This is a genomic window from Allobosea sp. TAB14 (genome assembly GCF_052113865.1).
Taxonomy (GTDB): Bacteria; Pseudomonadota; Alphaproteobacteria; order Rhizobiales; family Beijerinckiaceae; genus Allobosea; species Allobosea spartocytisi.
On sequence record NZ_JBFRDQ010000043.1, the window covers coordinates 1 to 57671 of the forward strand.

51 protein-coding genes (1 of these 51 running past the window's edge) are annotated in these 57671 nt (G+C 68.5%); 26 read left to right on the forward strand and 25 right to left on the reverse strand.

Features of this window, described 5'->3' with window-relative positions; translation table 11 throughout:
• Positions 1–31: 31 nt before the first annotated feature.
• From rsfS to proB, 4 genes are all read right to left on the reverse strand, one after another.
• The gene (gene rsfS / locus AB4Y99_RS08650) at positions 32–571 is read right to left on the reverse strand and encodes a ribosome silencing factor (RefSeq protein ID WP_441523022.1); all 540 of its coding nucleotides are present in this window, start codon (positions 569–571) and stop codon (positions 32–34) included.
• A complete protein-coding gene (locus AB4Y99_RS08655) occupies positions 513–1118 on the reverse strand; it encodes a nicotinate-nucleotide adenylyltransferase (protein ID WP_038363075.1) in 606 nt (201 codons plus the stop codon). Before AB4Y99_RS08655 ends, rsfS begins: the two co-directional genes overlap by 59 nt.
• Positions 1119–1155: 37 nt before the next feature.
• On the reverse strand, positions 1156–2397 hold the full coding sequence (locus AB4Y99_RS08660) for a glutamate-5-semialdehyde dehydrogenase (protein ID WP_441523069.1): 1242 nt from the start codon (positions 2395–2397) through the stop codon (positions 1156–1158).
• Between the two features lie 101 nt (positions 2398–2498).
• Positions 2499–3623, reverse strand: a complete 1125-nt coding sequence (gene proB, locus AB4Y99_RS08665; RefSeq protein WP_038364123.1) for a glutamate 5-kinase — start codon at positions 3621–3623, stop codon at positions 2499–2501.
• A 268-nt stretch (positions 3624–3891) separates the two neighbouring features.
• Here proB and rpsU point away from each other — a divergent pair, with 268 nt between their 5' ends.
• From rpsU to AB4Y99_RS08700, 7 genes are all read left to right on the forward strand, one after another.
• Positions 3892–4155: a 30S ribosomal protein S21 gene (gene rpsU / locus AB4Y99_RS08670; protein ID WP_038363081.1), complete on the forward strand. Its 264-nt coding sequence runs from the start codon at positions 3892–3894 to the stop codon at positions 4153–4155.
• 84 nt (positions 4156–4239) lie between these two features.
• Positions 4240–4614, forward strand: a complete 375-nt coding sequence (locus AB4Y99_RS08675; RefSeq protein WP_185748039.1) for a DUF6481 family protein — start codon at positions 4240–4242, stop codon at positions 4612–4614.
• 271 nt (positions 4615–4885) lie between these two features.
• Positions 4886–5446: a sigma-70 family RNA polymerase sigma factor gene (locus tag AB4Y99_RS08680; RefSeq protein WP_038363084.1), complete on the forward strand. Its 561-nt coding sequence runs from the start codon at positions 4886–4888 to the stop codon at positions 5444–5446.
• Positions 5447–5494: 48 nt separating this feature from the next.
• Positions 5495–6178, forward strand: a complete 684-nt coding sequence (locus AB4Y99_RS08685; RefSeq protein WP_441523023.1) for an anti-sigma factor family protein — start codon at positions 5495–5497, stop codon at positions 6176–6178.
• 64 nt (positions 6179–6242) lie between these two features.
• Complete coding sequence (locus tag AB4Y99_RS08690; protein WP_441523024.1) at positions 6243–7739, forward strand: S8 family serine peptidase; 1497 nt, start codon at positions 6243–6245, stop codon at positions 7737–7739.
• A gap of 47 nt (positions 7740–7786) precedes the next feature.
• Positions 7787–8941, forward strand: coding sequence for a glycosyltransferase family 4 protein (locus tag AB4Y99_RS08695; protein ID WP_441523025.1), 1155 nt, complete (start codon positions 7787–7789; stop codon positions 8939–8941).
• Positions 8938–9600, forward strand: a complete 663-nt coding sequence (locus AB4Y99_RS08700; RefSeq protein ID WP_441523026.1) for a class I SAM-dependent methyltransferase — start codon at positions 8938–8940, stop codon at positions 9598–9600. Before AB4Y99_RS08695 ends, AB4Y99_RS08700 begins: the two co-directional genes overlap by 4 nt.
• Positions 9601–9710: 110 nt before the next feature.
• Here AB4Y99_RS08700 and AB4Y99_RS08705 read toward each other — a convergent pair whose 3' ends face one another.
• Complete coding sequence (locus tag AB4Y99_RS08705; RefSeq protein ID WP_441523027.1) at positions 9711–10331, reverse strand: LbetaH domain-containing protein; 621 nt, start codon at positions 10329–10331, stop codon at positions 9711–9713.
• Between AB4Y99_RS08705 and phnN the strand changes: the two genes are divergently transcribed.
• On the forward strand, positions 10330–10929 hold the full coding sequence (gene phnN / locus AB4Y99_RS08710) for a phosphonate metabolism protein/1,5-bisphosphokinase (PRPP-forming) PhnN (protein ID WP_051987983.1): 600 nt from the start codon (positions 10330–10332) through the stop codon (positions 10927–10929). The two genes, AB4Y99_RS08705 and phnN, sit on opposite strands and share 2 nt — an antisense overlap.
• Positions 10930–11055: 126 nt before the next feature.
• On the opposite strand, the gene AB4Y99_RS08715 is transcribed toward phnN, so the two are convergent.
• From AB4Y99_RS08715 to phnG, 8 genes are all read right to left on the reverse strand, one after another.
• Positions 11056–11745, reverse strand: coding sequence for a DUF1045 domain-containing protein (locus AB4Y99_RS08715; protein WP_441523028.1), 690 nt, complete (start codon positions 11743–11745; stop codon positions 11056–11058).
• Entirely contained in the window at positions 11742–12881 is a 1140-nt protein-coding gene (locus tag AB4Y99_RS08720) for an alpha-D-ribose 1-methylphosphonate 5-triphosphate diphosphatase (RefSeq protein ID WP_441523029.1), read from the reverse strand. The genes AB4Y99_RS08715 and AB4Y99_RS08720 overlap by 4 nt, the downstream gene beginning before the upstream one ends.
• A 2-nt stretch (positions 12882–12883) precedes the next feature.
• Positions 12884–13579 (reverse strand): phosphonate C-P lyase system protein PhnL, encoded by a 696-nt coding sequence (phnL, locus tag AB4Y99_RS08725; RefSeq protein WP_133565451.1) that lies wholly within the window; start codon positions 13577–13579, stop codon positions 12884–12886.
• A gap of 158 nt (positions 13580–13737) precedes the next feature.
• A complete protein-coding gene (gene phnK / locus AB4Y99_RS08730; RefSeq protein WP_441523030.1) occupies positions 13738–14544 on the reverse strand; it encodes a phosphonate C-P lyase system protein PhnK in 807 nt (268 codons plus the stop codon).
• The gene (locus tag AB4Y99_RS08735; RefSeq protein WP_441523031.1) at positions 14541–15464 is read right to left on the reverse strand and encodes an alpha-D-ribose 1-methylphosphonate 5-phosphate C-P-lyase PhnJ; all 924 of its coding nucleotides are present in this window, start codon (positions 15462–15464) and stop codon (positions 14541–14543) included. The genes phnK and AB4Y99_RS08735 overlap by 4 nt, the downstream gene beginning before the upstream one ends.
• Complete coding sequence (locus tag AB4Y99_RS08740) at positions 15461–16588, reverse strand: carbon-phosphorus lyase complex subunit (RefSeq protein WP_441523032.1); 1128 nt, start codon at positions 16586–16588, stop codon at positions 15461–15463. Before AB4Y99_RS08740 ends, AB4Y99_RS08735 begins: the two co-directional genes overlap by 4 nt.
• On the reverse strand, positions 16588–17190 hold the full coding sequence (phnH, locus tag AB4Y99_RS08745; RefSeq protein ID WP_441523033.1) for a phosphonate C-P lyase system protein PhnH: 603 nt from the start codon (positions 17188–17190) through the stop codon (positions 16588–16590). Before phnH ends, AB4Y99_RS08740 begins: the two co-directional genes overlap by 1 nt.
• Positions 17190–17603 (reverse strand): phosphonate C-P lyase system protein PhnG, encoded by a 414-nt coding sequence (gene phnG / locus AB4Y99_RS08750; protein ID WP_441523034.1) that lies wholly within the window; start codon positions 17601–17603, stop codon positions 17190–17192. Before phnG ends, phnH begins: the two co-directional genes overlap by 1 nt.
• A 116-nt stretch (positions 17604–17719) precedes the next feature.
• Between phnG and phnF the strand changes: the two genes are divergently transcribed.
• The gene (gene phnF / locus AB4Y99_RS08755; RefSeq protein WP_441523035.1) at positions 17720–18487 is read left to right on the forward strand and encodes a phosphonate metabolism transcriptional regulator PhnF; all 768 of its coding nucleotides are present in this window, start codon (positions 17720–17722) and stop codon (positions 18485–18487) included.
• A gap of 109 nt (positions 18488–18596) precedes the next feature.
• Positions 18597–19679, forward strand: coding sequence for an alpha/beta fold hydrolase (locus tag AB4Y99_RS08760; RefSeq protein WP_441523036.1), 1083 nt, complete (start codon positions 18597–18599; stop codon positions 19677–19679).
• 13 nt (positions 19680–19692) lie between these two features.
• Here AB4Y99_RS08760 and phnE (AB4Y99_RS08765) read toward each other — a convergent pair whose 3' ends face one another.
• From phnE (AB4Y99_RS08765) to phnC, 4 genes are all read right to left on the reverse strand, one after another.
• Positions 19693–20541: a phosphonate ABC transporter, permease protein PhnE gene (gene phnE, locus AB4Y99_RS08765; protein WP_441523070.1), complete on the reverse strand. Its 849-nt coding sequence runs from the start codon at positions 20539–20541 to the stop codon at positions 19693–19695.
• A gap of 2 nt (positions 20542–20543) precedes the next feature.
• Positions 20544–21425: a phosphonate ABC transporter, permease protein PhnE gene (gene phnE / locus AB4Y99_RS08770; protein ID WP_441523037.1), complete on the reverse strand. Its 882-nt coding sequence runs from the start codon at positions 21423–21425 to the stop codon at positions 20544–20546.
• Positions 21426–21530: 105 nt separating this feature from the next.
• The gene (gene phnD, locus AB4Y99_RS08775) at positions 21531–22445 is read right to left on the reverse strand and encodes a phosphonate ABC transporter substrate-binding protein (protein WP_441523038.1); all 915 of its coding nucleotides are present in this window, start codon (positions 22443–22445) and stop codon (positions 21531–21533) included.
• Positions 22446–22516: 71 nt separating this feature from the next.
• The gene (gene phnC / locus AB4Y99_RS08780; RefSeq protein ID WP_441523039.1) at positions 22517–23335 is read right to left on the reverse strand and encodes a phosphonate ABC transporter ATP-binding protein; all 819 of its coding nucleotides are present in this window, start codon (positions 23333–23335) and stop codon (positions 22517–22519) included.
• Positions 23336–23768: 433 nt separating this feature from the next.
• Between phnC and AB4Y99_RS08785 the strand changes: the two genes are divergently transcribed.
• Entirely contained in the window at positions 23769–24851 is a 1083-nt protein-coding gene (locus AB4Y99_RS08785; RefSeq protein WP_038363111.1) for an efflux RND transporter periplasmic adaptor subunit, read from the forward strand.
• Positions 24851–27691 carry an efflux RND transporter permease subunit gene (locus tag AB4Y99_RS08790; RefSeq protein ID WP_441523040.1) on the forward strand — a complete coding sequence of 947 codons (2841 nt, stop codon included), beginning with the start codon at positions 24851–24853 and terminating at the stop codon, positions 27689–27691. The genes AB4Y99_RS08785 and AB4Y99_RS08790 overlap by 1 nt, the downstream gene beginning before the upstream one ends.
• 451 nt (positions 27692–28142) lie before the next feature.
• Here AB4Y99_RS08790 and pbpC read toward each other — a convergent pair whose 3' ends face one another.
• Together pbpC and AB4Y99_RS08800 are read right to left on the reverse strand one after the other, a co-directional pair.
• Complete coding sequence (pbpC, locus tag AB4Y99_RS08795) at positions 28143–30239, reverse strand: penicillin-binding protein 1C (protein WP_441523041.1); 2097 nt, start codon at positions 30237–30239, stop codon at positions 28143–28145.
• Positions 30240–30334: 95 nt separating this feature from the next.
• Positions 30335–35593: an alpha-2-macroglobulin family protein gene (locus tag AB4Y99_RS08800; protein WP_441523042.1), complete on the reverse strand. Its 5259-nt coding sequence runs from the start codon at positions 35591–35593 to the stop codon at positions 30335–30337.
• A 262-nt stretch (positions 35594–35855) separates the two neighbouring features.
• On the opposite strand from AB4Y99_RS08800, the gene AB4Y99_RS08805 reads away from it, so the two are divergent.
• From AB4Y99_RS08805 to AB4Y99_RS08820, 4 genes are all read left to right on the forward strand, one after another.
• Positions 35856–37295 carry a serine protease family protein gene (locus tag AB4Y99_RS08805; RefSeq protein ID WP_441523043.1) on the forward strand — a complete coding sequence of 480 codons (1440 nt, stop codon included), beginning with the start codon at positions 35856–35858 and terminating at the stop codon, positions 37293–37295.
• A gap of 212 nt (positions 37296–37507) precedes the next feature.
• Positions 37508–38497, forward strand: a complete 990-nt coding sequence (locus AB4Y99_RS08810; RefSeq protein ID WP_441523044.1) for a tripartite tricarboxylate transporter substrate binding protein — start codon at positions 37508–37510, stop codon at positions 38495–38497.
• 78 nt (positions 38498–38575) lie between these two features.
• Entirely contained in the window at positions 38576–39067 is a 492-nt protein-coding gene (locus AB4Y99_RS08815; protein ID WP_441523045.1) for a tripartite tricarboxylate transporter TctB family protein, read from the forward strand.
• A 13-nt stretch (positions 39068–39080) separates the two neighbouring features.
• On the forward strand, positions 39081–40583 hold the full coding sequence (locus AB4Y99_RS08820) for a tripartite tricarboxylate transporter permease (protein ID WP_441523046.1): 1503 nt from the start codon (positions 39081–39083) through the stop codon (positions 40581–40583).
• A gap of 10 nt (positions 40584–40593) precedes the next feature.
• Here AB4Y99_RS08820 and AB4Y99_RS08825 read toward each other — a convergent pair whose 3' ends face one another.
• Positions 40594–41343 (reverse strand): enoyl-CoA hydratase-related protein, encoded by a 750-nt coding sequence (locus AB4Y99_RS08825; RefSeq protein ID WP_441523047.1) that lies wholly within the window; start codon positions 41341–41343, stop codon positions 40594–40596.
• Between the two features lie 199 nt (positions 41344–41542).
• Here AB4Y99_RS08825 and AB4Y99_RS08830 point away from each other — a divergent pair, with 199 nt between their 5' ends.
• The gene (locus AB4Y99_RS08830; RefSeq protein ID WP_441523048.1) at positions 41543–42604 is read left to right on the forward strand and encodes a DUF808 domain-containing protein; all 1062 of its coding nucleotides are present in this window, start codon (positions 41543–41545) and stop codon (positions 42602–42604) included.
• 11 nt (positions 42605–42615) lie between these two features.
• Here AB4Y99_RS08830 and AB4Y99_RS08835 read toward each other — a convergent pair whose 3' ends face one another.
• Positions 42616–43296 carry a nitroreductase gene (locus tag AB4Y99_RS08835; RefSeq protein ID WP_441523049.1) on the reverse strand — a complete coding sequence of 227 codons (681 nt, stop codon included), beginning with the start codon at positions 43294–43296 and terminating at the stop codon, positions 42616–42618.
• A 139-nt stretch (positions 43297–43435) separates the two neighbouring features.
• Between AB4Y99_RS08835 and AB4Y99_RS08840 the strand changes: the two genes are divergently transcribed.
• Positions 43436–44044, forward strand: coding sequence for a histidine phosphatase family protein (locus AB4Y99_RS08840; protein WP_208112942.1), 609 nt, complete (start codon positions 43436–43438; stop codon positions 44042–44044).
• A 3-nt stretch (positions 44045–44047) separates the two neighbouring features.
• On the opposite strand, the gene AB4Y99_RS08845 is transcribed toward AB4Y99_RS08840, so the two are convergent.
• On the reverse strand, positions 44048–45685 hold the full coding sequence (locus AB4Y99_RS08845) for a lysine--tRNA ligase (RefSeq protein ID WP_441523050.1): 1638 nt from the start codon (positions 45683–45685) through the stop codon (positions 44048–44050).
• 222 nt (positions 45686–45907) lie between these two features.
• Here AB4Y99_RS08845 and AB4Y99_RS08850 point away from each other — a divergent pair, with 222 nt between their 5' ends.
• From AB4Y99_RS08850 to AB4Y99_RS08865, 4 genes are all read left to right on the forward strand, one after another.
• On the forward strand, positions 45908–47059 hold the full coding sequence (locus AB4Y99_RS08850; RefSeq protein ID WP_441523051.1) for an amidohydrolase: 1152 nt from the start codon (positions 45908–45910) through the stop codon (positions 47057–47059).
• A 184-nt stretch (positions 47060–47243) separates the two neighbouring features.
• Entirely contained in the window at positions 47244–47414 is a 171-nt protein-coding gene (locus AB4Y99_RS08855; RefSeq protein WP_441523052.1) for a hypothetical protein, read from the forward strand.
• Between the two features lie 30 nt (positions 47415–47444).
• Complete coding sequence (locus AB4Y99_RS08860) at positions 47445–48482, forward strand: aspartate-alanine antiporter-like transporter (RefSeq protein ID WP_441523071.1); 1038 nt, start codon at positions 47445–47447, stop codon at positions 48480–48482.
• A gap of 20 nt (positions 48483–48502) precedes the next feature.
• A complete protein-coding gene (locus AB4Y99_RS08865; protein ID WP_441523053.1) occupies positions 48503–50206 on the forward strand; it encodes a bifunctional aspartate transaminase/aspartate 4-decarboxylase in 1704 nt (567 codons plus the stop codon).
• Here the strand turns inward: AB4Y99_RS08865 and AB4Y99_RS08870 are convergent.
• The 3 genes from AB4Y99_RS08870 to uxaC form a co-directional block, all read right to left on the reverse strand.
• Positions 50173–50760: a transporter substrate-binding domain-containing protein gene (locus AB4Y99_RS08870; RefSeq protein WP_441523054.1), complete on the reverse strand. Its 588-nt coding sequence runs from the start codon at positions 50758–50760 to the stop codon at positions 50173–50175. The genes AB4Y99_RS08865 and AB4Y99_RS08870 overlap by 34 nt on opposite strands.
• Before the next feature lie 176 nt (positions 50761–50936).
• Positions 50937–52406, reverse strand: a complete 1470-nt coding sequence (locus tag AB4Y99_RS08875) for a mannitol dehydrogenase family protein (RefSeq protein WP_441523055.1) — start codon at positions 52404–52406, stop codon at positions 50937–50939.
• Entirely contained in the window at positions 52403–53806 is a 1404-nt protein-coding gene (uxaC, locus tag AB4Y99_RS08880; protein WP_441523056.1) for a glucuronate isomerase, read from the reverse strand. The genes AB4Y99_RS08875 and uxaC overlap by 4 nt, the downstream gene beginning before the upstream one ends.
• 174 nt (positions 53807–53980) lie before the next feature.
• Here uxaC and AB4Y99_RS08885 point away from each other — a divergent pair, with 174 nt between their 5' ends.
• The 4 genes in view from AB4Y99_RS08885 to AB4Y99_RS08900 are tightly spaced (at most 26 nt apart) and all read left to right on the forward strand, a layout consistent with a single transcriptional unit that may run on beyond the window.
• Positions 53981–55471, forward strand: a complete 1491-nt coding sequence (locus AB4Y99_RS08885; protein WP_441523057.1) for an ABC transporter substrate-binding protein — start codon at positions 53981–53983, stop codon at positions 55469–55471.
• Between the two features lie 25 nt (positions 55472–55496).
• The gene (locus AB4Y99_RS08890; protein WP_441523058.1) at positions 55497–56441 is read left to right on the forward strand and encodes an ABC transporter permease; all 945 of its coding nucleotides are present in this window, start codon (positions 55497–55499) and stop codon (positions 56439–56441) included.
• A complete protein-coding gene (locus tag AB4Y99_RS08895; RefSeq protein WP_441523059.1) occupies positions 56438–57298 on the forward strand; it encodes an ABC transporter permease in 861 nt (286 codons plus the stop codon). Before AB4Y99_RS08890 ends, AB4Y99_RS08895 begins: the two co-directional genes overlap by 4 nt.
• Before the next feature lie 26 nt (positions 57299–57324).
• Positions 57325–57671, forward strand: partial view of an amidase gene (locus AB4Y99_RS08900; protein WP_441523060.1) — the 5' portion only. Its footprint extends 1042 nt past the window's final position; the window shows 347 of its 1389 coding nt (coding positions 1–347); its start codon is at positions 57325–57327; its stop codon lies beyond the right edge, outside the window.

Genomic DNA, 57671 nt, shown 5'->3' on the forward strand with positions numbered 1-57671 from the left:
TGATGATGGCGAGCCGCACCGGAAATCAGGATCAGCCGACGAGCCGCTCATTCGGGCGRTCGGYGCCCCACATCTTYTCSAGATTGTAGAACTGGCGCACTTCCGGCCGGAAGACATGGACGATGAKATCGCCSGTATCGATCAGCACCCAGTCGCAAGCCGGCATGCCCTCGACCTTCGGCGTGGGCAGTCCGGAGCCCTTGAGGGCTTCGATCAGGGCCTCGCTGATGGCGGCGACATGGCGATTGACGTTGCCCGAGGCGATAATCATCGCGTCGGCCAGCGACGTCTTACCAACGAGGTCGATCACCGTGATGTCCTCGGCCTTCATGTCTTCGAGGACACGTTGCGCAAGGGCGATGCTATCGGCGGAGGGGTTGTCCGCAACAGCAGCCTGGGGAAGCGGCTTCGGCTCGGCTTCACCAAGGGTTTGACGGTTCAGTGACGTATCCTCTCGATCTCGACGCGCTCTCGGCGCGACGCAGGTAAAATAAGCCGGATAGGTCCGGAGTTCAATCGCGTCCGGCCTGTCGGCGCAGCTTGGTCGAGGACAGGTCCGAACGGCGGCCATGCAGGAACACCCAGGCGGGCGGGTGTATCCGTGCCAGCGCCGCGCCCTCGCTTTCGGGAATGCGCCAGCGCGACATCCAGTTGGCGGCCGGCGAGGCGATGGCGCTGTGGGTCGAGCCCGGCCGGTCGACCACGGCGATCGGCATCATCCGGGCGATGGCGCGCCACTCGTTCCAGCGGTGGAAGCTGGCGAGATTGTCGGAGCCCATGATCCAGACGAAGCGGACGCCGGGGCAGCGCCGCTTCAGGGCGCGCAGCGTGTCGGCGGTGTAGCGGGTGCGCAGCCGTGCCTCGATGCCGGTGACATGGATGCGGGCATGGTCGGCGAGCTTGCGGCCGAAGCGGATGCGCTCGGCCAGCGAGGGGAGGTTGCTGTTGTTCTTCAGCGGGTTGCCGGGGGTGACGAGCCACCAGATCCGGTCGAGCTGGAGCCGCTGCAGCGCTGTCACGCTGGCCATGCGATGGCCGTCATGGGCGGGGTTGAAGGTGCCGCCGAACAGGCCGATGCGCAGGCCCGGCGCGAAGGGCGGCAGCCGCAGATGTTCCATTGTGGCGATCGGCTGGGATGTCACGAGAGCGCTTGCGTCAAGGCCGGGTCTGGCCGCAGCCATGGACGCGGTATTTGAAGGAGCAGAGCTGCTCGACGCCGACCGGTCCGCGCGCATGCATCCGCCCCGTCGCAATGCCGATCTCGGCGCCGAAGCCGAATTCGCCGCCATCGGCGAATTGGGTCGAGGCGTTGTGGATTACGATGGCGGAATCGACCTCGGCGAGGAAGCGGGCGGCCGCCTCCGCATCGGCCGTGACGATGGCGTCGGTGTGGTGCGAGCCGTAGCGCTCGATATGGTTGATCGCCGCGTCGAGSCCGGGGACACGTTTCACCGCGATGATGCGGTCGAGATACTCGGTCGCCCAATCCTCCTCCGTCGCGGCGGTGACGCGGGCATCGAGGCCTTGCGTCGCCGCGTCGCCGCGCACCGCGCAGCCGGCATCGAGCAGGGCAGCGACAAGCGGCGCGAGATGGGTCGCGGCGCAGGCTTCGTCGACCAGCAAGGTCTCGGCCGCGCCGCAGACGCCGGTGCGGCGCAATTTGGCGTTGAGCAGGATGTCGCGCGCCATGGCGAGATCGGCGGCGCCATGGACATAGACATGGCAGTTGCCGTCGAGATGGGCGAAGACCGGCACGCGCGCCTCGCTCTGCACGCGGGCGACGAGGCTTTTCCCCCCGCGCGGGACGACGACATCGACAGTGCCGCTGAGCCCCGAGAGGATTTCGCCGACGGCGGCGCGGTCGCGCGTCGGCACGAGCTGGATGGCGTCGCCGGGCAGGCCGGCCGCCTCCAGACCTTCGCGCATGGCGGCGGCGATCTCGGTGGAGGAGCGGAAGGAATCGGAGCCGGCACGCAGGATCGCGGCATTGCCGCTCTTCAGGCAGAGCGCGCCGGCATCGGCGGTGACGTTGGGGCGGCTCTCGAAGATCACGGCGATGACGCCGAGCGGGGTCGCGACGCGCTCGAAGCGCAGGCCGTTCGGCTGCGTCCATTCCGCCAGCACGCGGCCGAGCGGATCGGCCAGCCCGGCGACCTCGGCGACGGCGTCGGCGATGGCTGCGAGCCGCTTCTCGTCGAGGGCAAGGCGATCCATGAAGCTGGCGCTCAGGCCGGCCGCCTTGCCGTCGGCCAGGTCCTGCGCATTGGCGGCCAGGATGCGGGCGCTGCGGGCGCGCAGCGCCTCGGCCATGGCGAGGAGGGCGGCATTGCGCCGGTCGGCGGAGCTGAGCGCGACCTTGCGCGCGGCGGCGCGGGCGCGCCGCCCGACCTCCTGCATGACTTGGCCGACTTGCCTGTCGGCCTCGCCCGTCGCGATGATGCGCAGCGCGCTGTCGCTCGTCATCCTGTCCCGCCCAAAATATGCATCCGGCTTTGTATTTAGCTCAGACCGAGCGCCATGTCGTCCCGGTGGATCATCTCGGCCCGGCCGGGATAGCCCAGCACCGTCTCGATGTCGCGCGAGGCCTTGCCGAGCACGAGCGCGGCTTCCGACGCATCATAGGCGACGAGGCCGCGGCCGAGCACCTGGCCGGCAGGGTCGCGGATCAGCACGGCGTCGCCGCGCGAGAATTCGCCCTCGATGCGGCTGACGCCGACCGGCAGCAGGCTCGCCCCGCCGCGCAGAGCCCGGGCTGCGCCGGCATCGACATGCAGCGTGCCGCGCGGCTCGAGCGAGCCGGCGATCCAGGTCTTGCGCGCGGTCGCGGGTGTGGAGGCGGTGAGGAACCAGGTGCAGCGCCCCCCGGCGGCGATGGCGGCGAGGGGATTCTTGGCCCGCCCGTCGGCGATCAGCATATGCGTGCCGCCGGCCGCCGCGATCTTGCCGGCCTCGATCTTGGTGCGCATGCCGCCGCGCGAGAGCTCGGAAGCCGCGCCGCCGGCCATGGCGTCGATCTCGGGCGTGATGCGCTCGACCACCGGGATGTGCCGCGCCTCGGGGTCCTTGGCGGGCGGGGCGGTGTAGAGCCCGTCGATGTCGGAGAACAGCACGAGCAGGTCGGCGCCGGCCATGGTCGCGACCCGCGCGGCGAGCCGGTCATTGTCGCCGTAGCGGATCTCGGTGGTGGCGACGGTGTCGTTCTCGTTGATGACGGGGATGGCGCGCAGGTCGAGCAGGCGCCCGAGCGTCGCGCGCGCGTTGAGATAGCGGCGGCGCTGCTCGGTGTCGGCCAGCGTCAGCAGGATCTGGCCGGCGGTCAGGCCATGGGCGCCGAGCGCCTCGGCCCAATTGCGGGCGAGGGCGATCTGGCCGACCGCCGCCGCCGCCTGGCTCTCCTCCAGCCGCAAGGGGCCGGAGGGCAGGCCGAGCACGGTGCGCCCGAGCGCGATCGCGCCAGAGGAGACGACGAGGATGTCGGCGCCGCGCTGGTGGAGATCGGCGAGGTCTTCTGCGAGCGCGGCCAGCCAGGCATGGCGCAGGCGGCCGCGGCTCCGGTCGACCAGCAGGCTGGAGCCGACCTTCACGACGATGCGGCGAAACTGGGCGAGGGTGGGCGTGTTCACGGGTGCGGAACCGATTGCGGCGACGTTCATGCCTGTTTGGGGAAAACCGCGCGGATGTAAAGCGTTGGCGCCGTGAGGACGGGCAGGCGGGGGACGCATCGGCGGCCGCCGAAGTTGACAATGAGGGCCAGCGCACCCATATCGGGGCTCGCTTCGGTTGCACTCGCCGCGTTTTCAGCGCCTCTGCGACTTTTCCGTCACTCCGGACTGCTTCTGGCCGCCGCCTTTCGCGACGGCACATCGCGTCCATTCCCAACAGGAGGCCGCAATGCAAGTTCTCGTCCGGGACAACAATGTCGATCAGGCCCTGCGCGTACTGAAGAAGAAGATGCAGCGCGAGGGCGTTTTCCGCGAGATGAAGCGCCGTTCCGCTTACGAGAAGCCCTCCGAGCGGCGCGTGCGCGAGAAGGCCGATGCCATCCGCCGCGCCCGCAAGCTCGCCCGCAAGCAGGCCCAGCGCGAGGGTCTGATCGCCGCGCCGAAGCCCAAGCCGCGTCCGGTCCGCGCTGGAAGCGCACCGGCTCCGCGCTGATTTCGATACCAATTCACCGCAATCTGGATTATTGCGCCCGCGCAGGCTGCAGATAGCCCGTGACAACCCGAGAGAAGACCACCCTTGAAGAACCCGAACGACCGCAGCTTCACTGACCGTCAGGCCAACTCCGCCAAAGCCAAGCAGGCGCTCCTCGAGCGTTTCAAGGCGCGGCCAAAGGCCGATGACCCGGTCATGATGCAGCGACGCGAAGAGCGGGAAGCCATCGCGCAGGCCCGCGCCGAGCGCGAGGCGGAGAAGGCCAGGCTTCGCGCCGAGAAGGAACGGCTGGAGGCGATCGAGCGCGAGCGCATCGCGGAAGAGAAGCGCCAGCAGGAAATCGCCCGCGAGGCCGCCCGCAAGGCAGAGCAGGCCAAGCGCGATGCAGAGCGTCCCCGCAAGGTGCTGCTCGAAGCCGTGCAGTACATGCAGATGCGCTCGGCCGGCAAGCGCCGCTGAGACATCGAGCAGGTCGCCGCGCATGTCCCGACGGGACATGGAGCGAGCGAGAGGATCTGGGGCGCCGCGGGCGCCCCTTTTCATGTCCGCCTCACCTCGTCCGAAGGCCGGCCCGCATTCCCTCTGCGATCATGGCCAAAAGGTGACCGAAGCCGTTCGGCGTGCTATCGGCAAAACCGGCCGTGCAGATTAATCTGCTGGCGTTTTGAACCTTCCTCCCGCTCGCCGCGACGAATGGATGCGAGCCGGGATGCCTGGCCTTCGAGGGGCAATGCATACGGAATCGGACGAGGATCTCGTCAAGCGGATCGCTTCCGGCGACCGGCTCGCAATGAAGGTGCTGTTTTCGCGGCATCAGGTGCGGGTCTACCGTTTCGTGCTGCGGCTCGTCCGCGACGAGACGCTTGCCGAGGATGTGATCAGTGACGTGTTCATGGATCTCTGGCGACAGGCGGATCGCTTCGAGGCTCGCGCCTCGGTCGCGACCTGGCTGCTCGCCATTGCCCGCAACAAGGCCTGGTCGCTCCTGCGCAAGCGCCGCGACGCCGAGCTCGACGAGGATTACGCCAACACGATCGAGGACGAATCCGACGGCCCCGAGGTCGTCCTGCAGAAGCAGGACAAGGGTCTCGCCATCCGCGCCTGTCTCGAGCGGCTCTCGGCCGAGCATCGCGAGGTCGTCGACCTCGTCTATTATCACGAGACCTCCGTCGAGGAGGTCGCGCGGATCGTCGGGATCCCTGAGAACACGGTCAAGACCCGGCTGTTCCATGCCCGCAAGAAGCTGGGCGACATGCTCAAGGCCGCCGGCATCGACCGTGGCTGGCCGTGACACGAAGCGATTGGTGAAGTGCGGCAAGGCCGCTGCAGGAGTGGCGTCATGACCGACAGCATCGCAAGCGATCCGAAGCGCCGCGAGCTCGAAGAGCTGCTGCCCTTCTACGCCAATGGCCGCATTGCCGCGGCGGACAAGGCCCGCATCGAGGCGGCGCTCGCGACCGACGCCGAGCTCGCCGCCCGGCTCGAGATCATCCGCGACGACATGGCCGAGACGGTGCTGCTCAACGAGCATCTCGGCGCGCCGTCGCCGCGGGTCCTGGAGACGCTGATGGCCGGTATCGAGGCCGAGCCCCGGCAGATGCCGCTGCTGACCCGTGCCAAGGGCGGCTTCCTCGGCTGGCTCGGCGGCCTGCTGGCGTCCCAGCCGCCGCGCCGGCTGGCCTATGCCAGCGCCGCGGCCGTCGCGCTGATCGCGATCCAGGCCGTCGCCATCGGCGGGCTGGCGCTGCGCGACGCCGGCGCCGGGTTCCAGACCGCGTCCGCTCCCGGCACGCGGGCTTCGGAGCGCTATGTGCTGCTGAGCTTCGCGCCCGATGCGAAAGCCGGCGACATCGCCTCCTTCTTCAAGCGCTTCGATGCCTCGGTGGTCGATGGGCCGCGCGCCAACGGCTTCTTCAAGGTGCGGGTCGGCGACGCCTCGCTTTCGCCCGCCCAGGTCGATGCGATTGCCGCGCGGATGAAGGCGGAGAGTGGTATCGTCAGCTTCGTGGCGGCGACACCGTGACGAAGGCTTCCGGCGCGGCGGCGGCATGCCGCGGTTCCCTCGGGTGAGGCAGGAGGATCAGGCCATGCTCCCGACCCTTCCCACGCGACGTTTCCGGCGCCTGCGACGCCTCGCGGGCGCGGGGCTTTTCGCGTTCGCCCTCTTGCCGGCGCTTGCCCTGGCCCAGTCGCCGTCGTCCGGCCCGTCCCGGCCGCAGGGCGAGACGACACGGCGCGCCGTGGCGCCGGGCGGCCAGCCGCCTTCGTCCGCGACCTCGCCCAGCCGCTCGATGCAGGTGCCGCCCGGCCTGTGGGCTCAGCCGCGCCAGGCGCGCAGCCTGGTTCCGGCGCAGGACGAGAACCGCTTCGTGCCCGACGAGGTGCTGTTCGAGCTCGCGCCCAATGCCGATGCCGATACGGTGCTGCATCGCTATGGCGCGACGGTGATCGCCCGGCAGCGCTTCGAGCTCGCGGGCGTGACGATCATCCGCGCCAGGCTCGAGGCGGGGCGCGACCTGCGCGCCGTGCTGACGCAGAWGGGCGATGACGACGCCATCGCCGGAGCGCAGCCGAACTTCCTGTTCGAGCTGCAGGAGGATGCGCCCAAGCCGCTCTCCGGCCTTCCGACCGGGGCGAGCACCGCCTCCAGCGATGCGCGCAGTCAGTCGACCCTGCCGACGCTGCGGCTTTCCGATCCCACGCCCGCGGCCCGTGCGCCGGGGACGATGCGCCGGGTGCTGCCGCCGCAATATGTCATCGGCAAGCTGCATCTCTCCGAGGCGCACAAGCTGGCGCAGGGCCGTGGCGTGCGCGTCGCGCTGATCGATTCCGGCGTCGACATGGACCATCCGGAGCTACGCGGTTCGGTCGCCGGCTATCTCGACGCGGTCGACGGGCTGGCCACGCCGCATGCCCATGGCACCTCGATGGCGACGGCCATGGTCGCGCATGGCGAGCTGGAAGGCATGGCGCCGGCGGCGCGGCTGCTCGTCGGGCGGGCCTTCGGCGGCCCGCAGACGAATTCGGCCAATGGCAAGTCGTTCCAGATCCTGACCGCGCTCGACTGGGTGGCGCAGCAGCGGGCCAAGATCATCAATCTCTCCTTCGCCGGCCCGCAGGACCGCCTGCTGTCCCAGGCGCTGGTCGGCGCGAAGGAGCGTGGGCTGATCGTGGTGGCCGCGGCCGGCAATGGCGGGCCGAAATCCGGCCCGCTCTATCCCGGCGCCGACCCGAACGTCATCGCGGTGACGGCGACCGATGCCGACGACAAGCTGTTTCCCGATGCCAATCGCGGAGGCTACATCGCCGTGGCCGCGCCCGGCGTCGACGTGCTGACGGCGGAGCCCGGCGGGCGCTACGTCTTCTCCTCGGGCACCTCGATCGCGACGGCGCATGTCTCCGGGCTTGTCGCTCTGCTGGTCGAGAAGCAGCCCGATCTCGACCTCGCCAGCGCCCGCAAGATCCTTGCCGACAGCGCCGTCGACCTCGGCGCGAAGGGGCGCGACCCCCTCTTCGGCGCCGGCCGCGTCGATGCCGAGGCGGCCGTGGCGCGGGTTCTGCCGGTCGCGACAGCGAGGCCCTGAGCGGCCCGCGCTCTTGACCTTGGCCGCCGCATCGGCCTGATGGCGCGATGCCGCGCCCGAAACTTCTTTTCGTTGCCACCGAGGACTGGTTCTTCGCCTCGCATTTCCTGCCGATGGCGCGGGCGGCGCGCGAGATGGGCCTCGACGTCGCGGTCATCGCCCGCGAGCGCAACCACCGGCGCGTGATCGAGGCGGCAGGGGCGCGATTGATCGCGCTGGAAGCGGAGCGGCGCAGCCTCGATCCGCGCGCGCTGTTCAGGCAGGTCACGGCGCTGAAGCGGATCATCGCGGCCGAGAAGCCGGACATCCTGCACTGCATTGCATTGAAGCCGATCGCGCTGGCCGGCCTTGCCGGCAAGCTCGCCGGCATCGAGCGACGCGTCTATGCGCTGACCGGGCTCGGCTTCCTCGGCGCGAAGCAGGGCCTGCTCGCAGCGCTGGCGCGGTTTGCCGCGGTGAGCTGGCTGCGCGGCGCGATCGACGGCAGGCAGGTGCGCTTCCTGTTCGAGAATCCGGACGACCCCGTCACGCTCGGGCTCGATCCGCAGGATGCCGCCAAGGTCGCGATCGTCGGCGGGGCCGGCGTCGATCCGCTGATCCTGATGCCGTCGCCGATGCCGGCGGCGCCGCCCTTCAAGGTCGCGATCGTGGCCCGGATGCTGTGGTCGAAGGGCGTCGATCTCGCGGTCGAGGCGATCAGGCTGGCGCGGGCGGAGGGGGTGAAGGTCACGCTCACCATCCATGGCGCGCCCGACCCCTCGAACCCGAAGGCGATCCCCGAGGCGACGCTGAAGGAATGGACGGCGCGGCCGGGCATCGTCTGGGCCGGGCCGACGCGCGACATCGAAGGCGTCTGGAAGGCGCATCATCTCTGCATCATGCCGTCGCGCGGCGGCGAGGGCCTGCCGCGCACCATCCTGGAGGCCGCTGCCTGCGGCCGCCCGATCCTGACGACCGACGTGCCGGGCTGCCGCAGCTTCGTGCGCGAGGGGCGGGACGGCATGGTCGTGCCGCCGGACGATGCCGCAGCGCTGGCCAAAGCGCTTCTCGTCTTCGCCCGGGCGCCGGGGGGGGCGGAGCGGATGGGCGCCAATGCGCGCGCGCGCCTGCTCGACGGCCATACCGAGCGCGACGTGATGAACGCGGTGAAGGCGCTCTATCGCGGCCTGCTGGCGCAGCCCACGACGGATGTGGCGGCATGAACGCGCTGGCGAGCGAGCCGGATCGCACCGCCTTCATCCGTGCCCATACGCGGCTCCTGCCGGTGCCCTATGCGCCGGAGATCGCGCTGCATGTCGCCGAGGAAGCGACCGAACTCTGGCAGAAGACCGAGGATGAGCTCGCCGTGATCGGCCTGCCGCCGCCGTTCTGGGCCTTCGCCTGGGCCGGCGGGCAGGCGCTGGCGCGCTATCTGCTTGACCATCGGGAGATCGTCGCCGGCCGGCGCATGCTCGATTTCGCCTCGGGTTCGGGGCTCGTCGCCATCGCGGCGAGGAAGGCGGGCGCGGCCAGCGTCGAAGCCTGCGACATCGACGCCTTCGCGGCGACTGCGATTGGTCTCAATGCGCAGGCGAACGGCGTCGCGGTGACGGCGCGGCTCGAAGATCTGATCGGCCATGACGAGGGCTGGGAGGTGATCTGCGCCGGTGACGTCTGCTATGAGCGCGCCATGGCGGAAGCCGTGATCGGCTGGCTCGGCGCGCTGGTGCAGCGGGGGGCGACGGTGCTGATCGGCGATCCCGGCCGCTCCTATCTGCCGAAGGACCGGCTCGAGTCCATCGCCAGTTACGAGGTGCCGGTGACGCGCGCGCTGGAAGATACCGAGATCAAGCGCAGCTCGGTCTGGCGGTTGAAGAGCTGAACGGGTCTTGCCGAAGGCAGGCCCTCGGAGCCAGGCTGCGAAGCGATCCGGTATCGTCGGGCGCTACCGTCCCCTGCATGGCTTCGCTGCGCTCGCAATGACGGCCGGGATCAGCCGCCATGCTTCTCCAGGAACGCCTCGACGGGCAGATGGCGGAAATCGTCCAGCGCCACGCGCAGGCGGACATGCTCCCAGTCCCACCAGGCCAGTTCCTGCAGCCTCCGCGCGACATCCTCGGAAAAGCGCCGCCGGATCGGGCGGGCCGGATTGCCGGCGACGATGGTGTAGGCCGGCACATCCTTGGTGACGACGGCGCCGCCGGCGACGACCGCGCCGGTGCCGATGCTGCGGCCGGCGAGCACGATCGCGCCATGGCCGATCCAGACATCGTGGCCGATGGTGACGGCATGCGCCCGGCGCCAGTCGAAGAAGGCGGCATCGTCCTGCGCATCCTCGAAATAGGCGGAAGCGCGATAGGTGAAGTGCGACTGGCTCGCCCGGTGCATCGGATGGTTGCCGGGATTGATCCGCGTCATTGCGGCGATCGAGCAGAATTTTCCGATCGTCGTGTAAATGACATTCGCGTCGTTCACGACATAGGAGTAATCACCCAATGTCGACTCGGCGAAGACGGTGCGGGCGCCGATTTCGGTGTAGCGTCCCAGCGTCGCCTGCCTGACCTGGGCGGTCGGGTCGATCACAGGTTCCAGTCCGAGCTTCTTTCCGGCCATGTCCTTATCCTTTCCTGATGTCGCTGTTTCCGCTCCGCTTGCCGGAGCGCTGGTTCTGGTCGTCGGGCCTTCGGGCGCCGGCAAGGACACGCTGATGGATGCGGCGCGGGCCGAGCTCGCCGGGGACGAGGCCTTCCATTTCGCGCGGCGATTGATCACCCGCCCGGCCATGGCCGGTGCCGAGGACCATGATTCCTGCGACGAGGCCGCCTTCGCGGCGGCCGAGGCGAAGGGCGATCTCGCCTTGAGCTGGCGCGCCCATGGCTTGAGCTACGGCATTCCGGCAGCCGAGCTTGCGGGGCTCGCAAAGGGCGACGTCGTCATCGCGAACATCTCGCGCGGGGCCATTCCCGCGGCGGAGAGGCTGGCCGAGCGGGTGCTGGCGATCAACATCACCGCGCCGGTCGCGGTGCTGGCGAAGCGCCTGGCGGCGCGCGGGCGCGAGAGCGAGGCGGATATCGCGGCGCGGCTCGCACGCGAGGCGCCGCTCAAGACGCAGCGTGCCCAGACCGTCACCATCATGAACGACCGCAGCATCGCCGAGGCGAGCGCCGAACTGCTGGCGGTCCTGCGCGCGCTCGGGCCGCGGCGGGGCTGAGCTCGACATACCGCGTCTCCCGCCGCCGCCATGCTCGGGCTCGACCCGAGCATCCCTGGCGGGAGATTCTCGGGTCTGCGCTTCGCTTCGCCCGAGAATGACGAGGCGGTTTCGACGCAAGGACCTCTACCCCAGCCGGTAGGAATCGAGCAGGCGGAAGCGGGCGCCGCGATGGTCCTGCCTGAACAGTGCGAAGCGGTCGAGCGCGACCGGGCCGGCGACAGCGGCGGCATAGGCGTCCTTCAGCGCGGATTTCACCGGCGCCGTCTTCTCCGGCGGCAGCGAGCCGGTCAGCGTCATGTGGAAGCGGAAGGCGTCGCCGACATAAGGATAGCCATAGGCTTCGAGATAGGCGCTCTGGGCCGGCGTCATCGGGCTCTTGAGGCGCCGGGCGCGGTCGGCCTCGCTCAGCGGCGCGCGAAAGGGCTCGAAAGCCTGCACCAGCGCGAAGGCGAAACGCTGCAAGGCCTCGTTCGGCTCGGGCGTCAGCGCGATGAAGGAGCCGAGCGCATTGACGTTCAAGCCCGCGAGCGGCACGCCGTCGAGGCCCGCGGCATAGTTGCGGGCGAAGGCGCGCAGATGTTCCTCGGTCCGGCCGCCGGCCAGTTCGAAGGGCGCCTTCAGCGTGGCGTGGAAGCCGTAGCGGCGCGGCTCCTCGGTCAAGGCCGGCCATTCCCCGGGGTCGCAACCCGAGGGAACGGCGAAAGGGATATCCTCGCCCGTCAGCGCGTCATAGCCCAGCACCGACGAGCCGAAGCGCCAGAGGGCGCTGTCGGCGGCCGGAGCGTAGTAGACGGCGTAGCGAGGCTTGCTCAAAATGCGCGCTCGCCCTGCGACCAGACGGCGGCGAGGACCGGCGTGTCGCCGAGCACCTTGAAGCGCACGAGATCGGCGCGCAGGCCGGTCTTGAGATGGCCGCGATCCCTGAGGCCGAGGATGTCGGCGACCTTCCAGGTCACCATGCCCATSGCKTCSGGCAGCGCGATGCCGTGGCCGGCGTTGAGCTTGACGACCGCCTGCAGCAGGCTCGCCGGCACGTAATCCGAGGAGAGGCCGTCGAGCAGGCCCTTCTCGGCGAGCTCGGAGACCGAGACACCGCCGGAATGCGAGCCGCCGCGCACGACGTTCGGCGCGCCCGCCACCGTGGCGAGGCCGGCCTGCTTGGCGGCTGCCGCCGCCTCGATCGTGGTCGGGAATTCCGAGATCACGGCGCCGGAGGCGATGCCTTCCTCGACATGCTCCGGAATGGTGTCGTCATGGGTGGCGAGCGGGATGCCGCGCGCGCGGAAGATGTCGACGACCGCCTGCCAGTTCTTGGCGACGTTGGCGGCGCCCTCGCGCTGCCGGACCTCGACGTCTTCCTCGAACTCCGCGACCGTCTTGCCGTTGCCGACGGCATAGGTCTTGAGATGCTCGAGGTTGCGCCACTGGCGCTGGCCCGGCGTGTGGTCCATCAGCGACACCAGCTGGACGAGCTCGTCGTCCTGATAAGGCTCGATGTCCTTGAGAAGGTCCGGGCTCGTCAGTTCGCAGCGCATATGGATGCGGTGGTCGATGCGAAAGACGTTCTCGCGCTTGCCATAGGCGAGCGACTTCATCACGTCGGCGAAGATGTCCTTGCGGTARTCCTTGGCSGAGAAGGGCGTGCCGGCGCAGACGGCGTCGTAGACGGTGGTGACGCCGGCCGCGGCCATCTGCGCGTCATGGACGAGCGCTGCCGCGAGCCCGTTCGGCCAGAAGACCTTCGGGCGCGGCATGAAATGCTTTTCCATGTTGTCGGTGTGCATCTCGACGAGGCCGGGCGCGACATAGTCGCCGCCGACATCGATGGCGCCCGGCAAGGACGATTTGCCCTGGTCGACCGCCGTGATGCCGTTCGCATCGAAGGCGATGGTGCCGGTGACGACCTCGTTCTCGAGAATGAGTTTGGCGTTGGTGAGAACGGTTTGCATCGTCAGGCCTTCCGGAAAGCGGTGATGTCGAGATAGCGCGTCGCGACGCGTTCGCGAACCGCCTCGTCATGGAAAATGCCGACGATCGCGGAGCCGGCGGCGCGAGCCTCGGCGATGAGCTCGACGACGACGTCGCGATTGGCGGCATCGAGCGAGGCGGTCGGCTCGTCGATCAGCATGATCGCCGAGGGGTCGACGAAGGAGCGGGCGATGTTGACGCGCTGCTGTTCGCCGCCGGAGAAGGTGGCGGGCGCGAGGTTCCAGAGCCGCTCGGGCAGGTTGAGCCGGGCGAGCATGGCCTTGGCGCGCTCGGTCGCGGTTTCCGGTGAGGCGCCGCGCGCCAGCAGCGGGTCGCGCACGATATCGAGCGTCGAGACGCGCGGGATCACGCGCAGGAACTGCGAGACGAAGCCGAGCGTGCGGCGGCGGATGTCGAGCACGGTGCGCGGGACGGCGGCGACGATGTCGACCGGGCGGCCGGCATGGGTGACGTGGATCGTCCCGGAGGTCGGCCTGTAGTTGCCGTAGAGGATGCGCAGCAGGCTCGACTTGCCGGCGCCGGACGCGCCGGCCAGCACCAGCGCCTCGCCGGCCTCGACATGGAAATTGACGTTGTCGAAGACGGGCAGACGCGCTCCGCCCTGGTTGTGCAGGGTGAAGGTCTTGGCGACGTTCTCGACCTGAATCATCGTGGTCATGGTGTCAGTGCCTTGCCGATTCGCGGTGACGAGGATGTGACGGGCGCAGAACGTCATTCTCGGGCGGAGCGAAGCGCAGACCCGAGAATCTCTCGCCGGAAGAGGCGCTCTTCCCTCCTGAGATGCTCGGGGCAAGCCCGAGCATGACGGTCCGTCCCTCACACACTCAGCACCGCCGAGGTCAGGAGTTGCGTGTAGGCGTGATGGGGATCGTCGAGGACCTGGTCGGTGAGGCCCTGCTCGACGACCTTCCCGTCCTTCATCACCATCAATCGGTCGGTGAGGAGGCGGGCGACGGCGAGGTCGTGGGTGACGATGATCGCGGCCAGMCCGAGATCRCGGACCAGSACGCGCAGCAGRTCGAGCAGSCGSGCCTGCACGGAGACGTCGAGGCCGCCGGTCGGCTCGTCCATGAAGACGAGKCKCGGCTCSGAGACCARYACGCGGGCGATCTGCAGGCGCTGCTGCATGCCGCCGGAGAACTGGCGCGGCCGATCGTCGATGCGCGAGCCCGCGATCTCGACGCGCTGGAGCCAGTCCAGCGCTCGCTCGCGGATCTCGCCGTAATGCCGGTCGCCGCGATCCATCAGGCGTTCGCCGACATTGCCGCCGGCGGTAACGTCCATGCGCAGGCCGTCGCGCGGGTTCTGGTGGACGATGCCCCAGGCCGTGCGCATCAGGCGGCGGCGTTCCTGCTCGGAGACCGAGTAGATATCGAGCGGTGCGGGGCCGCCCCGGAACAGCACCTCGCCCGCATCCGGCTTGTCGATGCCGGCRAGGCAGCGCAGCAGGGTSGAYTTGCCCGAGCCGGATTCGCCGACGATGCCGAGCACCTCGCCCGGCCAGAGRTCGAAGGARACATCGGCGCAGCCGATGCGCTCGCCATAGAAGCGGCTGACATTGGCGACCGAGAGCAGGGGGGCGGGTTCGAGGTCGAGCGCGGCCGGTGCGACGTGGAGGGTCATGGGTTGGTCTCCTCGACCAGGCCGCTCGCGGTAGCGTCGCCCAGCATGGCGCCGCGGTGCCCTTCCGCCCGGCGCGTCTCGCAATRRTGGCTGTCGGAGCAGACGAACATGCGCCCGCCGCGRTCGTCSRTGAYRACYTCGTCGAGATAGSWRTCGGYSGCGCCGCAGAGSCCGCAGGGCTSSKWCCAGCTCTGGATGCGGAAGGGATGGTCCTCGAAATCGAGGCTCTTCACGCTGGTAAAAGGCGGCAGCGCGTAGATGCGCTTCTCGCGGCCGGCGCCGAACAACTGGAGCGCGGGCGACATGTGCATCTTCGGGTTGTCGAATTTCGGGATGGGCGAGGGGGACATCACATAGCGTCCGTTGACCATGACCGGATAGTCATAGGTCGTCGTCACCTCGCCGAAGCGGGCGATGCTCTCGTAGAGCTTGACCTGCATCAGCCCGTATTCGGCCCAGGCGTGCATCTTGCGGGTCTCGGCCTCGCGCGGCTCGAGCTTGCGCAGCGGCYCCGGCATCGGCACCTGATAGACCATGACCTGCCCGCTCTTCAGCGGCGCCTCCGGGATGCGGTGGCGGGTCTGGATGATCGTCGCCTCCTCCGTCGCCTCGCTGGTGCGGGCATCGGCCGTGCGCTCGAAGAACTTGCGGATCGAGACGGCGTTGGTGGTGTCGTCGGCGCCCTGGTCGATCACCTTGAGCGTGTCGGCCGGGCCGATGAGCGCGGCGGTGATCTGGATGCCGCCGGTGCCCCAGCCGCGTGCCAAGGGCATCTCGCGCGAGCCGAAGGGCACCTGATAGCCGGGAACCGCGACGGCCTTGAGCAGGGCGCGACGGATCATCCGCTTGGTCTGCTCGTCGAGATAGGCGTAGTTGTAAGCCGGCTTGGTATTGTCCGCCGGCATCTGATGAACCGTCATTCCGCAGCCTCCGGCATGGTGTCCTGCTCTTTGGCGCCCCGTTCTTGGGCCAGCCGCTCCTCGCGCTCCCGGCGGATGCGGCGGATCAGTTCGAGCTCGCCCTGGAAATCGACATAATGCGGCAGCTTGAGGTGCTCGACGAAGCCGGCCGCCTCGACATTATCGGCGTGGTAGAGGACGAACTCGTCCTGTTGCGCCGGGTAGTTCGTGGCCTCGCCGAAATCGCGGGATTTCAGGGCACGGTCGACCAGCGACATCGACATCGCCTTGCGCTCGCTATGGCCGAAGACGAGGCCATAGCCGCGGGTGAATTGCGGCGGCACGTCCTTCGAGCCCTGGAACTGGTTGACCATCTGGCATTCGGTCAGGGTGACCTCGCCGAGATCGACCGCGAAGCCGAGCTCCTCCGGCACGAACTCCACCGCGACCTCGCCGACGCGGACCTCGCCGACGAAGGGATGCGAGCCGCCGAAGCCGCGCTGCACGGAATAGCCGAGGCCGAGCAGGAAGCCCTCGTCGCCGCGCGCCATCGATTGCAGGCGCACGTCGCGATCGGCGGGGAAGGAGACGGGATCACGCGTCAGGTCGAAGGGACGCGGATCGCCCTCCGGCGGCTCCTCCGCCTCCATCAGCCCTTCGGCGCCGAGGATGTCGGGCACGCGCGGCATGGTCGCGTCGAGCGGGGCGGAGGCCTTGCGAGGCTCGACCTCCCCGCCTTCTTCCATCAGCGCGAAATCGAACAGCCGGTGGGTGTAGTCGTAGGTCGGGCCGAGCACCTGCCCGCCGGGCAGATCCTTGTAGGTCGCCGACACCCGGCGGCGGATCGCCATGGCGGCGGTATCGAGCGGCTCGGATGAACCGAAGCGCGGCAGCGTCGTGCGGTAGGCGCGCATCAGGAAGGCGGCCTCGATCACGTCGCCCTGCGATTGCTTCAGCGCCAGTGCGGCGAGATCCCGGTCGTAGAGCGAGCCCTCGTTCATCACGCGGGCGCAGGCCAGCGCCTGCTGCTCGCGGATCTGGGCGACGGTGATCTCCGGCACGGCCGGATCGCCGCGGCGCGCCTGCGCAACGAGATCATGCGTGGCGAGGATGGCGGCCTCACCGCCCTTGACGGCAACATACATCAGACGGCCTCCTCGATCTGCGTCGAGCGCGGCAGGCCGATCATGCCTTCGCCAGACGCGAGCACCACATCGACGCCGAGCGGGTAGAGCGCGCCGTTCTGGCGCAGCTCGTCGGTGAAGCCGGGGCGCAGGCCCTGCGGCGCGACCCTGCGCGTGCCGGGAATGCCGGGGCCGGAGAGGGTGAGGCCTGCGCCGCCATCCAGGCCTGAGACCTGCACGATCACGGTGGTCGAGCGATCCGGGAACTGGTCGTTGCCGGGGTTGAAGGCGGCAAGCTTGGGTTCGCTTGCAGCGCCGTCGATCACGGCGAAGGCGGCCCTGGCGGGATCGTCGACCAGCGCCACGCCGCAGTGGAAACGCAGCCAGGCGGCGGCCGCGCCGTCACGCAGGTTTTCGGGCAGCCAGACCGGCGTCTCGTAGTCGGCCAGCGCCAGCAAGGCGGTCGCCGTCGCGGTGGCGAGGCCTTCCGGCGGCGTGATGTCGGCCGCGACGCTTTGCAGCGTGCCAGGCTCGGAGAGCGCGGTGAGCAGGGCGCGGAAGGCCGCCTGCGACTGGAAGACCGGATCGGAGAAGCCCGGCGAGATGATGTCCTGGATCGCCATCACTCGCCCCTGACCAGCGTGAAGAAATCGACCTTGGTCGCCGCCGCCTTGCGCGAGGCGAGCTCGCGGGCCGCGTTCTGTTGCGCAGCCAGCGCGGCGATGCCGTCATGCAGGCCGCCTTCATACCGACCGTCTTGGGTCTCGTCCTGAAGGCGGGCATCGAGCAGGGCTGCGAGCCGCGCCTTCCGGTGGTCGCGGCCCAGCGCATAGGAAAAGCCCATCCGGCCATTGGCGAGGCGCACGACGCAGCGGGTCACGGTGGCCTCGCCGAGGTTGAAGCGCCGTCCGGCGCCGCCGGCCCGGCCTTCGACCATCACGGTCCCGGTCTCCGGCGCCTTCAGCACCTCATGCTCCGGCAAGGCGCCGAGCAGGCCCGCGATCTCGTCGCGGGAAGCGCGCGACAGGGTCGCCATCCAATGTTGTCGAGGGGTTCTTGCATTCATCCGCCGGCTCGCTGGTCAGCTTCAAAGGTCTAGACTATAATGCCTCTGACGATGGTGAATGTCTATACTTTTTGGATGAATTTTTGATGACGCAGGACGTGGTGCAAGAGACGGCGCAAGGTGCGCTGCCGGAGGGCGAGGGCGGCACGGTCTGGCGGCGCATCGCCGACGAGCTGGCGGCCGCGATCGAGCGCGAGGAGTACCGGCCGGGCGACACGCTGCCGGCCTCGGTCGCTCTGGCGGAGCGCTATGGCGTGCACCGCCACACCGTGCGGCAGGCGTTCCGGCACCTTGCGGATCTCGGGCTGGTGACGGTGTCGCGCGGGCGCGGCACGCAGGTCAGCGCGCGGCGCGTGCCCTATCCGATCGGCCGGCGCGTCAGCATGCGGACCAATTTCGGCAAGCTCGGCATCGTCGGCACGAGCCGCATGCTCTCGGCCGAGATGGTGGAGGGGGAGGCAGAACCCTGTGCGGCGCTGGGGCTTGCGGCCGGGACGCGGCTCTGGCGGGTCCGGGGCGTCAGCCTCGGCGACGGCGTGCCGATGGGGACCGGCACGCACTGGCTCTCGGTCGCGCGCTTTCCGGATTTCGACCGGGTCTATCGCGAGGCCGCCGGCTCGATCACGGCGGCCTTCAAGGCCTATGGCATCGAGGATTATGTGCGCCTGTCGACGCGGCTCACCGCAAGGCTGGCGGATGAGGCGGAGGCGGAGCTGCTCCAGATCGCGCCGGAAGCGGCGGTGATGATCTCGGCGGCGGTCGACGCGCTGCCGGACCTGACGCCGATCCATCTCGTCGCGAGTGTCTTCGCCGGCGAGCGTATGGAGATGGTGATCGAGCCGTTTCGCGAGTGAGCGGCCGCCTGGAGCGGCTTGCATCCCGGCCGATGGCGCGCGATCCTCGGTCGTACCGATCACGGCACGGCCTCGAGACCATGCCGGTCGCATCTGAGGAAATGCCATCATGGACATGGTCAGCCGGTCGCTGCGCGCGGCCCTCTTGCTTCTTGCCGTCTGCCTGCCCATCGCCACGGCCGCTGCCGACTACCCGGCGCCGAAACGGGGGGTTTTCGTCGCGAAGGATTTCCGCTTCAGCACGGGCGAGAGTTTGCCGGAGATCAAGCTCGGCTATGTCACGGTGGGCGACCCATCCGGCGAGCCCGTGCTGATCCTGCATGGCACCTATGGTTCTGCCGCCAGCATGCTGAGCCCGGCGTTTGCGGGCGAGCTGTTCGGCCCCGGCCAGGCGCTCGACGCGAGCAAATATTTCATCATCCTGCCGGATTCGCTCGGCGTGGGGCAATCGTCGAAACCATCGGACGGCCTCAGGGCCAAGTTCCCGCGCTATAACTACGAGGATCTGGTCGAGGCGCAGTATCGGCTCGTCACGGAAGGGCTCGGCCTGCGCCATCTGCGGCTCGTGCTCGGCAATTCGATGGGCGGCATGCATGGCTGGCTCTGGGGCGTCAAATATCCCGGCTTCATGGACGCGATCGTGCCGATGGCCTCGCAGCCTACCGAGATGTCCAGCCGCAACTGGATGATGCGGCGGATGATCATCGATGCCGTTCGCAACGACCCGGAGTGGAAAGGCGGCGACTATAGCACGCAGCCCACGGCCTTCCGCGTCGCCAACGTCTTCTTCGGCATCGCCACCAGCGGCGGCACGCTCGCCTACCAGCAGATGGCGCCGACCCGCGAGGCAGCCGACAAGCTCCTCGACGGGCGGCTCAAGGCGCCGTTCGATGCCGATGCCAACGACTTCTTGTATCAGTGGGATGCCTCGCGGGACTACAACCCCGCGCCCAGGCTGGGCTCGATCAAGGCAGCGGTGCTGGCGATCAATTCCGCCGATGACGAGCGCAACCCACCCGAAACCGGCGTCATGGAGCGGGAACTCAAGCGTCTTCCGAATGCAAAGCTGCTGTTGATCCCGGCGAGCGCCGAGACACGCGGCCATGGCACGACGGGGATGGCGAAGTTCTGGGCCAAGGATCTGGCCGCCTGGCTGCCGACTGTGCCGCGCCGGCCGGCCGGAGCCGAGTGAGGCGACGCCTCGCTCAGACCGCCCGCTTGCCGATGATCGCGAAGCGCAGCTTGCTCGACAGGAAGTCGATGGCGGAGACCGCGACGAGGATCAGCAGGATCAGGAASGAGRYCTGYTGCCATTCCAGSGTGCGGATGGTCTCSGCGAGATAGAGGCCGATGCCGCCGGCGCCGACRATGCCGATGATGGTCGAGGAGCGSGTGTTCGACTCGATGAAATAGAGCACCTGGCTCGCGATSACCGGCARCACCTGCGGCAKCAGGCCGAAGCGGATCTCGTGGMKCTTGCCGCCGCCGACCGAGGCGATGCCCTCGACCGCCTTGCGGTCGGCCGCCTCGATCGCCTCCGAGTAGAGCTTGCCGAAGGCGCCGAAATCGGCGGTCATGATAGCGAGCATGCCGGCGAAGGGGCCGAGACCCACGACATTGATCCAGATCAGCGCCCAGATCAGCGCATCGACGCCGCGGATCGTGTCGAGCGAGCGGCGCGCGAGGAAGTGGACGATGCGGTTGGCGACGACATTGCGCGCGGCGATGAAGCCGAGCGGCAGGGCAAGGATGGCCGCCAGCACCGTGCCGAGGAAGGCGATGGCGATCGTCTCGAACAGCGCCTGAACGAAGATCAGGGCCTTCGCCCAGGAGCCGGGATCGGGCGGCAGCATCAGCGCGACGAAGGAGCCGAGATTGCCGAAGCCGGCCAGCACCCGCCAGAGCGTCGTCTCCAGCGTCGTCAGCCCGTAGAGGAAGAGGCCGAGGATGAAGACGACGGTCGCGATGGTGAAGAACCGCGTCCGGGTCGATCCGCGGATGGCGGCGGCGTGGCGCTGCAGGATGTCGCTGCGCTCGGTCGCGGAGATGGCGATGCTCACGAGCGGCTCTCCAGGCTGAGGAGGGCGTGGCGCAGCCGCTCCGTGCCGAGGTCGATCAGCATCACCGCCAGGATGATCAGGAGCATGATGGCGCTGACATCGGTGTAGTAGAATTTGCGGATGGCCTCGATCAGGTCCTGGCCGATGCCGCCGGCGCCGACGAAGCCCATGATCGAGGCGCCGCGCACATTGATCTCGAAGCGCAGCAGGGCGTAGCTCGCGAAGTTGGAGAGCACCTGCGGCATCACGGCGAAGCGCACCACCTGCCACCAGCTTCCGCCAGTCGCGGTGATGCCGTCGACGGGCTTCAGGTCGATGTTCTCGACGACCTCTGAGAAGAGCTTGCCGAGCGCGCCCATGGTGTGGATSGCGATGGCGAGCACGCCGGGCAGCGGCCCCAGCCCGAAGGCAATGACGAAGATCAGCGCGAAGACGATCTCGGGGACGGTGCGGCAGAATTCGAGATAACGGCGCACCGCGAAGCGCAGCCAGGGCGCGCGGCCGAGATTGGCGGCGGCGGMRAAGCAGARSAGGAAGSCGCCGRCSGCGCCCAGSAYGGTGCCGACATAGGCRATCARCASGGTYTGCCAGAGCAGYYTCAGCCAGCSSKYCAGGCCCCAGTACCATTCGGCGAGGTCGGAGCCGAGGCTGGCGAGGCGCAGCGTCGGCAGCGTCTGCCAGATATAGTTCGGGAAGCGGTGGATATTCTCGATGAGCGTGCCGAGCCTGACCTCGGCTCCGACAGCGGAGAGCCAGACGCAGATCGCGAAGACGGCGATGCCGACCAGCATCTGGCGGCGCTTGCTCGCGGCGGCCTGCCGGTAGCTTTCGGCATGGGCCGTGATGGCCGGGTCGTGACGGTCGATCGCGAGGGTCATGGAGGCTGCCCGTGGAGAAGGGCGTCATTCTCGGGCCCGCGGCGCGCGGACCCGAGAAGCTCTTTGAAGAGATGCTCGGGGCAAGCCCGAGCATGACGGGCTGAATTACGACGACTTCTTCTTGCGCAGCGAGTCGACGAAGGTGATGAGCTCGATGACCGGGTCGTAGGCCTTGTTGTCGACGGCGACGAGCGGGCCCTGCTTGCCTTCATAGATCTTGTCGAAGGCGGCCTTGTCCTTGGTGGCGAGGTTGAGGACGGCGTCGCGGATCTTGGCCTTGAGGTCCTCAGGCAGGTCCGAGAGATAGGCCATCGGCGAGTTCACGATCTGCTCGGACTTGTAGATGATCCGGAARTCSTCGGCCTTGRCCATGTTCTTGCGGGCCATGCGGAGCAGGTTCGACTCGTTCTCGTCGTTCCACCAGTTCGCGGCGACGTCGACAGTGCCCTGCTGCAGCGCGATGATCGCGTTCTCGTGGCTGCCGGTATAGACGACCTTGGAGAAGAAGGTGTCCGGGTCGATCTTCATCTTGTCGAGGACGAAGCGCGGCACGTTGTTGCCCGAGGTGGAGTTCGGGTCGACGAGGCCGAGGTTCTTGCCCTTGAGGTCCTCGATCTTCTGGTAGGGCGAATCCTTCTTCACGTAGAAGACGGAGTGATAGCCCTTGGTGCCGTCGAGATTGGTCTCGATCGCGAAGGCGTCGACCTTGACGCCGGTGACGCGGGCGCGGGCGAAGGAAGCCGGGCCGTACATGCCGATCTGGATGTTGCCGGCGCGCTGGCCCTCGATGATCGCGGCGTAGTCATTGGCGACGCGCAGCGTCACCTTGGTGCCGAGCTCCTTCGAGAGATAGTTCACGAAGGGGGTGTAGCGGTCGACGACGCCCGAGGCGTTCTCGGCCGGGATGATGGCGAAGACGAGCTCCGGATACTTCGCCTTCCAGTCCTGGGCGAAAGCCGGGGTGGCGGCGACGGCGAGGCCGGCGGCGGCGAGCTTCAGGGTATGGCGACGGGTCAGCATGCGGTCTGCTCCTTTGGGTGCGGGTCTTCGGGTTAGGCTCGTCTTCTCGCGGCTGGCGGCGCGGCGGCCGCTCAGGCGATCTTCTGCTTGGCGCGCTTGGCTTCGGAGGCGGCGATGGCGTCGAGCGCATCCAGGGCCTCGGCGCCGGCATCCTTGGCCTCGATGCCGTAGAGCTCGGCCGCGACCTCGCGGGTCAGCGCCTGCGGCACGTCGTCGAAGACGACCTTGCCGGCGGCCATGCCGATCAGCCGGTCGCAGTATTTCGCTGCGATATCGAGGTCGTGCAGGTTGCACATCACGGTGATGCCGTSCTCGCGRTTRATGCGGAACAGTGCGTCCATCACGACCTGGGTGTTGCGCGGGTCGAGCGAGGCGATCGGCTCGTCGGCCAGGATGATGCGCGGCTCCTGGACCAGAGCGCGGGCGATGGCGACGCGCTGCTGCTGGCCGCCCGACAGGGTCTCGGCACGCTGGGCGAGGAGATGGGCCATGTCGAGCCGCTCGAGCGCGGCGATGGCGCGGATCTTGTCGTCGGTGGAGAAGCTCTTCACCAGCGTCAGCGCGGGCGAGCGGTGATTGAGCCGGCCGAGCAGCACGTTGGTGAGCACGTCGAGGCGGCCGACGAGGTTGAATTGCTGGAAGATCATCGCGGTGTCGCGGCGCCAGCGCCTGAGCGCGGTGCCCTTCAGCGCCGTGATGTCACGCTCCTCGCAGATGATGCGCCCGGCGCTCGGCTCGGCGAGCCGGTTGAGCATGCGCAGCAGCGTCGATTTGCCGGCTCCGGACCGGCCGATGACGCCGACCATCTCGCCGTTGGGGATCGACAGCGAGACATTGTCGACGGCGTTCTTGTCGCCGAAGCGCTTCACCAGGCCTTCGATGCGCAACATGAAAGGTTCTCGAACATGACATTTCGCACGATGGCGACACCGGGCCGGCCGGAGCCGTCGGAGCCAAGATTCATGCATGGGAAGAAGCGCTATCGGCCGGAGATGACAGCGGCGTGACGGCGGGCGGCCGCTGTGCGGCTCCGAACGGCCTTTCACGGGGCCGGGCGGGCCAACATTTTCGTGAGGTCGGTAAAATGCGCTTGGACGATGGGTGACTTATCGGCAGGATGAGGATGGATGCCTGCGTGCGGCAGAGGCGCCGTATCGGCGCGTCGCGCCCCGGCAGGTATCTTGCATAGGTGCCTAAAGGCGCCGGATCGATGCGGCGGCGGCGCAAAAACATGCGTTTTTGTGCCGCTGTGGCGTGCCGGCATCTTAGCAAGGCCTTTCGTTCCATTTAAGACCAACCGGCGGCAACGGAGCCCCCAGCCTGATGAAGCGGTTCGTTCTCCTTCTCCTCGTTGCCGGCCTGGCAGGCGGCGGGTATTACGGCTACCGGATGCGTCTGGCCGGCAGCCAGCCGGCCCAGGCCAGCGTGGCGCCGACTGCGCGTGCGGCGGTGCCGGTGGAAGTCGCCTCCGTCGAGATCATGACGGTCAGCGAGGAGGTCGAGGCGCTCGGCACTTTGGCCGCCGACGAATCCGTCGTCATCGCCCCCGAGATCGCCGGCCGCGTCGTCTCGCTCGGCTTCAGGGAAGGCGAGCCGGTCAAGGCCGGGCAGGAGCTGGTCAAGCTCGACACCGCGATCCTCGATGCCGAGCTCAAGCAGGCGATGGCCGATCTCGGCCTCGCCCGCGACACCAACGAGCGTCTGAGGGGGTTGGTCTCGCGCGGTTCCGGCACGCAGGTCGCGCTCGACGAATCCGCGGCGAAGCTCGCCTCGACCGAGGCCCGCGTCCAGCTCGCCAAGGCCAAGCTCGCGCAATCGACCATCCTCGCGCCGTTCAACGGCGTGGTCGGCCTGCGCGCGGTCGGCGTCGGCGACTATGTCCCGGTCGGCAAGCCGCTGATCACCCTGACCAGCGTCGACCCGATCAAGATCGATTTCCGCGTTCCGGAGATCTTCCTCAGCCGCCTCAAGGTCGGGCAGCCCGTGCAGATGCGGGTCGATGCGGTCGTCGACCGGAAATTCACCGGCAAGATCTTCGCGATCGACCCGGTCGTGGACGTGAACGGCCGCGCCATCCGCCTGCGCGCGACGATCCCGAACGCGGATCTCGCGCTCAAGCCCGGCCTCTTCGCCCGCCTCGCCATCACCATCGACCAGCGCCCGAACGCGATCGTGGTGCCGGAGATGGCGGTGGTGCCGGATGCCGTCGGCAAGATGGTCTATGTCGTCGAGAACGGCAARGCGAAGCGCCTCAGCGTCGAGCTCGGCAAGCGCCTGCCGGGCAAGGTCGAGATCGTCAGCGGGCTGACGCCCGGCATGCAGATCATCACCGCCGGGCAGATGCGGCTGCGCGACGGCGCCGCCATCGCGATCAAGGACAAGATCGTTCAGACGAGCCAGCTCTGATGAGCCTGTTCGAACTCTTCGTCCGTAGGCCCGTCCTCTCGACGGTCATGAGTCTGCTGGTGATGCTGATCGGCTTCGTCAGCTATGGCCGCCTGACCGTGCGCGAATATCCCAATATCGACGAGCCCGTCGTCTCGGTGCGCACCGATTATCGCGGCGCCTCGGCCGAGATCATCGAGACGCAGGTCACCCAGATCCTGGAGCTCGAGCTCACCGACTTCGCCGACCGCTTCATYKCCGACCGSGTGCAGAAYRTCACCGGCGTSGCSGARGTSCGCATTCTCGGCCARCGGCAATAYGCSATGCGCATCTGGCTCGATCGKGCCCGGATGTCGGCCTATGACGTCAGCGTCCAGCAGATCGAGGCGGCGGTCCGGGCCCAGAACATCGAGATCCCATCGGGCCGCATCGAGAGCAACGACCGCGAATTCACCGTGCTCTCGCAGACCAGCATGACGACGCCGGAGGAATTCCGCGAGATCGTCATCAAGGACGCCAACGGCTTCTCCGTGAAGCTCAAGGACGTCGCCAAGGTCGAGCTCGGCGCGCGCGAGGAGCGCAACGCCGCCTGGTTCGGCGGCGCGCCCTCGGTGACGATCGGCATTGTCAAGCAGGCGACGGCCAACCCGCTCGACGTCTCGGCCGGCATCGAGGAGGCGCTGCCGGGCATCATCGAGGATCTGCCTCAGGGCATGTCGATCGCCAAGTCCTATGATACCTCGGTCTTCATCGACCGCTCGATCAAGGCGGTCTACCAGACGATCATCGAGGCGACCGTCCTCGTCGTCCTGATCATCTTCATCTTCCTGCGCTCGCTGCGAGCGACGCTGATCCCGCTGGTGACGATTCCGGTCTCGCTGATCGGCTCCTTCGCGCTGATGTATGCGCTCGGCTTCACCGTGAACACCCTGACGCTGCTCTCGATGGTGCTCGCCATCGGCCTCGTCGTCGACGACGCCATCGTCRTGCTSGAGAACGTGCACCGCCATATCGAGGACGGCATCGCGCCGACCAAGGCGGCGATCCGCGGCATCAACGAGATCGCCTTCGCGGTGGTGGCGATGACACTGACGCTGGTCGCGGTCTATGCGCCGATGGCGTTCTCGACCGGCCGCACCGGCAAGCTCTTCATCGAGTTCGCGCTGACGCTGGCCGGCGCGGTGCTGGTCTCGGGCTTCGTCGCGCTGACGCTGACCCCGATGATGTGCGCCAAGCTGCTGCGCCATCACGATTCCCATAGCTGGCTGTTCAACGTGCTGGAGCGTGGCTTCAACGCGCTGTCGCGGGGCTACAGGGCGTCGCTGCGCGCGGCGCTGTCGGTGCGTCCGCTCATTATCCTGCTGGCGGTGGGCGTCGCCGGCGGCGGCTACTACTTCTTCACCCATCTGCGCTCGGAATTGTCGCCAGTCGAGGATCGCGGCACGATCAACGTGATCGGTGTCGCGCCCGAGGGCGCCACGCTGTCCTTCACCGCCGACTATGCCCGGCGGGTCGAGACCTATTTCAAGAACATCCAGGAGGTCGAGACCTACCTCGTCATCGTCGGCTTCCCCGATGTGACCCGCGCCATCGCCTTCGCCCGCCTCAAGCCCTGGGAGGAGCGCGAGCGCAAGCAGCAGGATCTGGTCGCCGAGATCAACCGGGGGCTGTCGCAAATCCCGGGCATCCGCCTGTTCGCCACCAATCCGGCCTCGCTCGGCCAGGGCCAGGCGAACAGCAAGCCGGTCGAGTTCGTGCTGCGCTCCTCCGAGCCCTATGCCCAGATCAAGTCCTATGTCGACCAGCTGATGGCGGAGGTCGCGAACTCGCCCGTTCTGACCAATGTCGAGAGCAACCTCATTCTCGACAAGCCGCAGATCAAGGTTTCGATCGACCGGCAGCGCGCCGCGGATCTCGGCGTCAATGTCGACATCATCGGCCGCACCATGGAGACGCTGCTCGGCGGCCGGCAGGTGACGCGCTTCAACATGAACAGCAAGCAGTACGACGTCGTGCTGCAGGTCGAGGGCACGGAGCGCAACACGCCGCAGGCGCTGCAGTCGATCTATCTGATGGGCCGCGGTGGCGCGGTGGTGCAGCTCTCCAGCCTGGTCAAGGTCGAGGAGAACGTCGCGCCCAAGGAACTGGTCCGCTTCAATCAGCTCCGCTCGGCGACGATCACCGCGATCCCTGCGCCCGGCTATTCGCTGGGCGATGCGCTCAAGGTGCTGGAGGAGGGCGCGGGGCGCGTGCTGCCCAGTTCGGTGCAGATCGACTATTCCGGCCAGAGCCGCGAGTTCAAGCAGTCGGGCGCCAGCATCTTCATCGTCTTCCTGCTCGCGCTCGGCTTCATCTATCTGGTGCTGGCGGCGCAGTTCGAGAGCTTCGTCGACCCCATCGTCATCATGGTCTCGGTGCCGCTCTCGCTGACGGGCGCGCTTGCCGCGCTGTACTACTCGGGCGGCACGATGAACGTGTACAGCCAGATCGGCCTGATCACGCTGGTCGGCCTCATCACCAAGCACGGCATCCTGATCCTGGAGTTCACCAACCAGTTGCGCGAGGAGGGCAAGGAGATGATCGACGCCCTCGTCGAGGCGGCGGAACTGCGCCTGCGTCCGATCCTGATGACGACCGGCGCCATGGTGCTCGGCGCCGTGCCGCTCGCCATCGCCCATGGCGCCGGCGCGGAAAGCCGCTCGCAGATCGGCTGGGTCATCGTCGGCGGCATGAGCTTCGGCACCTTGCTGACGCTCTATGTGGTGCCGGTGGCCTACAGCTATCTGGCGCGCAAGGTCCATGGTTCGCGCCATGGCGCACATGAAGAGGCGCATGGCGCGCATCCGCAGCCGGCGGAGTAGCGCGCGTTCCTTCCCTTCTCCCCTTGCGGGAGAGGGTGTCTGCGAAGCCGATGGATAAAGGAAGGGTCGCGYMAGCGGCCCTTTCTTGTTTTCGGCTGAGGTTCCGCCCTCATCCGTCTCTGCTTCGCCGAGCCACCTTCTTCCCCAAGGGGAGAAGGAAGACCCCCGGTTCCTCGACCAAACTTATCCCCGCCCTTCCGCCCCATGCCTATTCTCGCCTCGTCCCATTCGACCGAGGGGCTTCGCGAGGCATCGTGCGGCCGGTTGGGATTGCGGGTTTCGCGCTCCCGGACCGAGGTCGTCGCTGTTCGACACCATCGACATCGACTCGACATCGGCACGCAGCCGTCGACTGCGAACGCCGCCAGGCTCCGCGCATCCCCTCGGATGCAACAGGCCCGAAAACCCCGCAGGCGAGGCCTGGACGGGGTTTTCGGTGCGCGCAAGCTTGCTACTGCAACCTGACCGAGACGCTCTCGCTCGCTCCCGTCCCATCCACCACGGAAATTCGCATGAAGCCCTTGCCGGGCGGCTGCCAGGCGGCCTCGCGTCGACGCAGTGGCGCGGTGACAGGCGTGCCGTCGACCAGCCAGGTGAAGGGCGGTGCACCGCCCGCGGCCTTCAGATTGAGCTGGCCCTGGCCGTCGAGGCTGTCGGCCGAGAGGTCGATGCGGGCGCCGTCCGGCGGGAAGGCGAGTTTCAAGGCCGGCGTCGCGATGGCGGCCACCGTCTTCGGCACATCCTGGCGCAGATGGCGCAGCGGCGGCGGCAGGTGGTTCGTGCTCGCCACGATGGCGTCGGCGGGTTGCGGGAAGGGGCGCGGATCGATGCCGAGCCGGGCGAAGGCGTCGAACAGGATCGGCGCCGCCACCACGCGCCCGACGAGGCCGGGCACGGCGCCGTTATCGGCCCGGCCGACCCAGACGCCGATGGTGTGCTTGCGGTCGAAGCCGACGGCCCAGGCATCGCGATAGCCGTAGGAGGTGCCGGTCTTATAGGCGATGCGGCCGGGCACGGCGTTGAGCGGTGGCGGCGCGCCGAGCAGCGTGTCGGCGACATACCAGGCCGCGACCGGCTCGACGAGATGCAGGGGCGGCGTTCCGCCGGAAGACGGCTCCTCCCTGAACCGCAGCGGCGCCATCTCGCCGCCGCGCGCCAGCCCGACATAGGCGCGGGTCAGGTCCTGCAAGGTGATGCCGAGCCCGCCGAGGCCGACCGCGAGGCCGGGCGCGCCGCCCTCTTTCGGCAGAGCGACGGTGATGCCGGCATCGCGCAGTCGCGACAGGAAACGCTGCGGGCCGAGCGCCGAGAGCAGCTCCACCGTCGGGACGTTCAGGGAGAGCTGCAGCGCCTTGCGGGCGCTGACCATGCCCTGGAAGGTCATGTCGAAATTCTCGGGCACATAGCTGCCATAGCGTGCCGGCCGGTCTTCCAGCATCGTCTCGGGATGGGCGATGCCGTTGTCGAAGGCGAGCGCATAGATGAAGGGCTTCAGCGCCGAGCCGGGCGAGCGCAGGGCCCGCGTCAGGTCGAGCGCGCCTGCCCGTTCGGCCGCGAAATAATCGACGCCGCCGACGGAGGCGCGGACCGCGYCGGTCTCGTTGTCGACGGCGAGGATCGCGATCGAAACCTGGGGCGCGAGGCCGAGGCTGCGCTCGCGGGCGAGGCCTTCCAGGCTCTTCTGCAGGCGGGCATCGAGGCTGAGACGGTGGACGCGCTGCGCCGGCGCCTCCGCCACGACCTGCTCGGCGACATGGGGGCTCAAGGTGGGGAAGGGGCGGCGCCCGGTCGGGATCTCCTCGTCGCGCGCGGCGGTGACTTCTCCGGCCGTCGCGATGCCGGCACGTTCGATGCGGGCGAGCACACGGGCGCGGGCTTTTCGGGCGGCTTCCGCGAAACGGTCGGGCCGGCGTGTCTCGGGCGATTGCGGCAAGGCGACGAGCAGSGCSGCYTCGGCGGTGGAAAGMCGYTTCGGCTCSYKGCCGAAATAGGCGAAGCTYGCSGCRCGCASGCCTTCGAGATTGCCGCCGAAGGGGGCGAGGTTGAGATAGAGGTCGAGGATCTCGGTCTTGCTGAGGTGCCGTTCCAATTCGACGGCACGCACGGCCTGCCGGATTTTTGCGGCAAGGTTGCGCTCGTCGCGCGGCTCGAGCAGGCGGGCGACCTGCATGGTCAGGGTCGAGCCGCCGGAGACGACGCGGCCATGCCGCAGCATCTGGCCGGCGGCGCGCGCCAGGCCGAGCGGATCGATGCCGGGATGGCTGTCGAAGCGCCTGTCCTCATAGGCCTTGAGCATGGCGAGGTAGCGCGGGTCGACATCGTCGCYGGTGACGGGAAGTTTCCAGCGGCCATCCGTGGTGAGGAAGGGCCGCAGCAGCCGGCCTTCGCGGTCGAGCACGACGGTCGAGCGGTCGGCGGCGGCGGAAAGGCCGAGCGGCGGGAGGGAGCGGATGTAGAGGGTGAGGGCGGTGGTGGCGGCAACGACCGCAAGGGCGCAGGCCGCCACCCCGATCTTAAGCTTGCCGAAGCGGYCAGGACGCGGCGTCATGCTCGGGCTTGACCCGAGCATCTCCTGATCGAGATTCTCGGGTCTGCGCTTCGCTTCGCCCGAGAATGACGGACTGGTCGGGTCATTCACGGCCATCACCGCGCCGAACTGATCTCCACCGCGCCGAAGCCGGTGCGGCCGAAGCGATCCGGCCGGTACATGTCCTCGATCACGGCGGCCGGCGCGACATAGCGGCCGGGCGAGACAGCCCGGGCGATATAGGCGATGGTGTAGGCGAGCTTGTCGCTCTTTCCGCCGGAGCGCTCGAAGGCCGCGACGAAGCGGTCGTCGCGCGCTTCGGTATGCACCGGCGAGACCTCCTGCTTCAGCCAGTCGAGCCCGGCGGTCGAGGCGCCCTCGGTCAGGTTGGCATTCTCGATCTCCAGCCCGGCCGGCACCGGATCGACCAGCAGCAAGCGGCCGAAGCGCGGCGCGCCCTCGGTCACGTTGAGCGCCACGACATAGCGCTCGTTCTGGCGCAGGCGGGCGGGGTCGGCCCGCTCGCCCTTCATCGTGTAGATCACGCGCTCGAGGCCGAAACCCTGGTTCAGCGCCGGCTCCGGCGTGGTCGGGATGCCCGCGACGGTGATCACCGCCTGGGCATTGGCGCTGCCCGGATTGGCGATGGTCAGTGGCTTGGCGTCCAGCGCCTCGGCCGAGACGGTGCGGTAGAAGGCGCCCTTGCGGGCCGCGCCGTCGACGGTCAGCGTCATGCCCTCGGCCTCCTTGGACATGGCCTGCGCCGCCAGCACCATCCACATCTGCTCCTGCGTCGAGGTGTAGCTGTTGCGAGCGCTGTTGCGGGTGGCGTCGAGGAGGGAGACGGCGCGACCGATATCGGCCCGCTCGCCATTCGATTCCGCGATCAGCGCGAGCACGCCGGCGCCGTCGCGCAGGCGCGAGCCGTAATCGGGGCGCGAGAACCCGTCATCACCAGCCTGCTGGAGCAGGCCGAGCGCGCTGCCGAAGGCGGTGCGGCCGCGCGCCCGGTCGCCGAGCGCCGAGAGCGCCGCGCCGATCTGGGCGCGGGCGAGCGGGGTCGCGAAATCGCCGAGCTTGTTGTCGGCGAGATAGCGCAGATCGCCCATCACCGGCCGGCCGTTGCGGGCGAGCACATAGAGCGCATAGGCGATGCCGGCGGCCTCCTCCTTGTTGATGTCGCCGGTGTTGACGACCTGGTTGCGCAGGCGGTCCAGCGCCATGTTGAAGGCCACCTGCGGCACGTCGAACTTGCGCTCGCGGGCCCGCGTCAGGAAGTCCGCGACGAAGGCGTCGAGCCACAAATCCTCGCCGCCGACGCCCCACAGGCCGAAGGAGCCGTTGCCGCCCTGCCGGGCGAGCACGCGCTCGATTGCCTTCTGCACGCGCTCATCGGCATTGTCGTCGAGCGCGAGGTTCTCCATCGAGGCGAGCTGGTTGACCGCCAGCAGCGGCAGCGCCCGCGAAACGGTCTGCTCGGTGCAGCCATAGGGGTAGCGGTCCAGCGCCTTGAGCAAGGCGGGCACGTCGAGCGAGCCGAAGGGCGAGACCGAGACCGAGACCTGCCCCGAGCCCGGCACGAGATCAGCCAGCAGGTCGGAGGAGACGGTGACGGCGCCGCCATTGCCGGGGATCGGCCGGACGATGCGGCGCGCCAGCGTCGCCGCCGAGGGCTGTACCTTGACCGCGAGGTTCTGCACCGTGCCGATGCCGTTCGGTCCGGAGACGCGCACGTCGAATTCGGCGCGGCCGAGGCCGGCTGCGGTGACGGGGATCGTCATCTGCGTCTTGGCGCCGGYCGCGAGCTGGACCGTGCGATGGGTCGCATCGGCGGCGACGAGGACCGGGCCCTTCACGTCGAGATCGACGGTGTAGGCGCCGGCGGGACCCTCGACATTGTCGATCTGGAGATGGAAGCGGGACTGGTCGCCGATGGCGAGGAAGCGCGGCAGCGTCGCCTGCGCCACGACCTGGTCGCGCACGATCACGTCGGCGCTGGCCTGGCCGGTGCGCCCGGCCGACCAGGCGACGCCCATGACGCGCACCGTGCCGTTGAAGGCCGGCAGGTCGAAATCGATCTTGGCCGTGCCGTCGGCCCCGACCTTGACCACGCCGGAATAGCGGGCGAGCGGCTCCTGCGTCGGCTTCTCGCCGTCCATCTTGGGCGCGGCGTCGCCGCCGGTGCGGATGGTGCCGCGCACGCCCTGCATGCCGTCGATCAGATAGCCGTAGAGATCGCGCAGATCATGGCCGAGCTGGCGCTGCCCGAAGAAGTACTTGCTCGGATCGGGACTCTCATAGCGGGTGAGGTTGAGGATGCCGACATCGACGGCAGCGACCGTGACGAAGGCGTCCTCGCCGGCTTTCATCCCGGAGAGCTTGACCGGCAGCGAGAGCGTCGAGAGCGGGCGCACCAGCTTGGGCGCGCCGAGATCGACCGCCAGCGTGCGCTCGTCCTTGCCGATCTGGAACCATGCCAGACCGATCGCGCGSCCGGGCAGGCGCTKGGCGGCGGTGTCCATCGGGCGRTGGGCSARCRCGACGAGATAGGCGCTCGCRCCCCATTCCGMCTTSACCGGGATCGWGGCSGTGSTGCCGCCCTCGGTGATGTCGATGGTGCGGATGTCCGCGAGCTTGTCGCTGATGACGGCGAGCGTCGCCTTGCCGGCGAAGCGCGGCGAGAGCCGGACCTGCACGGTCTCGCCATTGGCGTAGGACGCCTTGTCCAGGGCGACGTCGAGCACATCCGGCGTATCGGCGGTCTTGTCGCTTTCATAGCCGACGCTGAAGGAGACGGCAGTCGCGGCCTCCTCGGCGCCGTCGGAGGTCACGTCGAGCCGGTAATTGCCCCATTCGACGGGCGCGGCGATCTTCGCCGGCTCGGTCGCGGAGACCGTGACCTGCCCGTCCGAGACGCGCCTCGTGGTGGTGACGCCCTCATAGTTCCAGCGGCCATCCTTGAAGAACCACTGGTAGTTGCGGCGGACCTTCGAGAGCACCCATTTCACGTTCGGCCGGCTGAGCCGCTTGCCGTCGCCGGTCGCCATGATGACGTCGAAGGTCGCGGTCTGGTTGTTGCCGAGCTCGCCGTCCTTGAAGGTCTGCCGGACGCCGATGGCCGCGCCCTTGGGCACGATCGGCACGGTGACGGAGCGGGCGATGGCGCGCCCGCCGGGCTCGCCGACGCGCACGGTCATCTCGACCTCGAGCGGGCGGTTGGTCTCGGCCTGCTGGACGGGGTTGGAGATCGTCGCCTTGCCGGCGGCGTCGGTGGTGGCGCTCTCCTCGAATTCGGTCTGGACGGGATCGAAGGATTCGTCGGTCAGGCCGACCTGATAATCCCCGAAGCCGGGGATGGCGCTGGCGCTCGCGGCGCGCAGCGTCATCGAGCCGGTGACGTCGAGCGCGGAGCCCGGCGCGCCATAGAGATAGCGGGCGGCGACGTTGACCTCGGCCGGCTCGCCGGCCTGGAGCACCGGAGCCTTCGGAGCGAGCGTCAGCTCCAGCCGCTCGGGAACGTAATCCTCGACGAGGAAGGAGGTCTCGCCGATCGCCTGTCCCTTCGGATCGGCATAGGCGAGGACGCGCCAGGTGCCGGTGGCGGCGCCGGAGATCAGCGGGATCGAATGGGCGCGGCCGCCCGCACCCTGGTCCTCGACCTGACGGCGGCGGTACTCGACGCCGTCGGGGCGCTTGACCACGATGGTGAGCGGCAGGCCGGTGACGGCGGCGCCCTTGGCGTCGCGCAGCAGCGAGGTGAGATAGACCGTCTCGCCCGAGCGGTAGACGCCGCGCTCGGTATAGAGRWAGGCGTCGAGSCCGGCCGGSGCGACGCGGCCCTTCACRCCRCGATCSGASAGATCGAAGGCGGTCTGCTTCAGGTCGAGGAAGCCRTAATCCTCRCCSAGCMSGGCGGTGACGAKGCCSGGCGCATTGCCGCCTTCGCCCTTGGCGAGCCCTGCGTCGAAGCGGGCATAGCCGTTGGAATCGGTCTTTGCCGTGCCGAGCACCTCGTTGTTGCGGGCGATCAGGCGCAGCTCCGCGTTGGCGATCGGCTTGGCGTCGGCGAGCGAGCGGGCAAGCACATGCACGCCGTCCGGCCCGGAGAAGGAGGTCAGGCCGAGATCGGAGACGACGAACCACTGCGTCGCGCGGGTGGTGCCGTCATCGTAGGAATCGCCGTCGTCGCCGGTCGCGGGCGCGGCCGGGCCGCCCGAAGGCTTGGCGAACATGACATAGACGCCGGGTTTCAGGCTGCCGACCGCCTCGACCACCGGGAAGGCTGTGACGACGTCCTTGTTGAGCTCGGACTTCACGTCCATCGTGCCGGTCCAGACGCTCTGGCCCTTGTCGGAGGCGATCTGGCGGGATTGCCACGAGCCGAGCTGGCTCAGGAAGTCGTCGGAATGGACCGAGTTGATCAGGTTGCGGTCGCCGATCCGCATCACCTCGAGGTCGAGCTTGCCCGAATTGACCGAAACGACCGGGATGCCCTGCTGGCCGGTGCGGGGCAGGACGTAGTTCTTGCCGGTGAAGCGGACGGAGGGCGTGCGGTCGCGGACATAGATCTCGTAATCGGCCGATTTCAGCAGCGTCTCGTCGGGGATGGCGGAGGGCACGCCCTGGCGGATGACGATGGCGTAGCGCTCGCCATGGCGCAGCCCGTCGACGCAGATCTGGCGTTCCTCGCCGCTGACGGCGAAATCGCCGGAGCCGCCGGAGATCGCGACATAGGGCGCGAAATCGACATTGCCGCGGGCGAGCGGTTCGGAGAATTCGAAGCAGGCGCGCGGGGAGGCGGCGTCGGAATCGACCTGGTTCGAGAGCAGGCGGAAGCCGCGTTTTTCGCGCAGATCCTCATAGCTCTTCTGCAGCGAGGCATTGGCGGCGAGGTCGAGGCTGAGCCGATAGGTCGTCAGCGCCGGGCGCCAGAGCTCGTATTTCTCGAAGGTCTGGGCGAGCACGCCGAGCGAGGAGGCCTCGTCGGTGCGGTTGCTGGCGCGGCTATAGGCGAGATAGGCGGCGGTGATGGCGCGCTCGCGCATCTCCCAGCGCTCGCGATAGTCGCGCGGCTCGATGCCGCTGGCGGCGCGGGCCATGAGGCGCCAGGCGGCGGCATTGCCGGAATCGGCGACCACGGCGGCATTGGCGAGCGGCAGGGCGCCGCGCGCATCGCCGCGCCCGAGCACGATGTCGCCGGCGCGGACGAGATCGGCCGCCGGGCGGTTGCCGGCCGCGACCTCGCGCTTCAGCCGCTCCTCCAGCCTCTGCCCGTCGGCCGCGAGATCGGTGCGGATATAGGCCTTCTGGGCGAAGGCCGGGGCGGCCGCGAAGCTCAGGCAGAGCGCGACCAGGAGGCGGGACAACAGGTTCATCGTCGATCCTCTTCGGCGGCCGAGGGCTTCAGCGTGGCTGGCGAAGGCTTCGGACCGATGACGGTGCTGAACGGGCCGGCAGGCTATCACCGCGCCGCGCCCGTGCAAGTCATGCGCGTGAAGGATGCGGCGGCGCTGCGCGCGGGCTAGGCGGTCGCCCGGGATGACACGCGCTGGGATGCCTTTCTGCGGTTGCAGCGCCAGGCGTTCTGACGCTCAATGCAGCCGCTTCGCCGCTTCGCCGCTTGCCGAGGACGAGACCATGTTGCCTGACGATCGAAACCGAGCGCGAATCAAGCAAGCCGGTGCGGCCCTGCTCGGTCTGGCGCTGCTGGCGGCGGCGTCGGGCGCACAGGCGCAGGCTCCCGCCCCGGCCGCGCCCAATCCGCAGATGGCGGCGGCGCAGGCGAGCTTCGAGGCGCTGCCCGAGGCCGAGCGCAAGGCGATCCAGACCGATCTGATCTGGGCGGGCCAGTTCAACGGCGCGGTCAGCGGCTCCTTCGGTCCGCTGACCTTCCGCGCGATCAATGCGCTCAAGGGCGGGCGCGGGCCGGCGGACGGCGTCCTCGCCCCGGCCGACCGCGCGGCACTGGCCAAGGCGGCGCAGGCGGCACGCGATGCCGCCGGCTTCCGGCTGATCACCGACGACAAGACCGGGGTGCGCATCGGCATTCCCGGCAAGCTCCTGCCGAAGCGCGACGCGACGCCCGCCGGCGGCAGCCGCTGGCAGAGCGCCGACGACAAGGTGACGCTCGACACCACCGCCTCGCCGCCGGGCGACGATCTCGCGGCGCTGTTCGAGAAGGCCACCACTGTCAGCCCGAACAGCCCGCGCAAGATCACCTACAAGCTGCTCCGGCCGGATTTCTTCGTCGTCACCGGGGAGACGCCGACCGGGCGGTTCTATCGCCGGCTCGCAGCCGGGCCGCAGGGCCTGCGCGGCTTCTCGATCGGCTACGACAAGGCGCTGGCCCCGACCGTCGACAAGCTCGTCATCGCGATCGCCGCGAGCTTCGAGCCCTTCCCGACCGGGCCGGCGCCTGCAAGCGGGACTGCTGTCGCCAGTGCTGCTGCGCCGGCATCGGCGCCGCCGCTGACGCAGCCGGCGGCGCGCAGCAATGAGCGCTATGGCGTCGCGGTGCTGCTCTCCGACAAGGTCGCGCTCGGCGCGGCGTCGGCGGTCGAGGGCTGCCGCAGCCTGCGGGCCGGCGGGCGCACCGCCAAGCCGCGGGCGAAGGATGCCAGCGGCCTCGTGCTGCTCGATCTCGACGGAACCGGCGCGGCCAGGCCGCCCGCATTGGCGGGGCAGGCGCCGGATGCGGGCGCGGCGCTGGTGCTGGTGGCCTTCAGCGACGATGCCGGCAAACGCGCCGCCGTGGCGCTGCCGGGGCAGGCCCTGCGCGCCACCACCGGGGCGGCGGTGCTGGCGCCGCTGCAACCCGGACAGGCCGGAAGCCCGGCCTTCGACCGTCAGGGCCGGCTCGTCGGGCTGGTGACCGCCAACCCCTCCGACAAGCAACTCGTCGCCGGCATCGCGCCGCAGCGTTCCTATGCGCTGGCGGATTCCGCCGCGATCCAGGGCGTTCTCGGCAATGCCGGCCTGTCGCTGACGACCGATTCAGGCGCTGCCGCCAGCCTCAGCACCGGCGCGGTCGTCGACAAGGTTTCGGGCGCGGTCGTGCCGCTGGTGTGCGGGTTGTAGCGCTTTTCCGCTGACCGGTTTCCCGAAGCTCCCAGCGCGGGGAGCACCCGTGCCCGCTGTGACGAAACCCGCCGGAAAAGGCTCTTTCTCCGCCGAAATGCGAAGTTGCCACCGCTTCTGCGATCGGCTCAGATGACCCGGTTATCTCAAGAGCGCCCCGCCAGCGGTGAGGAGCGCTCAGCCCCTAAAACGATTTAGCGGAGGAATGACAGATGACCACCCTCGACAGACGCAGTGTGCTCAAGGGAGCGGCGGCGGGGGCTGCCGGCCTGATCGCCGCGCCTGCCATCGCACAGGCCAAGTTCCCATCCCGTCCCGTCACCCTGGTATGCCCCTGGGGAGCCGGCGGCGGCACCGATGCCGTCGTCCGCATCATCGCCTCGCTGCTGGAAAAGAGCCTCGGCCAGCCCTTCAGCGTGGTGAACCGCACCGGCGGCTCCGGCGTGGTCGGCCATTCCGCCATCGCGACGGCGCCGCCGGACGGCTACACGCTCGGCATCATCACCTCCGAGATCGCGATGATGCATCACCAGGGCCTGACGCAACTGACCTATGCAAGCTACACGCCGCTGGCGCTGATGAACGACGACCCGCCGGGCGTGCAGGTGAAGTCGGATTCGCCCTACAAGGACGTGAAGCAGCTCGCGGATGCGATCAAGGCCGCGCCCGCCGGCAAGTTCAAGGCGTCCGGCACCGGGCAGGGCGGCATCTGGCATCTCGCCCTCGTCGGCTGGATGCAGGCGATGGGGCTGAAGCCCGACCATGTCGCCTGGGTTCCCTCGAACGGCGCCGCGCCCGCGATGCAGGACCTCGCTGCGGGCGGGCTAGACCTCGTGACCTGCTCGGTGCCCGAGGCGCGCGCGATGATCGATGYCGGCCGCGCCAAGGCACTCGCCATCATGGCGGCGGAGCGCAACCCGCAATTCAAGGACGTACCGACACTGAAGGAGGCGCTGAACATCGAGGTTCCGCTCGGCTCCTGGCGCGGCATCGGAGGACCGAAGAACCTGCCGCCGGACGTCGCCAAGCTGCTCTCCGCCGAGCTGAAGAAGATCTACGACTCGCAGGAGTACAAGGACTTCATGAATTCGCGCGGCCTCTCGATGAAATATGCGGACGCGGAGAATTTCGGCTCGTTCATGGCCGAGAGCGACAAGGCGATGGGCGCCTTCATGAAGGCGGGCGGGCTCGCCAAGGGCTGACGCTCGGACCTCGCGCAGCCGGGCGCGGCCGCATACGCCGCGACCGGCCTCTTCCCGTCACGAAAGCCGTTTTTGCCCATGCTCCTCTCAGACAAGGTCACCGGAGGTATCGTCGCCGTTCTGGGCGGCCTCGCCTTCGCCTATGGCTCGCAACTGCCGCCGGTGCCCGGCCAGCAGATCGGCCCTTCCGCCTTCCCAATGGTGATCGGCGCTGGCCTCGTCCTCTGCGGCGGGCTGATCATGCTCGGGATCGGCCATCGCTTCGAGGAGGTTGCCGAGGCCGATCTCGCCAACCACACAGCGCCGGAGCAACTCGCGCCGCTGCCGGCCTGGCGCAACTGRCTGGCCTTGCTGCCGCCGGCGCTGCTGGCCTTCTACGCGCTGGTCTCGGAGACGCTGGGCTTCCTGCCGACGGCGGCGATCATGGTCCTGGTAGCGAGCCTCGCCTTCGGAGCCAGGCCGAAGCTCGCCGTGCCGCTGGCGCTCATCGCGCCCTTCGTCATCAACCTGATCTTCCTGAAGCTGCTGCGCGTGCCGCTGCCCGGCGGCATCCTGCCCTTCCCCTGGTGAGCGAGGCCTGACGATGGACACCGTCATCAAGGCCTTCGGGCTCGTCTTCCAGTTCGATGTGATGGTCGCGATCGTTGCCTCCGCGTTCTACGGGCTGACGGTCGGCGCGCTGCCCGGCCTGTCTGCGACGATGGCGACGGCGCTGCTGGTGCCAGTCACCTTCTATCTCTCGCCGATTGCCGCGATCGCGACGATCATCACCGCATCGGCTATGGCGATCTTCTCCGGCGACATTCCGGGCTGCCTCCTGCGCATCCCCGGCACGCCGGCCTCCGCCGCCTATACCGATGAGGCCTATGCGATGACGCGCAAGGGCCAGGCGGAGACGGCGCTCGGCATCTGCCTGTGGTTCTCGGCGCTGGGCGGCATCGCCGGCACGCTCTCGCTGATGCTGATCGCGCCGCTGCTGGCCGATGTCGCGCTCTCCTTCTCGACCTATGAGAATTTCTGGCTCGCCATGCTCGGCCTGATGTGTTCGACGCTGGTGGCGCGGTCCTCGCCGATCAAGGCGATCGCGGCGATGCTGCTCGGCCTGCTGATCACCTGCATCGGCATCGACAATCCCGGCGGCGTGCCGCGCTTCACCTTCGGCTCGACAGACCTGCTCGGCGGCATCGAGCCGATCCCGGCGCTGGTCGGCGTCTTCGCGCTGGCCGAGGTGATGCGCGCGCTGACCGAGCGCGAACCGCCCAAGATCGAAAACCGGCGCCTGGGCTCCATTCTCAAGGGGCAGTGGAAGCTCACCAAGGAATACCCCAAGCAGCAGACGCGCGGGAAYATCGTCGGCATCATCATCGGCGTSCTGCCGGGCGCCGGCGCCGACATGGCGGCCTGGGTAAGCTATGCGATGGCCAAGCGCTTCTCGAAGACGCCCGAGAAGTTCGGCACCGGCCATCCCGAAGGGCTGATCGAGGCCGGCGCCTCCAACAACGCCTCGCTTGCCTCGGGCTGGGTGCCGGCGCTGCTCTTCGGCATTCCCGGCGATACCATCACCGCCATCGCCATCGGCGTGCTCTACATGAAGGGGCTGAACCCCGGGCCGACGCTGTTCACCCAGCAAGCCGAGAGCATGTATGCGCTCTACATCATCTTCATCCTCGGCAACATCATCATGATCCCGTTCGGCATCGTCATGATCCGGCTGGCGAGCAAGGTCGTCGGCGCGCCGCGCTCGGCGGTGATGCCGGTGATCATGATCTTCTGCGCGGTCGGCGCCTTCGCGACGGCCGGCAACAACCTGTTCGCGGTCTGGTGCGTCGCCCTCTTCGGCATCATCGGCTTCGTGATGGAGAAAAACGGCTATCCGGTCGCGGCGATGGTGCTCGGCATCGTCATGGGGACGATGGTGGAGCAGAGCTTCGTCACCTCGCTGATCAAGTCGGACGGCTCGGTGCTGCCCTTCTTCGAGCGGCCGGTCTCGTCCGTGCTCGCGGCGATGACGGTTGCGGCGCTGCTCTGGCCGGTCTTCTCCTGGACGCGCGACTGGCTGAGGGGGCGGAGAGCCGTGGCGGCCTGACGAGCCGTCGCTATTTCTTCAAGAACGCCGCGAACGCCGCCATGGCCTCGGCCGAGCGCAGGCGCTCGCCGAAATGGTGGGCCTCCGTCGCGATGGTTTCGGCCACTGCCGCAGCCGAGCCGCGCTTCAGCAGCATCTTGGTCAGGGCGACCGATTGCGGCGGCAGTGCCGCCAGCGCCTTCGCCTTGGCGAGCCCCTGCTCCAGCGCCGTGCCCTCCGGCACCACGGCATTGACGAGCCCAGCCCCGGCGGCGGTCGCGGCGTCGAAGGCCTCGCCCAGCATCAGCAGTTCCGCCGCCTTCTTCGAGCCCGCGACCAGCGGCAGGAGATAGCTCGACCCGCCCTCGGGCGAGAGGCCGAGCGCGACGAAGGGCAGGCGGAAGCTCGCACCGCTGCCTGCGAAGGCGAGATCGCAATGCAGCAGCATCGTCGTGCCGATGCCGACGGCAAAACCCTCGACGGCAGCGACGATGGGCTTCTTCGCCGTCGAGATCGCGTCGAGGAAGTCGATGGCGACGCGCGGGCCTTCGCCGGCCGCGGCGGCCATGGCGAAATCCTTGATGTCGTTGCCGCTGGTGAAGCAGCCGCCGGCGCCGGTCAGCAGGATGGCGCGGACCGCGTCATCCGCCTCGGCCGTGGCGATGGCCGCGATCAGCCCGGCATAGCTGGCGCGGTCGAGCGCGTTCTTCCGGTCGGGCCGGTTCATGGTGATCTGCACGACGCCCGCCGCGACGATCTCGCTCAACACGCTTTCGCTCATCTCGGTCCGCCTTCCGGGGAATGTCCTGCCGGGATGGCATGCGGTTTCCCGGCCGGTCAAGCGAGGCGGGCTTCGCCTTTCGTCACGGATCGCCCGCTCTTCGCACCGGTGCCGTCGTCAGGCGGGAAGCGGAGCTTGCGCGATTGCGCGCGGCGCACAAGCTCCTATCCTGCCGGACACGCCGATAGGGGAGAGACGCTTGGCATCCGGTCTGTTCGCATTGCTCGACGATGTCGCCGGCATCGCCAAGGTCGCGGCGTCGTCCGTCGACGACATCGTGGCGCAGGCGGGCAAGGCGGGAGCCAAGGCGGCGGGCGTCGTCATCGACGATGCGGCGGTGACGCCGCGCTATGCCGTCGGTTTCGCGGCCTCGCGCGAATTGCCGATCATCTGGCGCATCGCGCTGGGCTCGCTGCGCAACAAGCTTCTCTTCCTGTTGCCCGGCGCGCTCATCCTGGCCGTGGTCGCGCCCTGGGCGATCACGCCGCTGCTGATGGCTGGCGGCGTCTTCCTCTGCTTCGAGGGGGCGGAGAAGCTGCTGGAGCTGGTGCTGCCGCATGGATCGCAGGATAGCGCGAAGGCGGGGGAGGCGGCGGCCGGCGATCCCACGGTCCTCGAACGGCAGAAGATCGCGGGCGCGATCAAGACCGATTTCATCCTTTCGGCCGAGATCATGGCGATCACGCTCGCGGGTGTGTCGGACCAGTCCTTCTGGATGAAGGCGGCCGTGCTCGCCATCGTCGGCATCGGCATCACCGCCGCCGTCTATGGCGTCGTCGCCCTGATCGTGAAGGCAGACGATGTCGGCGTGGCGCTCGCCGGCAATGAGCGCCCGGCTACCAGCTTGCTGGGGCTGAGGCGGCTGGAACCGGGCGAGGCGAGCTGGCCCGATCGCGCTTTGCGCCGGCTGACGCGGCCGCTCGGCCGCGGCCTCGTCGTCGGCATGCCCCATTTCCTCGGCCTGCTCGGCGCGGTCGGCACGGCGGCGATGCTCTGGGTCGGCGGCGGCATCATCATCCACGGGCTGGAAGGCTACGGGCTCGGCGCGCTCGGCCACTTCCTCCACGATCTCTCGGTCGCGACCGGGAAAGCCCTGCCGGCCGGGTTGAGCGGGGCGGGCGAATGGCTGGCGGGCGCGGTGCTCGCGGCGGCCTTCGGCCTCGTCGTCGGCGGCATCGCCATCGCCGCGATGCATTGGATGGTGAGCCCGATCTTCAAGCTGTTCCGCAAGGACGAGCGCAAGGCGTCRCTCGGCGGCTAGGCTTTCCCCGTTCAATCCAGCCAGGTGGTGAAGTTCTCGACCGGCTCGCGCTCGGGCACCAGGCGGTTGGCCGGGGCGTCGGGGTCGGCCTTGCCGATGGCAATGCCGCAGACCACGACCTCGTCCTCAGGGATAGCGAGCTCGCGCCGCACGACCGGGTGGAACTGGGCGAAAATCGCCTGCGGGCAGGAATCGAGGCCGTGGCCCTGCGCGGCGATCAGCAGATTCTGCACGAACATGCCGAGATCGAGCCAGGAGCCGATCTCCAGATCGCGGTCGATCGTGACCATCAGCGCGACCGGCGCGTCGAAGAAGCGCAGATTCGCCGCCGTCTGGCGCTTCATGCCCTCGATGTCGCCCTTCGCGACGCCGAGCAGGCCGTAGAGATCCCAGCCGACCTTGCGGCGGCGCGAGAGATAGGGCTCGCGGAAGCGCTCGGGGTAATAGCGGTATTCCTCGGTGCCGGGCCGCTCGCCGGCCTCGAGCGCGGCGAGCAGGGCGGTTTCGAGCCGCGCCCGCGCCTGCGGGCCGATCACGCGGAGCTTCCAGGGCTGCATATTGGTGCCGGAGGGCGCCTGCGCCGCCAGATCGATCAGCCGGCGCAGCAAGGCAGGATCGACGGGGTCGGGCCGGAAGGCCCGGATGGCGCGGCGCGCGCGGATCGCACGTTCGACAGCTTCGGCGGTCGTCATGGAAAGGTCGATCTCCTGCGGTCCTGTGTGTTCGGCAGCCTGCGGCGCAGTCTCGAATCGGTCGCGGCGCGGGTCTGCGTGGTTATCCTATAGGCGGATGAGGCGGGCGGCATCGGCCGGCCCGCAGGGAGGAACGAGCATGATGGCCGCAGCAAGGTTGGTGGTCGCGTTGCTGGCGGCGGCGGCCATGGGTTCACCCGCCGCCGCGCGCTCGGTCGAGACGATCGTGCTCGTCCGGCATGGCGAGAAGCCGTCCGGCGGCTTCGGCCGGCTCGATTGCCAGGGCCTCAACCGGGCGCAGGCCTTGCCCGGCGTGATCCTGGGCGCTTTCGGCAAGCCCGATGCGCTGTTCGCGCCCGATCCCGGCCATCTCAAGAAGGATGACGGCGTCAAATATCCCTATCGGCGTCCGCTCCAGACGCTCGAGCCGCTGTCGCGGCAGCTCGGCCTGCCCATCCAGACGCCCTATGGCTACAAGCAGACCGGGCGGCTGGCGCAGGCGCTCGATGCGCCCGACTATCGCGGCGCGACCGTGGTCGTCGCCTGGGAGCACAAGCGCCTCGTCGATCTCGCGCGGCGGCTCATGACCGAGCATGGCGGGGATGCCGATGCGGTGCCGCGCTGGCACGGCAGCGATTTCGACGGCATCTATGTCGTCCGCATCGCGCGCGACGGCGAAACGGCGAGCGCAAGCTTCGAGCAGCGCCGGCAGGGGCTGGACGGGCAGTCCCGGAACTGCCCGCCCTGAGGGTCAGCCGCCCTTGCGCGTCTCCAGGAAGGCGGCGTGCTCTTTCAGGAGATCGCCGCTGAGCGCCTTCGCGATCAGCGCGCGGGTGTTGGGCAGGCCGTAGATCGCGGCGAAGGAGCCGAAGCGCGGGCCCTGATCCTCGCCGAACATCACCTGGTAGATCGCCTTCCACCAGTCGCCCGAGACGCCCGGCCGCTCCGGCGTCGCGTTCTTGGCGGTGAGGTTCTGGTAGCGCGGGATGGCCCGGGCGACGTCCAGCGCGGTGTCCTGCACCATCTCGGGCGTCGGATCGGCTGGCAGGGCGGCCAGCGCCGCGTCGAGCTTGGTGAAGGCGTCGCGCTCGACCTCGTCGGCCGGGCGATAGCTCTTCGCCGGCTTCACGAAATCACGGAAATAGGCGATCGCGTAGCCGACCAGCGCGTCGAGGCGCGGATGGGTCTGCGGCGACATGCCCGGCGCATAGCGCTGGAGGAAGCCCCAGAGCACGCCCTTGTCCTCGGAATTCGCGACGGCGACGAGGTTCATCAGCAGGCCGAAGGTGACCTGCGTCCGGACSGCGTTRTCGCCTTCGCCCGAGGCGATSACCTCCGGCGCCGGCGGGTTGCCGKYATGGATRTGCCAGACSGGRTTGCCGAGCCGGTTCTTCCARTCCTGCCGCTCRTAGCCGYYGAGGAACTGCAGATACTCGTCGATGGCGCGCGGGATGACGTCGAAATGCAGCTTCTTGGCCTCGCGCGGGCGCTGGAACATGTAGAGCGCCAGGCTCTCCGGCGGGCCATAGGTCAGCCAGTCCTCGATGGTCAGGCCGTTGCCCTTCGACTTCGAGATCTTCTGGCCGAGATCGTCGAGGAAGAGCTCGTAGTTAAAGCCTTCCGGCGGCGTGCCGTCGAGCGCGCGGGCGATCTGCGAGGAGACCTTGACCGAGTCGATCAAATCCTTGCCGGCCATCTCATAGTCGACGCCGAGCGCGACCCAGCGCATCGCCCAGTCGGGCTTCCACTGCAGCTTCACATGGCCGCCGGTTACCGGTGAGACGAAGCGCTCCTTCGTCTGCGGGTCGGTCCAGGCGATGGTGCCGGCCTCGACATCGACCTCGTCGATCGGCACCTGCATGACGACGCGCGTCTTCGGGTGGATCGGCAGGAAGGGCGAATAGGTCGCGGCCCGCTCCTCGCGCAAAGTCGGCAGCATGATCTTCATCACCGCATCGTAGCGGGCGAGCATCTTGAGCAGCGTCGCATCGAACTCGCCGGCGCGGTACGAGTCGGTCGAGGACTTGAACTCGTARTCGAAGCCGAASYSGTCGAGGAAGGCRCGCAGGCGSGCRTTGTTRTGSCGGCCGAAMSWRTCATGCGTGCCGAAMGGRTCSGGSACCTCGGTCAGCGGCTTGCCGAGATTGTTGGCGAGCAGCTCCTTGTTCGGCACGTTGTCCGGCACCTTGCGCAGCCCGTCCAGATCGTCCGAGAAAGCGATGAGGCGGGTCGGAATCGTGTTGCCGGTCAGCACGCGGAAGGCGTGGCGGACCATCGAGGTGCGCGCGACCTCGCCGAAGGTGCCGATATGCGGCAGGCCCGAGGGGCCATAGCCCTTTGGCAGATCGAAAAGGGGTGCGTCAATGCGCGAAACGCACAGCGGCGGCATTCGGATGATCCTTTGCCGTGCTCCCCTGCCAGTATAGCTTGACGACCTCGCTGTGGCTGAAGCCGCAGCCCTCATCCTGAGGAGGTCGCGAATGCGGCCGTCTCGAAGGATGTTCCAGGGTGCTCTGGAACATCCTTCGAGACGCGCTCCTTTGGAGCGCTCCTCAGGATGAGGGCTGCGGAACGCATTTGCGAGGCTATCGATTTTGAAAGGAACCCCGCCTTGGACCGCGACCTGCTCGACAAGCTGACCGCCTGGCGACGCCATCTCCACGCCCATCCGGAGCTCGGCCGTCACGAGAAGGCGACGAGCGCCTTCGTGCAGGAGAAGCTGACCGAGCTCGGCGTGCCCTTCACCGCCGGCATCGGCGGCCATGGCGTGGTGGCGACGCTGAAGCGCGGCGCCTCCGAGCGCAGCGTCGGCCTGCGCGCCGACATGGACGCGCTGCCGATCCAGGAGGCCAGCGACCTGCCCTACAGGTCGAAGACGCCCAATGTGATGCATGCCTGCGGCCATGACGGGCATACCACCGCGCTGCTCGGCGCCGCGGCGCTGCTCAAGGGCGACGAGGGCTGGAGCGGCACGGTGCAGTTCGTCTTCCAGCCGGCGGAGGAGGGGGCGGGCGGCGCCCAGGCGATGCTCGCCGACGGCGTGCTCGAGCGCTTCCCGATGGAGCGCGTCTTCGCGCTGCATAACTGGCCGGGGCTGGAAGCCGGCACCGTCGCGGTGCATCGCGGGCCGGTGATGTCGGAGCCCGGACGCTTCAAGATCACGCTCACCGGCAAGGCGGGGCATGCGGCGCTCCCCGAGCAGACGCATGATCCGATCGTCGCGATGGGCCATCTCATTGTCGCGCTGCAGACGATCGTGTCGCGCAATGTCGATCCGATGGAGTCCGCCGTGGTCTCGATCGGGCAGGTGCATGGCGGGCTCGCCTCCAACCAGATCCCGACCAGCGTGTTCATCGAGGGCACTTTCCGCACCTTCGTGCCGGCGGTCAGGAACCGCCTGCTGGCGCGGCTCAAGGGCATCGCTGAGAACATCGCCGCGACCTTCGAGATGACGGCCGCGGTCGAGACGACGCATGGCAGCGCCACGATCAACACGGCTCCCGAGGAGGAGATGGCCGTCGCCGCCGGCGAGGCCGCGGGGCTCGCCGTCCGGCGCGACCTGAAGGCCAGCACCACGGGCGAGGATTTCGCCTATTTCCTGGAACGCCGCCCCGGCTGCTACATCTGGATGGGTAATGGCCCGGCCGTGAATGGCGGCGACCTGCACAATGACCGCTACGACTTCAACGACGCGATCCTGCCGGCAGCGTCCGGCTGGCTCGCGGCTGTGGCGAAGCAGGCACTGGCCAGCAACGCGCCCTGAGCTTCGCCAAGGCGGGCAACGTCTTCGAAGGCGAGGCGCCGGCGCCTCGCCTTCCGAACCGGAGGAACCGAAGCAGGCTGTCAGGGACAGAATCGGCAAGCTGGGTTTCGCTCGGCTGACCCAGTCGGCGATCATCGGCACGGCGAGCGCCGCGATCGGCAAGCTCGGGCTCGCGGCCGACGAGGTGCAGCGCCTGCAGGGCAATGTCGCCGTCGGCTATGCCGTGACCTATATCTTCGGCTCCTTCGGCGCGATCATCGTCTGCGTCAACATCCTGCCCTGGCTGATGGGGCGCAGCATCCGCGACGATGCGATCAAGGCGGAAGCCGCGCTGCTTGCCGGCATCCGCGTCTAGGGGCCGGGCGAGCAGCCGGCGGCGCCCGATCTGGTCGGGCGGCTCTACAAGGTCGAGAAGGTCGCCGGGCGAGCTGTCGCGGAGGTCGAGGCGCTGGCGCAGGGCGATGCGATCAGCATCGAGCGGATCAAGCGCGGCGGGGCCGTGGTCGGCGTCGAGCCCTCGCTGAAGCTGGCTGCGGGCGACATCATCCTCGTCGTCGGGCGGCGTGCGGGCGTCGTCGGCGTTGCCGCGCAGATCGGCCCGGAGCTGCAATCCTCGGAAGGCATGGATCTGGTCGTGCAGGTCCGGGACGTCGCCATCGCCAATCGCGACTTCATCGGCAAGAGCGTCCAGCAGATCAGGGACGCTACTGCGGGCAATCTGCGCCACGGCATCTATGTCACCGGGTTGCAGCGCGCCGGCAAGCCGTTGCCGCTGAAGCCCGACACGGTGATCGAGCCGGGCGATGTCGTGCAACTCTACGGCACGGCGGAAGACGTGCAGCGCGTCGCCAAGGTCGTCGGCACGGTGATCGTCGCCAGCGACAAGACCGATTTCGTCTTTCACGGGCTCGGGCTGGTGGTCGGCCTGCTCATCGGCCTCATCGTCGTGCGCATCGGCTCGATCCCGCTGACGCTYGGCAGCGGCGGCGGSGCSCTGCTCTCCGGCCTSCYSTTCGGCTGGTATCGCAGYCGCAACCTSRCSATCGGCAACATGCCGACGSCGGCATCGACCCTGCTGCGCGATCTCGGCCTCGCCGGCTTCGTCGCCGTGGTCGGCCTGCAATCCGGCCAGCAGGCGGTCAGCACCATCATCCAGCAGGGGCTGTCGATCTTCCTGATCGGTGTGGTCGTGACCATCCTGCCGMTGATCATCACCATGCTSGTKGGCCGCTACATCCTGCGCTACGACAATACGGCGATCTTCGCCGGCGCGCTCTCGGGCTCGCGCAGCGCCAATCCCGCCTTYGGCGAGGTKCTCGACAAGGCCGGCAATTCCATCCCGACCACGCCCTTCGCGATCACCTATGCGCTCGCGAATGTCTTCCTGACCCTGCTCGGCCCGCTTGTCGTGGCCTTCGCCTGAACGAAACGAGGAGACGCAAGATGGCAGCCGATTACAGCCAGTATGCCAAGCTCAGCCCGTTCGAGCTCAAGGACGAATTGATCAAGCTGGCTTCGGGCCGGGAGAACCGGCTGATGCTCAATGCCGGCCGCGGCAACCCCAATTTCCTCGCGACCTTGCCGCGCCGGGCCTTCTTCCGGCTCGGCCTGTTCGCGGCGAACGAATCCGAACTGTCGTTCTCCTACATGCCGAACAATGTCGGCGGCCTGCCGCAGATCGCCGGGATCGAGGGGCGCTTCGAGCGCTTCATCGCCGATAACCGCGACCAGCCCGGCGTCGTCTTCCTCGGCCGGGCGCTGAGCTATGTGCGCGACCAGCTCGGCCTCTCGGCCGCGGCCTTCCTGCACGAGATGGTCGAAGGCATCCTGGGCTGCAATTACCCGGTGCCGCCACGGATGCTCCGGGCCAGCGAGGAGATCGTCAAGCACTACATCGTCAAGGAGATGGTCGGCGGCTTCATCCCGCCCGGCAATGTCGATCTCTTCGCGGTCGAGGGCGGCACCGCCGCCATGACCTATATCTTCAACACGCTGAAGCAGAACGGCCTCGTCAAGAAGGGCGACAAGGTCGCGATCGGCATGCCGGTCTTCACGCCCTATATCGAGATCCCCGAGCTCGACGAATACGGGCTGGTCGAGGTTGCGATCAACGCCGATCCGAAGAAGGAGTGGCAATATCCGGATTCCGAGCTGGAGAAGCTCAAGGACCCGGCGATCAAGATCTTCTTCTGCATCAATCCGAGCAATCCGCCCTCGGTGAAGATGGATGATCGCAGCCTGGAGAAGGTCGCCGCGATCGTGCGCGAGCACCGGCCGGACCTGTTCATCCTGACGGACGACGTCTACGGCACTTTCGCCGACGATTTCCGCTCGCTCTTCGCGCTCTGCCCGCAGAACACGATGCTGGTCTATTCCTTCTCGAAATATTTCGGCGCGACGGGCTGGCGTCTCGGCGTGGTCGCGACGCATCGGAACTCGATCTTCGACAAGGCTTTGGCAGCCCTGCCGGAGGCGGCCAAGGCCGCGCTCGACCGACGCTATGGCTCGCTCCTGCCGGATGTGCGCTCGCTCAGCTTCATCGACCGGCTCGTCGCCGACAGCCGTACGGTGGCGCTGAACCACACCGCCGGCCTCTCGACGCCGCAGCAGGTGCAGATGGTGCTGTTCTCGCTCTTCGCCCTGATGGACGAGGCCGATGGCTACAAGGCGGAGCTGAAAAAGCTGATCCGCCGGCGCGAGGCGGCGCTCTATCGCGAGCTCGGCGTCGCGCAGGAGAGCGATCCCAACGCGGTCGACTACTACACGCTGCTCGATCTCGAGGCGATCGCGCGCGACCTCTACGGCGACGATTTCGCGGCCTGGGTGAAGGACAACGTCAATCCCGACGAGCTGCTGTTCCGCATCGCCGACGAGACCGGCATCGTGCTGCTGCCCGGCCGCGGCTTCGGTACCCAGCAGCCGGCCGGTCGCGCCTCGCTCGCCAATCTCAACGAGTTCGAATACGCCAATATCGGGCGGTCCTTGCGCGGCATGGCCGAGGAGTTCCACGCGCTCTACGAGAAGGGCGGCGGCGGCAAGCGGTCCGGCAGGGGCAAGGCCAAGGCGAAAGACGCCGCCGCTGCCGACAAGGTCTCCGCCAAGGGCAAGGGCGGTCAGAAGGGGCTGACCGGGAAGAAGCGCAAATAGAGGCGGCTGTAGGTCCCGTCGTCCCAGAGGCTCTGGAGCGCGTAGTCGATGGCGCGTTGCAGGGCCGGGTCGTCCTTGCGCAGCAGGAAGGCGACGCCCTCGCCGAAATAACGGCTCTCGAGATAGGGCCCGCCCGAGAAGGCAAGCTCGCCGCCGCTGGCGGAAATCAGCAGCGCCAGCGCCGGGCCGTCACCGAAGACATATTCGGCGTCGCCGCTGCGCAACGCCGCGACGGCGGCGTTCAGGCCGCTGGTCTCGCGGAAGGTGTCGAAGCGGCGCGGCTGGATGGTGCAGGTCCAGCCGAGCTTGTCGCAGACGGCGCGGGCGAGCTCGACCGAGAAGCCGGTCAGCGCCCCGTCCGGCCCGGCGAAATGGAAGGGCGGATAGTCGTCATCGGTCAGGAAGCGCACGACGCGCGGCGGGCCGGGCTCGGGCCGGTCGAGCCTGATGCGCGGATCCCAGAAATTGGGGATGGCGATGCGCGGCTGGTCCTGCGCCGCGGCAGTCGCGGTGGCGAGGAGTGCGAAGGCAAAGGCGGCGAGCGCGCGAAGCATTGCGCGCATCTGGCGCCGGATGGCGGCGGGGATCAAGGGCCCGCCGTCATGCTCGGGTCTGACCCGAGCCTCTCTTGCTTGCCGGATGTGGGTCCGGAAGTCTTCTCGTTACGAGGTTCTCGGGTCGAAGCTGCGCCTCGCCCGAGAATGGCCTCGCCCGAGAATGACGGTGAGGCTCAACCCAGGCTCGCCGCCGTCGCCTTCGCGCCCTTGTCGAAGAGCGCAGCGAGATGCGCGGTCACCGGTTTCCTAAACCGTTGCTCGCCCGGCAGGTCGCTGCCGAAGATCGCCTCGATGCCGAGCAGGCTCGCGCTCAACGCCTCGGCGTTGCGGCCCGCGACATCGGCCCGGCGCTTGAACTCCGCCGCCAGCGGGTCGCGGACGTCGATGGCGCCGCCCTTCTCGTCGGTGCCGGTGACGTAGCGCATCCAGGCGGCGACGCCCAAAGCGAGGTGGTCGATTCCGGCGCCCGCCTTCAGCCGCTCGCGGATGGTGCCGAGCAGGCGCTGCGGCAGCTTCTGCGAGCCGTCCATGGCGATCTGCCAGGTGCGGTGGCGGATCGCCGGGTTCTGGAAGCGGGCGAGCAGAGCCTTCGCGTAATCCGCCAGTGCGACGCCCTGCGGTGCCGGCACGGTCGGGATGATCTCGCTCCAGAGCCCCTGCAGGAAGCGGGCGAGGACGGGATCGCCGCTGGCCTCGGCCACCGTCTCATGGCCGGCGAGATAGCCGAGATAGGCGAGCGAGGAATGCGCGCCGTTCAGCATCCTAAGCTTCATGAATTCGAAGGGCGCGACCTCCGTCACCATCTGCGCGCCGACCTGATCCCATTCGGGACGCCCATCCGCGAAAACGTCCTCGATTGCCCACTGCCGGAAGGGTTCGCCGATGACGGGCGCGGCATCGTCCAGGCCGGTCAGCTTGGCAACCTCGGCGATGTCGGCCTCGGTCGTCGCCGGCACGATGCGATCGACCATCGTCGCCGGGAAGGCGCCATTGGCCTCGATCCAGGCGGCGAGCCTGTCGTCGGTGAGCGCGGCGAAGTCGCGGACGAGGCCGCGCAGGACATGGCCGTTGGAGGGGAGGTTGTCGCAGCAGAGCGCGGTGAAGGGGCCAAGGCCTTCCGCCCGGCGCACGCGCAGGCCAGCAACCAGGATGCCGATGGCGGAGCGCGGCGCGTCCGGGTTTTCGAGATCATGGACGATGTCGGGATGGTCGGCTCTGAGCTTGCCGGTCGCCGGATCGTGGCAATAGCCCTTCTCGGTGACGGTCAGCGAGACGATGCGGGTCTCGGGCGAAGCGAGCTTCGCGACGAGGGCGGCCGGGCTTTCCGGCGCGACGAGCACATCCAGCACCGAGCCGATGACGCGCAGCTCCGGCCCCGTGGGGGCGAGCTTCAGCAGGGTGTAGAGCCCGTCCTGCGGTTTCAGCCGGTCGCGCTGGTCGGGGCGCTGGAGGCTGGCGCCGGTGATACCCCAGGCTCCGAAGCGGCTCTCCAGCGCGTCCTCGGTGTATTCGGCGAGATGGCCGCGGGCGAAGGCGCCGAGGCCAAGATGGACGATGCCGGGCCTGAGGGCGGCGCGGTCATAGGCCGGGCGGCGGACGCCCGCCGCGATCTGGCCGAGAGTGGCGTTGGAAAGGCGGGTCACAGCTTGTAGGCCTCCTTGGCGAGGCGATAGGCGAGGTCATGCGCCACTTCGGCCGCCTCGTCCTCCTCCAGCCGGTGCTCGGCGACGAGTTTCGCGAGATAGGCGCAATCGACCCGGCGGGCGAGGTCGTGGCGGGCGGGGATCGAGAGATAGGCGCGGGTGTCGTCGTTGAAGCCGACGGTGTTGTAGAAGCCGGCCGTCTCGGTCGTCAGCTCGCGGAAGCGCAGCATCGCCTCCGGCGCATCGAGGAACCACCAGCCCGGTCCGAGCTTCAGCGCCGGGTAATGCCCGGCGAGCGGGGCAAGCTCGCGCGAATAGCTGGTCTCGTCGAGGGTGAAGGCGATCACGGTGAGGTTGCGCTCGTTGCCAACGGCGTCGAGCAGCGGCTTCAGCGCTTCGACATAGTTGGTCGCGGTCGGGATATCGCAGCCCATGTCGCGGCCGAAATGCTCGAACAGCGCAGCGTTGTGGTTGCGCCAGGAGCCGGGATGGATCTGCAGGACGAGCCCGTCGTCCAGGCTCATCTTGGCCATCTCGGTCAGCATCTGGCCGCGGAACAGGTCGGCGTCCTTGGCCGAGACCTTGCCCTTCAGGATCTTGGCGTAGAGCTTCTCGGCCTCGGCATCGGAGAGATTGGCGGTGCGCGCCGTGGCGTGGCCGTGGTCGGAGGAGGTGGCGCCGCGCTGCTTGAAATAGGCGCGCCGCTGGCGATGGGCGGCGAGATAGCCGGTCCAGGAGCCGACATCCTCGCCTGTCAGTTCGCCGAGCTTTTCGAGGTTCTCGGCAAAGCCCTCGAATTCCGGATCGACGACGCTGTCGGGCCGATAGGCGGTGACGACCTTGCCGCCCCAGCCGGAGTCGCGGACCATGTCATGCCATTTCAGGTCGTCGAGCGCGCCTTCGGTCGTGCTGATCGCCTCGATGTTGAAGCGCTCGAACAAAGCGCGCGGACGCAGTTCCGGCTCTTCCAGCTTGGCCGCGATCTTGTCGTAGATCCGGTCGGCATTTTCCGACGTCAGGCGCTCGTTGACGCCGAAAATGGTCGAGGCCGCGTGCTCGAACCAGAGTCTGGTCGGCGTGCCCCGGAAGAGATGCCAATGGTCTGCGAAGATCTGCCAGATCTTGCGCGGGTCGGTCTCGACCGGAGCGCCGTCCTTGCGCGGAATGCCGAGCTGTTCGAGCTGCACGCCCTGCGAATAGAGCATGCGGAAGATGTAGTGGTCGGGCTTGACGAAGAGCGTCGCCGGATCGGGAAACGGGTTGTTCTCGGCGTACCAGCGCGGATCGGTATGGCCGTGCGGGGAGATGATCGGCAGGTCGCGGATCGCTGCGAAGAGCCGTCGCGCGATGCCGCGCGTCACTGGATCGGCGGGAAAGAGGCGATCATCGTGCAGCAACATGGGGTATCTCCCTAGTGTTTGGCCGATCTCTAGAACTGCGCGCAGCAGGGGTCAATCGCGTGGTATACTAGTGCGCCAGAGACGCTTGTTTGTAAGCATCCGAAGTGGCGGGGTTGGGCTTGCAAGCGCTGCCGGACCCACGCCATCCTGCCCGCCGCAAACGGAGCGATGACGATGACGACGCGGCGTGAACTTCTGGCAGGGGCCGGTCTGGCGGCTGTCGCAACCCAGATGCCGGCGATCGCTTTCGCCCAGGCGAAGGATGCCGTCACCATCGGCATGACGCTGGAGCCGCCGACGCTCGACCCGACCTCCGGCGCCGCGCAGGCGATCCGCGAGGTGACGCTGCAGAACATCTTCGAGGGGCTGGTCAGGATGGACCGGACCGGCAAGATCCAGCCCTGCCTCGCCGAGAGCTGGGAGATCGCGCCCGACAACGTCACCTATCGTTTCACGCTCAGGAGCGGCGCGACCTTCCATGACGGCACGCCCTTCACCTCCGCGGAGGTGAAATTCTCCTTCGAGCGGGCCGTGGCGCCGGATTCGACCAATGCGCAGCGCCAGCTCTTCACGCCGATCGCGGAGATCGCGACACCCGATCCCGCGACCGTCGTCATCAAGCTCAAGCAGCCGACGGCGAGCTTCCTCTACGGGTTGAGCTGGGGCGATGCCGTGATCGTCGCGCCGGCGACGGCGGCGAACAACAAGACCGCCCCGATCGGAACCGGGCCGTTCAAGTTCGCGCGCTGGAACCGGGGCGACCGGCTCGAACTCACCCGCTTCGACGGCTATTGGGGGCAGAAGCCGTCATTGGCGAAGGCGACCTTCCGCTTCATGTCCGATCCACAGGCGCAGGTCGCGGCGCTGCGGGCCGGCGATGTCGACGCCAACACCAATCTCTCGGCGCCCGAGGCGGTGCCGCAGCTCCAGGCCGATCCCAGGCTCAAGGTCACCATCGGCAAGACCGAGGGCGAGACGGTGCTCGCCACCAACAACGCCAAGCCGCCCTTCGACAATCCCAAGGTGCGGCAGGCCATCGCCCATGCGCTCGACCGCAAGACCATCGCTCTCGGCGTCTACGGCTTCGACGTCACCCCGATCGGCAGCCATTTCTCGCCGCTGCACCCGGCCTATATCGACCTGACCGGCACCTACCCTTACGACCCCGAGAAGGCGAAGGCGCTGCTCAAGGAGGCGGGTTTCCCCAACGGCTTCTCCTGCACGCTGAAGCTGCCGCCCCCTTCCTATGCGCGCCGGGCCGGCGAGATCGTCGCGGCGCTGCTGGGGCAGGTCGGGATCAACGTTTCCATCGAGCCGCTCGAATTCCCGCAATGGCTGGAGCGCGTCTTCCGCAACAAGGATTACGACCTCAGCATCATCGCCCATACCGAGCCGCTCGACATCGATATCTATGCGCGCGACGACTACTACTTCCAGTACCGGAACCCCGCCTTCAAGGCGCTGGTCGCCAGGATCGCGGGAACGCTGGACGAGGGCGAGCGCAACGAGCTCTACAAGCAGGCGCAGCGCATGCTGGCTGATGACGCGGTCAACGGCTTCCTGTTCATCCTGCCGAAGATCACCGTCGCCAAGGCCGAACTGGAAGGTATGTGGACCGACTGGCCATTGCCGGTGACGCCGCTGGCGGAGCTGCGCTGGCGTTGAACGCGGCTCCGCCCGGGATCTTCTCGTGATCGGCTACATCCTGCGCCGCCTCGTCGTGCTGGTGCTGACGCTGCTGGCGGCGGCGCTGGTGATCTTCCTCGTGCTGGAGGTGCTGCCGGGTGATCCGGCAGCGGTGACGCTGGGCCTCAACGCCTCGCCCGAGGCACTGGCCGCGCTCCACGCCGAGCTGGGCCTCGACAAGCCGGCGCCGCTGCGCTTCCTCCTCTGGCTCGGCGGGCTCGCCAGCGGTGATCTCGGCCTGAGCTATACCTATCGCGTCCCGGTGGCGCAGCTCATCATGGAGCGGATGGCGGTGACGCTRCCGCTCGCCGTGCTCGCGATCGCGCTTGCCGTCCTGATCGGCATGCCGCTCGGCGTGCTTGCCGCCTCGCGCCATGGCAGGCTGGCCGATGCCGGCGTCATGGCCTTCGCGCAGGCGGGGCTCGCGATTCCGAATTTCTGGTTTGGGCTCTTGTTGGTGCTCGTCTTCGCGGTCGGACTCGGCTGGCTGCCGGCGGGCGGCTTTCCGGGCTGGCAGGCGGGGCTGGCCACCGCGCTGAAATCGCTGGCCATGCCGGCGCTGGCGCTGGCCCTACCGCAGGCGGCGATCATCGCGCGGGTGACGCGCTCGGCCATGCTCGACACGCTGCAGGAGGATTTCGTCCGCACCGCCCGCGCCAAGGGGCTGAGCGAGGGCACGACGATGCGCCGGCACGCGCTGCGCAACGCGCTGATCCCGGTGGTGACGATCCTCGGCCTGCAATTCTCCGTGCTGATCGCCGGCGCCATCATCATCGAGAACGTCTTCGCCTTGCCGGGGCTGGGGCGGCTCGTCTTCCAGGCCATCGCCCAGCACGATTTGATCGTGGTCAAGGACCTCGTCATGCTCTTTGCCGGCCTCGCCATCATCATCAATTTCGCCGTGGAACTGCTCTACGGGCTGATCGATCCGCGGCTGAGGCAGGCATGAGCGCGCTCGCGGACAAGGCGCCCGGCGGCAGGAAGCGCTGGTGGCTCGCACCGTCCTTCCTGATCGGGGCGGCATTGAGCCTTGCCGTGGTGGCGCTGGCGCTGGTTTCCTATGTCTGGACGCCGCATCCGCCGACGCAGATGGCGATCCTCCGGCGCTTGCAAGGCCCATCCGCCGCGAACTGGTTCGGCACCGACCCGTTCGGCCGCGACGTCTTCTCGATGATCATGGTCGGCGCGCGCAACTCGCTGGCGGTGGGGCTGGGCGCGGTCGGCATCGGCATGGTGCTGGGGACGGTGCTGGGGCTGATCGCGGCGGTGAGGCGCGACGGCGTCCTCGACAACATCATCATGAGGACCGCCGATTTCACCCACGCCTTCCCGGCGGTGCTGACGGCGATCATGATGACCGCCATCGCTGGACCTGGCATGCTCAATGCCGTCGTCGCGATCGGCGTGCTGAACCTGCCCTATTTCGCGCGCCTCGCACGCGGCGCGGCGCTGCAGGTCTGGGCGCAGGATTTCATCCAGGCGGCGCGGGCCAACGGGCTGAACAATCGCCAGATCACCATAGCCCATGTGCTGCCCAACATCGCCGGCATCCTGGTGGTGCAGGCGACGATCCAGTTCGCGTTGGCCGTGCTGGCGGAGGCGGGTCTGTCCTATCTTGGCCTGGGCACGCAGCCGCCCAACCCCTCCTGGGGGCGGATGCTCAACGAAGCCCAGACCTTCATGGCGGCGCAGCCCTGGCTTGCGATCTTTCCGGGTGCCGCGATCGCGCTGACCGTGCTGGGATTCAATCTGCTCGGCGACGGTCTGCGCGACGCGATCGATCCGCGCCTGCGCCGCAGCCGGTGAGGGTTGAAGGGAATGAGGATGCTTCGATGACCGACCTTGCCGATCTGAGCGCGGCCGAACTGCTGTCCGCCTATCGCGGCCGCTCGCTCTCGCCGGTCGAGGTGACGGAGGCCGTCATCGCCCGCATCGCCGCCTGGGAGCCGAAGCTCGACGCGCTCTGGGCCTATGACCCCGACGCGGCGCGGGCGCAGGCAAAAGCCTCGGAGGCGCGCTGGCTGAAGGGCGAGGCGCTGGCGCTCGACGGTGTGCCCGGCACGATCAAGGAGAATATCCGCACCAAGGGCGTGGCCGTGCCGCTGGGCACGGCCGCGAACGATCTCGCTCCTTCCGCCGACGATGCGCCCCCGGCGGCAAGGCTGCGCGAGGCCGGCTG

Coding starts and splice junctions, on each gene's coding strand:
- AB4Y99_RS08655 (WP_038363075.1), bottom strand. CDS start 1,118: ATGGAACATCTGCGGCTGCCGCCCTTCGCGCCGGGCCTGCGCATCGGC.
- rpsU (WP_038363081.1), top strand. CDS start 3,892: ATGCAAGTTCTCGTCCGGGACAACAATGTCGATCAGGCCCTGCGCGTA.
- AB4Y99_RS08680 (WP_038363084.1), top strand. CDS start 4,886: ATGCATACGGAATCGGACGAGGATCTCGTCAAGCGGATCGCTTCCGGC.
- AB4Y99_RS08685 (WP_441523023.1), top strand. CDS start 5,495: ATGACCGACAGCATCGCAAGCGATCCGAAGCGCCGCGAGCTCGAAGAG.
- AB4Y99_RS08695 (WP_441523025.1), top strand. CDS start 7,787: ATGCCGCGCCCGAAACTTCTTTTCGTTGCCACCGAGGACTGGTTCTTC.
- AB4Y99_RS08700 (WP_441523026.1), top strand. CDS start 8,938: ATGAACGCGCTGGCGAGCGAGCCGGATCGCACCGCCTTCATCCGTGCC.
- phnN (WP_051987983.1), top strand. CDS start 10,330: ATGTCCTTATCCTTTCCTGATGTCGCTGTTTCCGCTCCGCTTGCCGGA.
- AB4Y99_RS08705 (WP_441523027.1), bottom strand. CDS start 10,331: ATGGCCGGAAAGAAGCTCGGACTGGAACCTGTGATCGACCCGACCGCC.
- phnL (WP_133565451.1), bottom strand. CDS start 13,579: ATGACCACGATGATTCAGGTCGAGAACGTCGCCAAGACCTTCACCCTG.
- AB4Y99_RS08740 (WP_441523032.1), bottom strand. CDS start 16,588: ATGTATGTTGCCGTCAAGGGCGGTGAGGCCGCCATCCTCGCCACGCAT.
- phnH (WP_441523033.1), bottom strand. CDS start 17,190: ATGGCGATCCAGGACATCATCTCGCCGGGCTTCTCCGATCCGGTCTTC.
- phnG (WP_441523034.1), bottom strand. CDS start 17,603: ATGGCGACCCTGTCGCGCGCTTCCCGCGACGAGATCGCGGGCCTGCTC.
- phnF (WP_441523035.1), top strand. CDS start 17,720: ATGACGCAGGACGTGGTGCAAGAGACGGCGCAAGGTGCGCTGCCGGAG.
- AB4Y99_RS08760 (WP_441523036.1), top strand. CDS start 18,597: ATGGACATGGTCAGCCGGTCGCTGCGCGCGGCCCTCTTGCTTCTTGCC.
- AB4Y99_RS08805 (WP_441523043.1), top strand. CDS start 35,856: ATGTTGCCTGACGATCGAAACCGAGCGCGAATCAAGCAAGCCGGTGCG.
- AB4Y99_RS08825 (WP_441523047.1), bottom strand. CDS start 41,343: ATGAGCGAAAGCGTGTTGAGCGAGATCGTCGCGGCGGGCGTCGTGCAG.
- AB4Y99_RS08835 (WP_441523049.1), bottom strand. CDS start 43,296: ATGACGACCGCCGAAGCTGTCGAACGTGCGATCCGCGCGCGCCGCGCC.
- AB4Y99_RS08840 (WP_208112942.1), top strand. CDS start 43,436: ATGATGGCCGCAGCAAGGTTGGTGGTCGCGTTGCTGGCGGCGGCGGCC.
- AB4Y99_RS08865 (WP_441523053.1), top strand. CDS start 48,503: ATGGCAGCCGATTACAGCCAGTATGCCAAGCTCAGCCCGTTCGAGCTC.
- AB4Y99_RS08870 (WP_441523054.1), bottom strand. CDS start 50,760: ATGCTTCGCGCGCTCGCCGCCTTTGCCTTCGCACTCCTCGCCACCGCG.
- uxaC (WP_441523056.1), bottom strand. CDS start 53,806: ATGTTGCTGCACGATGATCGCCTCTTTCCCGCCGATCCAGTGACGCGC.
- AB4Y99_RS08885 (WP_441523057.1), top strand. CDS start 53,981: ATGACGACGCGGCGTGAACTTCTGGCAGGGGCCGGTCTGGCGGCTGTC.
- AB4Y99_RS08895 (WP_441523059.1), top strand. CDS start 56,438: ATGAGCGCGCTCGCGGACAAGGCGCCCGGCGGCAGGAAGCGCTGGTGG.